Genomic DNA, 57,393 nt, shown 5'->3' on the forward strand with positions numbered 1-57,393 from the left:
CGGACGGATTTGAATATTCAAATCCGTCCGAACCGCACACCCAAAACCAGTCGAAGGAACCATGGCACTCAAATCCGGCGGAAATGCACCCTCGCTCCGAGGCGGCTTCCAAAATCAGTATCCGGCCCCTGACTTGAGGCGAGCCGCTGCGGTGAGAGAGGATGCACTGGCAGGTGTTGGGCATCAAGCATGCCGGTGAGGCAGGTCTGCGATGGTTTTGCCAGAGAGCATATTATGCGATGGTTTTGCGAGGGAGAAGGTTTGGGATGTCTTTGACGGGGTGGCGGCTTAACCGTAGCCCAGCTACCAGGTTCTGTGAGTGCGACGCAAAACGCAAGCTAGGAGAGGTGGGGCAACAAACAGGGGCCTAAATGCCCAGGTGCTTGGCGAGGTCGAAGATGGCCTTGCGGTAGCCCTCGAGGCCCATGCCAGTGATGGTTTCGAAGCAGGCCGCCCTGATGTAGGACACCTGACGGAAGTCCTCGCGCTCCTCGACCTTGGAGATGTGCACCTCGACGCAAGGGAGCGACACGGCCTTCACGGCATCGAGGATGGCAATCGAGGTGTGCGTATATGCCGCCGGGTTGATGACGATACCGTCGTAGACGCCAAGCGCGCCCTGGATCTCGTCGACGATTGAGCCCTCGTGGTTGCTCTGGAAGCAGTGGATGTCGGCAAAGCCGGCCTCCTTGGCCGCCACCTTGCAGGTCCGTACGAGAGCCGAGTAGTCCGCGCGTCCATAGAGGTTGGGCTCGCGTGTCCCGAGGAGGTTGATGTTGGGTCCGTTGATGACGAGGACGGACTTGCCCTCGGTCTCGGGCGCTGGCTTGGAGCCGCCCTTGCTGGGCTCGGGCTCCTCGTCGAGGAAGGCGCGCAAGGCCTCGATGTCCTCCTTGCCGAGCCGCTCCTCGTCGATGGCGGCCTGCTGCTGGGCCCGATACGAGCGGCGGTGGCCTGCGGTGATGATAAATGGGGGCTCGTCGGGTTCCGTGGGCTGCTCGTCCCCGGTCTCGCCGGTGATGCCGGCGAGCGGGTTGGCGCAGGTGCCGCCGGGCTCGTCGAGGACGATGTCGGACTGGATGGCGAACTCGCGCGCCACCCCCTCGATCGAGGCGGGACCAAAGACGACCTCCACGCCCTCGGCACCGTGCGGCACGGCACCGAGCACGCCGCGCAGGCCGCGTAGCTCGTCAAGGTCGGCAAGGGAGCGGTTGCGCAGGGTCAGGCGAAGGCGTGTGAGGCAGGTCATGGCCCGCTCGACGTTGTCGCTCCCGCCAATGGCGGCGAGTACACCGGCTGCGACATCCTTATAGTTCATGACTACCTCTTCCCCCGCGCTCGCAGCCCTGCGGTTGCGGTCATGCCTGTGGTGCGTGCGTCCGCCGAGACGTGCATTCCCGGCCACGCCAAACCCCTCGTTCCGATTGCAAGCCTTTACCTTGGCACACCTGACGGAAGTTTGTCCACCTCTTGGGCAGACGTTCATATTTAGGGGACAAGCGGTTCCACCTTGTATGCCGATGACGGAATCTCCACCGAGCCGCCATCTTGCGTCTCACCGACATAAAAGCGACCGGAAATCGAGGGGTTGGCCAACAGGCGCCCTACAGACCGAGCAGCCTCGCGACCTCGATCGCGTCACCGTGCGCCGAGCCAGTGCAGCGCACGATGTGGTCGGCCCAGGCGTGGTAGAGCGGCATGCGTTCGGCGGCAAGCGCCTCGACGCCGCGCGAGCGGGAGATGGGTCGACCCCTGGAGGAGAGGTGCTCGAGCGGCCGGTCGAGCATGATGACCACGCCGTTCTGCCGCATGAGGCCAAGGTTCTCGGGCCGCGTGACCACGCCGCCACCGCACGACAGCACCTGCGAGCTGCGCTTCGCGTAGTCGGCCAGCACCTCGGTCTCCATGGTGCGGAACGCGTCCTCGCCGTCGTGCTCGATGACGTCGGCGGCGCTCCTGCCGAAGCGCTCGGCAAAGGCTTGGTCGAGGTCGACGACGGTGCGGCCCGTGAGGGAGCCGAGCTCGCGCCCGCAGCTGGTCTTGCCGCTGCCTGGCATGCCGATGAGGACCACGTTGCGCTCGCCGCTCCTGAGCTCCTGCTCGATCGTGGTGATGAGCCCCTCGTCAAGGGCGTGCCCCTGCCAGAGCTCGCTCGAGCGCCAGGCTTGGGCGACGAGCATGGCAAGGCCGCCCTCCGCGGGGATGCCGAGCGACTCGGCGGCAAGCACGATGCCCGTGCGCTCGGGGTTGTAGACGACGTCGAGCACGCCGCCGAGACGGGGGAGCGTCGCGAGCGTCTCGGCTGCAAGCGGCGAGGCCGGGCAGTTGGGATACATGCCCACGGGCGTGGCGTTCACGACGAGGCGCGCGCCGGCGTGCCGCTCGAGCAGCGTCTCGTAGGTGTCCTCACCGTGGCGCGAGATGACGTGAGCCCTTGCTCCCGAGTCCTCGAGCGCGCCGAGCACGGCCCGGCTCGCGCCGCCGGAGCCCAGGACCAGCACCTCCTCGTCTCGCAGCCGGTCGATGCCGCCGAGGTTGGCCTCGCAGAAGCGGCGCAGCAGCCAGGAGAAACCGAAGAGGTCGGTGTTGTCGCCCACGATCCTGTCGCCCCTGCGCACGAGCGTGTTGACCGCGCCGAGGCGCTGGGCCTCCGGGGTCAGATCGTCGACGAAGGCCATGACGTCTCGCTTGTAGGGGATGGTGACGTTGAGCCCCTCCCAGCGGCCCTCGCGCACGTAGGAGCCCAGCTCGTCGGGTTCGAGCTCAACGAGCTGGTAGGGCCACGAGCCCAGCCGCTCGTGAATCTGCGGGCTCCAGCTGTGGCCGAGCGTGTGACCTAGCAGCCCAAAGCGAATGGGCCCCCTGCCCTCGCGCGCCTCCGCGGCGCCGGCGGGGGCGGGCATGGTCGCAGGGTCCAGGGTCTTGTGTGTGGTGTCTATCGAATCCATTGCGCAATCATTCGCTTGTCGTGGGCGGTCGGTCGATGCCCTTGTGGCCGCGGTGGTGGCAGACCGGGCTGTTTTCGGAAGGCCGGGGCCTCCCGATGCCCCGCTCCTACACCAGCTCGGAGTAGCTCCCGAGGTAGCGGAAGTCCTCGCAGACGTCGTCGAGCGTGGCGATGAGCCGCGCGAACTCCGGTGCGGCTATGGGGCACTCGAGGTCGAAGTAGAACTTGAACTCGAAGTTGGAGTCGGGAATGGGGCGGCTCTCGAGCTTGACGAGGTTGATGTCGAGCGCGTAGAAGCGGGCGAGCACCTTGTAGAGGCTGCCCGGCGTGTTGGGCGTCACCACCATGAGGGAGGTGCGGTCGGCGCCGGGGTAGATCTGCAGGTCCTTGGCGATGCAGGCGAAGCGCGTGTAGTTGTTGTTCTTGTCCTGCACGTTCTTAGCGAGCGTCTTGAGGTTGTAGAGCGTGGCGCACGCGCGGCTCGAGAGCGCGGCGATGTCGGTGCGCCCGCTCTCGGCGACCATCTTGGCGGCCGCGGCGGTGTTCTCGCACACGTGGACCGAGACGCCGTCGAGGCCGGCGAGGAAGTCGCGGCATTGGCTGATGGCCTGCTGGTGGCTATAGATGTCGCGGATGCCCGCGAGCGTGGCGCCGGGGAGGGCGAGCAGCTGGTGGTCGACCTTGAGCCTGAGGCTGCGCACGATTGAGAAGCTGTGGCGCTCCATGAGGTCGTAGACCTGGTTGACCGAGCCGGCCGTGGAGTTCTCGACCGGCAGGACGCCAAACTCGCAGAGCCCCTCGTTGACGGCGCGGAAGACTCCCTCGAAGGACTCGAGGTAAGTGATGGTGGCGTGCTTGAAGAGGCGGTCGGCGGCAAGCTGCGAGTAGGCACCCTCGACGCCCTGGCAGGCAACGAAGGCACTCTGCGGGAAGAGCGCTGGCGTCTTGGCGATGGCCTCGCGGATGCGGCCGTCGAGTTCGCTCTGCGCGTTGAGCTCGGCGCTCTGGCTCGCGCGTGACATCTCCATGATGAGGCTGAAGAGCGCCTGCGAGTAGTCGGCGAGCTCAGGCGGCATCTTGGTGGCCACATCGGCGAGCTTTGCACGCTCACGCGTGCGGTCGAGGATGGGCTTGCCGGTGGCCCGCTTGTACTCGGCCACCTCATGCGTGCAGGCCATGCGCTGGGCAAACAGCTCGCAGATTTGGGTGTCGATGCGGTCTATCTGGTCTCTGATGTCGCCGAGGTCCTTCATGTGACGCGGCTCCTTTGGGTGCGAGCTTGGATGGCGCTAGGCCCGGGCGTGATTTGCCCGCTTGTCAAAATGTGACAAATCATACGGAAGGAAGAGTGACAGCTAGGAGGCGGGGTACTTGCCTTCCGAGACGATGGCGTCGAGCAGGGCGAGGGCGCAGGCGGCCTCGGCCACGGGCACGGCGCGCGGCACGATGCAGGGGTCGTGCCGGCCGCGCACCACGACTTCGGAGTCCTGGCCAGCCTCGAGGTCGACCGTGTGCTGGCGGATGCCGATCGAGGCCGTGGGCTTCACGGCCATGCGCCATACGATGGGCGCGCCGGTCGAGATGCCGCCCACGATGCCGCCCGCGTCGTTCTTGGCGGGCTCGACGCGGCCGTCGACCATGTGCCAGGGGTCGTTGTGCTGGCTGCCGTACATGCGCGCGGCCCTGAAGCCCGCGCCGAACTCGACGCCCTTCACGGCCGGGATGCCGTAGGCGACCATTGCGATGCGGTTCTCGAGCCCCTCGAACATCGGGTCGCCCACGCCGGCCGGCATGCCGTAGGCGATGCACTCGACCACGCCGCCCACCGAGTCCATGCGGTCCTTCGCGTCGAGGATGCAGGTGCGCATGGAAAGCGCGGCGTCCGCGCTCACGCAGGGCAGGGGGTTCGAGAGGATGGCCTGGGCCTGTCCCTCGTCGAAGACGTTCGTGTCGAGTGGAAGATCGACGATGGGCGCTGGCCCCAGGCTCTGGATGTGGGCGACGACGCGGATGCCGAATGCCGTCTCGAGCGCCTGCAGCGCGATGCCGCCCGCCACGCAGAGCGGAGCGGTGAGCCTTCCCGAGAAGTGCCCGCCGCCCGCGACGTCGTGGTGGTCGTGATAGCGCACGTAGGCCGGCCAGTCGGCGTGGCCAGGGCGCGGACGGCGCCTGAGCTCGGAATAGTCTTGGGAGCGCGTGTTGGTGTTCTCGATGACGGCCGAGAGGGGGGCGCCGCAGGTGTGGCCGTCGACGAGGCCCGAGAGGAAGCGCGGGCGGTCGGCCTCGCGCCGGGTGGTGGAGGTGTCGGTGCGCCCGGGGGCGCGGCGGTCGAGGAAGGCCTGCAGGCGCTCGAGGTCCACCTCGATGCCGTCGGGCAGCCCGTCGACCACGCAGCCGATGGCCTCTGAGTGAGACTGGCCGAAGACCTGGACACGCACGGCGTCGCCGATGCAAGAGGACACGCTTGCCTCCTAGGCTCTGGTGACGACGCCGCCCAGGGTGCGGTAGTCGTCGAAAAAGGTCGGATAGGACTTGTCGACGCACTCTGCGCCGAGGATGGTGATGGGGCCCGCGCAGCGCGCGGCGGCGATGGCCGCCATCATCGCGATGCGGTGGTCGTTCGCGGCGTCCACGGTGCCGCCCGCCAGCTCGTCTTTGCCCACGATGACGATGTCGTCGCCCTCGGCGCGAATGTCTGCGCCGAGGGCCGCGAGGCCGGCGACCACCGTCTCCACGCGGTCGGACTCCTTGAGGCGCAGGCGCTCGCAGCCCGTGATGCGCGTGGTCCCCGGGGCGAGGGCCGCGACCGCCGCGAGGGGCGGCACGAGGTCCGGGAAGTCTGAGACGTCCATGTCGGTGGCCACGGGCGCGCCGGGCGAGACGGTCGCGAGCCCCATCGTGCGGGCCACACGGGCGCCGAGCTTGGCCAGCGCGGCGAGCACGGCGCGGTCGCCCTGGCGGCTCGCGAGGTCGAGCCCGGAGACGCAGATCTCGTCGGAGAGGGCGCCCGCGGCGAGCCAGAAGGCGGCGTTGGACCAGTCGCCCTCGACCTCGACGGTGCCGGGGGAGCGGTAAGGGGTCGTAGGCGTCACGACGAAGCAGGTGTGCGGCCTGCCGTCGACGCTCTCGTGGGTCTCCACCACGTCGACGCCAAAGGCGGCGAGCGCGGCGACGGTGAGGTTGACGTAGGGCCTGCTCTGGATGGGCTCGGCCACGCGGACCTCGGACGGGCTGCCGAGAAGCGGCGCCGCGAGCAGAAGGCCGCTGATGTACTGCGAGCTCACGTTGCCCGGGAGCTCGAAGCGCCCGGCCCTGAGCCGGCCTCCCACGTGCAGGGGGAACGCTCCCTGCTCGGAGAGGTCCGAGCCGCCGGCGAGCAGTTCCTCGTAGAGCGGCGAGAGCGGGCGCGAGGCGAGCCGGCCGTGGCCGGTGAGGCTCGCGCCGCAACCGAGCGCCGCGACGACGGGGAGCATGAAGCGCAGGGTGGAGCCTGACTCGCCGCAGTCGAGCGTGGCGTCCGGGCGGGCCTGGCGAAGGTTGTCCGTGGCGGGCGAGCCCGCGAGCGGCGTCACGTGGAGTAGCTCGCCCTCGCGCGTTATCTCGGCACCGAGCGCCTCGAGGCAGCCGATGGTGGCCTCGATGTCCTTGGAGGTGGTGGCGCAGCGGATGGTGGTGGGCCCGGGGCAGAGCGCGGCGCAGATGAGCAGGCGGTGCGCCATCGACTTGCTGGCAATGGTTCGCACGCTGCCGTGCAGGCGGTGCGGAGTGATCGTGAGGTCCATGTGGCTATGCTCCCGTGGTGGTCGTGTCTCTGGGCGCGTCGGCGTTGCCGCGTGCCGGGCCGGCCGCCGCGGCGTGCCCGAGCGCTGCCGTGCCACAGCCCAGGTCGACGAGGCGGGCGAACTCGTCCATGCTCACGCGACGCACCTCGACCTTGCCGATGGCACGGGGGAGGATGACGTTCACGCCGTCGCCGTGGCGCTTCTTGTCGTGCGCGGCAAGCTCAACGATTCGATTGTGGTCGAGGAGGGTGTCGGTGGGAAGCCCGTGGGCGTCGGCCACGCGCTCGATGCGGCGCGCGACCTCCTCGTCGCAGGCGCCGATGGCCGCCGCCGCGCGGGCGATGGCACAGAGCCCGATGGCGACCGAGGTGCCGTGGCCGAGCGAGAAGCCGCTCGCGGCCTCAACGGCGTGGCCGATCGTGTGGCCGAGGTTGAGCGTCTGGCGAACGCCGCGCTCCTGCTCGTCGGCGTCCACGACGTCGCGCTTTATCTCGACGTTCCTGGCGATGACGGCGGCGAGGGCGTCCTCGGGATAGCCGCCGGCGTTGATGGGGGAGCGCTCGAGCTCGGCGAAGAGGTTGGGGTCTGCGAGCACGCCGTGTTTGATGACCTCGCCACAGGAGTCGGTGAGTAGGTCGTGGGGGATCGTGGCGAGGCAGCGGGGGTCTGCCACGACGACGCGCGGCTGCCAGAAGGCGCCCGCGAGGTTCTTGCCGGCCTCGAGGTCGACGGCCGTCTTGCCACCCACCGAGGAGTCGACCATCGCGAGCAGGCTCGTGGGTACCTGAGCCACGGGACAGCCGCGCATGTAGGACGCGCCGGCAAACCCGGCGAGGTCTCCCACGACGCCGCCGCCGAGCGCCACGACCACGTCGTCTCGCGTGAGGCCGGCCTGGGCGATGGCCTCGAGACAAGCGGCCCAGGTGCCGGCGCGCTTCGAGGCCTCGCCGGCCGCGAAGGTGAAGCTCGCGGCCTCGTAGCCGGCGCCCTCGAGCGAGGCAAGGACGCGCTCGAGGTAGAGCGGCCCCACGTTGGTGTCGGTCACGACGAAGGCGCGCTCGCCTTCGGTCGAGGCCCGCACGAGCTCGCCCGTCCGGTCGATGGCGCCCGGCGTCACGTGCACGTCATAGGCCCGCGTCTTGGTGGCGACGTGGACGACTCTCTCTTCTGCCATGGCTTCCCCCTGTCCCTTGGCCCTGGGCTAGCGCTCGCCCTTTCGGGCCCGGTCGTTCTCGGCGTCGGCCGCCGCGACGTCGGCGCGCTTGATGCGGTCACCCTCGGAGAGGAGCTCGGTGAGCCGCGCGGCGTCGCGCGCGTCGAGCGCCTCGCGGTACTTCTCGAGCTCGTCCACGAGCCGGCCGATCTCTGCAGAGAGGTTATCGGCATCGTCGAGGAAGAGCTCGCACCACATCCTCGGATTGAGCTGCGCCACGCGCGTGAGGTCTCTGTAGGAGCCCGCCGAGAACCCCTCGCGAAGCCCGAGCGTAGGGCTCTTGACGTAGGCGTTCGAGACCACGTGCGCGAGCTGCGAGGTGTAGGCGATGACCTGGTCGTGGCGCTCGGGCGTGGTCACGGTGAAGCGGTCGAACCCGCAGGGCGCGAGCAGGCCCTCGAGCCGGTCGACGAGCGCGAGGCAGGTGACGCCGCGGACGTCGGGCGGCGGGCAGACCACCATGGGCGCCCCCTCGAACATGTCGGCGCGGGAGTGCGCGTAGCCCGAGAACTGCGTGCCCGCCATGGGGTGGCAGCCCACGAAGGTGATGTGCGCCTCCCGGGCCACGGGAAAGCACGCCTTGCAGACGGCGCGCTTGACGCCCGAGGTGTCGATGACGATGGCATGGGCGTCTACCAGATGCGCATTGGCGCGCAGCCACTTTGCGCAGGCCTCCGGGTAGCAGGCGAGCACGATGAGCTCGAGGGTGGGGATCACGTCTGGCGTGATGGTGCCCACCGTGGTGTCGATGGATGCGAAGCGCTCGATGTCCTCGTTGGGGTCGAGTCCAAAGACCTCGCGCCCGCCGCGGGCGAGGGCACGCGCGAACGAGCCGCCGATGAGCCCCAGGCCCACGACGCCGACGCGCCCGTGGACCATGCGGTCACCCGTCTGCTGGGCCGTGGAGCTGGGCGTCTGGTCGCCCGCCGCCCCATGGGCCTGGCCGTCGCGCTCTGGCGCGGCCACGCTACTCGACCTCTCCGGCGACGGCCTCGCGCACCTTGGCGATGCGGGCCATGGCCTCGCGGAACATCTTGGGCGTGAGCGCCTGCGCACCGTCCGACCAGGCGTGGCTCGGGTCGTCGTGGACCTCGATCTCGAGGCAGTCGGCACCGGCGGCCGTGGCGGCGAGCGCCATCGGCACCACGTAGCGGGTGTAGCCGGTGGCGTGGCTGGGGTCGGCGCAGACGGGTAGGTGCGAGAGCTGGCGGAGCACCGGCACGGCGTTGAGGTCGAAGGTGTTCCTCGTGCGGCGCTCGAAGGTGCGAATGCCGCGCTCGCAGAGGATGACGTTGGGGTTGCCCTCGCTCATGATGTACTCGGCGGCCATGAGCAGCTCGTCGATGGTGCCGGCGACGCCACGCTTGAGCAGGATGGGCGTCTGGGTCTTGCCGACCTCCTTGAGCAGCGGAAAGTTCTGGGCGTTGCGCGCGCCGATCTGCCAGACCTCGATGTTCCTGTCCACGAACTGCTGGACGTCGCGCGGGTCCATGATCTCGGTCACGATCGGCATGTCGAGCTCGTCTCTGGCCTCCGCGAGCAGGTCGAGGCCAGCCTCGCCCATGCCCTGGTAGGAGTAGGGGCTCGTGCGGGGCTTGTAGGCGCCGCCGCGAAGCAGCGTGGCGCCCGCCTCCTTGACGGCGCGCGCGATGCGGAAGAGGTTCTCGCCCTCGACCGAGCACGGACCGGCGATGACGTTGAAGTTGCCGCCGCCGATCTTGACGTCGTGGCCGCAGTCGACGACCGTGTCGAGCGGGTGGAACTTGCGGTTGGCGCGCTTGAAGGGCTCGGAGACGCGCTGCACGCGGTCGATGATGTCCATGCTCTCGACGAGAAACGGGTCGATCTGCGTGGTGTCTCCCACGAGACCGATGATGGTCTCGCCCGTGCCCTTCGAGATGTCGGCGCGCAGGCCCTTGCTCTCGATCCAGTCTACGAAGTGGCCTATCTGGTCCTCGGTTGCGCTTTCCTTGACGACAGCGATCATGCGGTCTCCCCTGTTTGGGCCGCCATGCGGCCTATTGTCCCAACGTCTTCGTTTCGTCAGTTGCCTGATGGTAGCACGCAAACCAGACAAATAATCGGGGTGGTATCCCGCGCGGCCCGCCCGCATGCCGCGCGTCTCGGTCGCTCGCGCCAAAGAGCGCCGCGCCATCCCTGCGCAAATCCGCTATACTTCTCCATAGCTGCTCTCTTAGCTCAGCTGGATAGAGCGTCTGCCTCCGGAGCAGAAGGTCGCGGGTTCGAATCCCACAGAGAGCACCAGTTCGTCCTTGCATGAACCCGCGCGGCGTCTGGCCCCGCGGGTTCTTTTTCAAGGGCGCCTTTCGCTCTGCCCATCTCGCGGGTTCCTCTTTGTCGTTCCACCAGATTCATCCTTTCGTCTTTCCGGGACCCTTTTGCCTCTCTACCCAGGTGTCTTTCGTCCCTTGGCTCCGCCCTTCTCCACGTCGTGTCCCTCTCTTGATGTTCTCCTGTCCGGCTTCATGCGTACAATGGTTCGCAACGTTTTGGGGTTGGACGAGACGTCGGCGTAGGGGAGCGAGCCCTCCCGCGCCGCGTCGGGGAGGGCGGGCGCGGATGGCGAACGAGAGTGAGTGGGCGGGAAGGCGGCGCGAGGCGATGGGAGACGCACCCGACGACGTCCCCATGCTCGCGCCGGAGCTGGGCGGCCTCACGCCCGACGAGGTCTCCGAGCGCGTGTCCGCGGGCAGGGTCAACGCCGACGCCGGGCCCAAGACCAAGCCCGTGGCCCTCATCGTGGCCGAGCACACGCTTACGCTCTTCAACGGGGTCAACCTCGCGCTCGCAGCGCTCGTGGCGCTCACGGGCACCTGGCGAAACCTTGCCTTCCTCGGCGTGGTGGCGCTCAACACCCTCATCGGCATCGTGCAGGAGGTGCGCTCCAAGCGCATCGTAGACCGCCTGCAGATCCTCGCCGAGCGCCCCGTCGTCGTGCGGCGCGGCGGCGCGGACCTCGAGATAGGCCACGGCGACGTCGTCGAGGGTGACCTCGTGATCCTGCGCCGCGGCGACCAGGTGCCGGCCGACGCCGAGGTCGCCTGGGGCGTGGCGGGCGTGAACGAGAGCCTGCTCACGGGCGAGTCCGACCCCGTCACCAAGCGCGAGGGCGACGAGCTCATGAGCGGCAGCTTCCTCGACTCGGGCTCGCTCGTGGCCCGCGTCACGCGGGTGGGCGCCGACTCCTACGCGGCACGCATCAACGCCGAGGCCAAGTACGTGAAGTCGGCCAACTCCGAGATCATGGCCACGCTCTCGATGATCATCCGCTGGGCCACGTGGCTTCTGGGCCCCATCGGGGCGGCGCTCTTCCTTCGCACCCTTACCGACGGGGCGGGGGTGTCCCAGGCCATCCTCACCACGGTGGCGGCCCTCATTGGCATGATCCCGCAGGGCCTCGTGCTGCTCACCTCCACCGTGCTCGTGATCTCCACGGCGCGTCTCGCTCGAAGGAGCGTGCTCATCCAGCAGTTCTACTGCATCGAGATGCTCGCCCGCGTGGACGTGCTCTGCCTCGACAAGACGGGCACCATCACCTCGGGCTCGATGGACGTCTCGTGCGTCATGGACGCGCCCGGCCGCGCGCAGGGCTCCGCCCTCGAGGCGGCCGCGTCCGTGGTCTCGGCGAGCGCCTCGGACGCCAATGAGACCGCCCGGGCGATTCTGCGCCATGCCGCCGAGCGTGGCACGGTCGCCCTCGAGCCCTCGCGCGCGGTGCCCTTCTCGAGCGCGCGCAAGTACTCGGGCTGCGTGTGCGCGGACGGCCGCGCCCTCGTCATGGGGGCGACTCAGTTCGTGTTCGGAAAAGGCGAGCCGCCCGAGCTCGCCACGCTCACGAGCGAGCTCGGCGAGCGAGACCGCGTGCTCGTGGTGGCCGAGTGCGCGGGCTTCGCCGCGGACGACGCCATCGAGGGCACGCCGCGCCTGCTCGGCATCGTCGCCCTCTCCGACCACATCCGCGAGTCGGCGCCCGACACCATCGGCTACTTCGTCTCGCAGGGCGTCACCCTGAACGTCATCTCAGGCGACGACCCGCGCACGGTCTCGAGCATCGCCCGAGCGGCGGGCGTGCCGGGCGCTGACGCCTGGGTCGACGCCTCCACGCTCGAGACACCCGCCGACGTCGAGCGAGCGGCTGCGACCTACCACGTCTTCGGGCGCGTGACGCCCGAGCAGAAGCGCGACCTCCTGCGGGCGCTGCGCGCGGCGGGCCACACGGTCGCCATGACGGGGGACGGCGTGAACGACGTGCTGGCGCTTCGTGAGGCGGACTGCTCGGTGGCCATGGCCTCGGGCTCGGACGCGGCGCGCAACGTCTCGGAGGTCGTGCTCGTCGACAACGACTTCGCCCACATGCCCGACGTGGTGGCCGAGGGGCGCCGCTCCATCAACAACTTGCAGCGCTCGGCGTCGCTCTTCCTCGTCAAGACCGTGTTCTCGGCGCTGCTCGCCCTCGTCTGCTCGATTCTTCCGCCCTACCCGTTCCAGCCGGTGCAGATGTCGCTCGTGTCGCTCGCCATCATCGGTGTTCCGTCGTTCGTCCTTGCGCTCGAGCCCAACCGCGAGCGGGTGCGCGGCAACTTCCTCGCCAACGTGCTGGCCCGGTCGCTGCCGGCGTCGCTCGCCATCATCCTGGCCGTGAGCCTGGCCTCGGGCGGCCTCGAGCGCCTGGGGCTCTCGCGCGCGGAGGTCTCTACCGTCTGCGTGCTGCTCACCTGCCTTGTGGGCTGGTTCCTCGTGCTGCGCATATCCTGGCCGCTCACGGCGCTTCGGGCGCTCCTGCTCGTCGCCGTCGCCGCAATTGTTGCGTTTGGGTTCACGATTGGGGCCCCGTTCTTCGAAATCAGCGTCGTAACGCCTACGATGTGGAGATGCGTCGCCGTGATCGGTGCGGTGGCGCTTGTCGTGTTCAACGTTCTGTTCGGGATGGGCGTCAGGTCCAGCGCGGAGGGGAACGGGCGCCTCGTGCGCATCGTCCGCGCGCTCGAGCTGCGTCGGGAGAGACGGGGGAGTCATGGGTCAGACAGAGTTTGAGGGGGCCGTTGCCCAGGCACGTCAGGGGCGCGAGCTCGCGGCGGGCGGCGTCACGCGCCGCGTCGTCGACGTGTCCGCAATCCCGGGGGCGTCCGAGCTCCCCGCCTGCCTCGTGACGTTGCTCGAGAACGTGGTGCGTCGCGCCGCCACGGATGCCGACGCCATGCGCGAGGCCTCCCGCGTGCTCGAGGCGGGTCAGGCCGGCGCCGCCGGCGAGGAGGTCGAGTTCATGCCGGCGCGCGTGCTCTTCCAGGACTTCACCGGCGTGCCCGTGTTCGTCGACTTCGCCGCGATGCGCGACGCCATGGTCGAGCGCGGGGGAGACCCGCGCCGCGTGAATCCCAAGATACCGTGCACGCTCGTCATCGACCACTCCGTCACGGCCGACGTCACGGGCTGCGCCGGGGCCGCGTCCGAGAACCTTCAGATCGAGGCCAGGCGCAACCGCGAGCGCTTCGCCTTCCTCAAGTGGGCGAGCCACTCCTTCGACAACGTGCAGATCGTCCCGCCCGGAGGCGGCATCTGCCACCAGCTCAACATCGAGCGCTTCTGCCAGGTGGTCTCCACCGACGCCCTCTGGGAGGGCGCGGGCGAGCTCGCCTGCTTCGATACCGTCGTGGGCACCGACTCGCATACGCCCACGGCCAACGGCATCGGCGTCCTCGGCTGGGGCGTGGGCGGCATCGAGGCCGAGGCCGCGGCGCTCGGCCAGCCCATCAGCCTGCGCGTGCCCGAGGTGGTGGGCCTGCGCCTCACGGGCCGGCTCGGCGACGGCGTCTCCGCGATGGACCTCGCCCTCACGGTGGCCGAGCGCCTGCGCGCCGAGGGCGTCGTGGGCTGCCTCGTCGAGGCCTTCGGCGACGGCGTCTCCACGCTCACGGTTACCCAGCGCGCCTGCGTGGCCAACATGACGCCCGAGTACGGCGCCACGAGTACGCTCTTCCCCGTCGATGACAACGTCCTCGACTACCTGCGCCTTACCGGTCGCGCCGACGCCGATGTGGCCTTCGTCGAGGCCTACGCCCGCATGCAGGGCGTCTTTGGCCAGGGCGCGAGCCGCCACTACGCCCGCGTCATCGAGCTCGACCTCTCCCAGGTGGAACTCTCGCTCGCCGGACCGTCGCGCCCGCACAACCGCACGACGCCCGCCGGCCTCAAGGCTCGCTTCGAGGAGGCGACCAAGGGCCACGGCGCCGACCTCTCGCGCACCTGGGAGGTCACCTGCGCTGACGGCTCCACCCACACGGTGGGCCAGGGCGCGCTTGCCATTGCCGCCATCACGAGCTGCACCACGGCGACCGACCCTGCGATGATGGTGGCCGCCGGCCTCACGGCCAAGAAGGCCCGCGAGCGCGGGCTTGCCGCCAGGCCGTGGGTCAAGCGCATCCTCGCCCCGGGCAGCCATGCCACTGCGGGCCTGCTCGAGGCTGCGGGCCTCGTCGCGCCTCTTCGCGAGCTGGGCTTCTTCACCTGCGGCTTTGGCTGCATGACCTGCATCGGCAACTCGGGCGACATCCTGGCCGCCCTGAAGCCCATCGCCGCCGAGGCCGAGCTCACGAGCGTGCTCTCGGGCAACCGCAACTTCGACGGCCGCATCAGCCCCGACGTGGCGCAGAACTACCTCTGCCAGCCGGCCCTCGTGGTTGCCTACGCGCTTGCGGGCACCATGGACGTCGACCTCGCCCACGAGGCGCTGGGCACCGCCCCAGACGGTACGCCCGTCTACCTCGAGGACATCCTGCCCACGAGCGCCGAGGTCGACGTGGTGCTCGCCGAGGTTCTCAAGCCCTCGCTCTTCTCGGAGGGCATGCGCGGGCTCTTCGAGGGCGACGCCACCTGGCGCTCGATCGACGCGGACGAGTCGGCCACCTTCGCCTGGGACCCCAAGTCCACCTACGTGCGCCGTCCGCCCTACTTCGAGATTGCGCGTGCCTGCGACCACGTGGGCGTCACGGGCGCCCGCGCGCTCGCGCTCTTCGGCGACTTCGTGACCACCGACCACATCTCGCCGGCCGGCGCCATCGCCGAAGGCTCGCCTGCGGCTCGCTACCTCGAGGCTCGAGGCGTCGAGCCCAAGGACTTCAACACGTACGGCTCGCGCCGCGGCAACCACGAGTGCATGGCGCGCGGCACCTTCGCCAACGTGCGCCTCGACAACAAGCTGGCGGGGCGTCCCGGTCCGCTCACGCTCGACCAGCTCACGGGCAAGCTCACGAGCGTCTACGACGCGGCCGAGGACTATCGAAAGGCCGGCGTGCCGCTCGTGGTCGTGGCCGGGCGCATGTACGGCTCCGGCTCCAGCCGCGACTGGGCCGCGAAGGGCCCGCTGCTCCTGGGCGTCCACGCCGTCATCGCCGAGAGCCTCGAGCGCATCCACCGCTCCAACCTCGTGCAGATGGGCATCCTGCCGCTCGAGTTCCAGGAGGGCCAGGGCGCGGCGTCGCTGGGCCTCGACGGCACGGAGACGTATGATGTCGAGCCAGTCGACCTTTCGCATGGCCTGCCGGCCAAGCCGCTCACCCTGGTCACGGCGCACCGCGCCGACGGCACCTCGGTCAGCTTCGAGTGCGTCGTGAGGGTCGACACCGCCGGCGAGGGGGCGTTCCTCTCCGCGGGCGGTATCCTGCCTTTCGTCCTCGGAGGTCTTCTGTGATCTGTCCGGTCTGCGGATCGAACGTCCCCGACGGGCTCGACGTCTGTCCCGCCTGCCACGCAAACCTTGCGGCCACCCGCGTGATGCCCAAGCTCACCGGCACGTGGTGCCCCTCCTGTGGGGCCCTCGTGCCGGCGGGCTCGACCGCCTGTCCCAAGTGCGGCATGCCCATCGGCGCCCCGGCGCGTGACAACGCGCGCGTCGAGCTCGAGCGCCGCCGCCTCGAGGAGCGTCGCCTCGAGCGCGAGCGCACGAGCACCCTGCCGCGCATCGAGAGCGCCATCCCCTCCGAGCCCGACCCCTCCACGGAGGGCATCTATGGCCGCGAGCGCATGCCGCACACCAAGACCTTCATGGTGGCCGCACTCGCGAGCCTGCTTGTGGTGGGCGGCGTCACCCTCGCCATCACCCATCCCTGGGACCCTAACCTCACCGACACCCGCGCAACCACGCCGGCCGACACCTCTCAGGCGGGCTTCCCGGGCACGGTGAGCCGCCTTTCCGGCCAGGACTCCGACACGGACGGCACGGCGGTCTCCGTCGCCTCCGCCGACGAGGAGACCTTCAACGCCCTCACGGACGCCTACAACAAGCTGGCTGACATCTCCAAGCGCGCCGACGAGGTCGAGCAGAAGCTCGACGACGTGGGCATCTCCGGAACCTCCTCCGAGCGCTCGCAGGGCGCGGCCGAGGCCGAGCAGCTTGCCTACGATGCGAGCAACCTCGTGACCACCATCAAGGACATCGACGTCACCACCACCGGCACCTACACCGACCAGCGCGACCACGTGGCCACGCTCGCGAGCTGGCTCAGGAACCGCGTCGACCTCCTGCGCAAGGCCTGGGACGCCTCGAAGGCCTCCAAGGACCCCGAGTCCGACAAGGATGAGATCCTGAAGCCCCTCTCGGGCCAGCGTTCGAGCGACGGCGGCCAGTCCTACGCCGCACTCTTCGAGAAGAACCACGAAGCCTGGAAGCCACAGCGGCGCTAGCGTGAGGCGGCGTGGGCGTGCGACTGGCCCTGCCTGCCGGGTCCTCGCCGCGCGGCCTGGGCACCCGCGCGTGGGGTGCGCCCCCGCATGCCGAATGTGTGAACGTGGCCCCATGCTGCTAGAATTATCCAGATTAGACTGACTGACCTTGGAGGCAACATGTTCGGTATGCCTGACCCGCTCTACACGCCCGAGTACGTCTGCAAAGGCGACGAGGTCGCCGTCATCGAGACCCCCAAGGGCACGATTCGCGTGCGCCTCGACGCCGACGGCGCGCCCATCCACGTGGCCAACTTCTGCGAGCTCGCCTCGAGCGGCTTCTACGACGGCCTCAAGTTCCACCGCTACGTGCCCGGCTTCGTGATCCAGGGCGGCTGCCCCAACACGCGCGACATGTCGAGCGACGAGGTGGCCCGCGGCCTGCGCGGCCCCGACGGCCAGCCCGGCACCGGCGGCCCCGGCTACCGCATCAGCCACGAGTACGACACCAACCCGCGCAACAGCCACGTCGACGGTGCCCTCGCCATGGCCCGCTCGCAGGACCCCGACTCCGCCGGCTCGCAGTTCTACCTCTGCCTGGGCCCGCAGCACGCGCTCGACTCGGGCTACACCGTCTTCGGCACCACGGTGGAGGGGCTCGACGTCATCGGCCAGCTCCGTGCCGGCGACGAGATCGTGTCCATCCGCATCGAGCACGACGCGCGCTAGGAGGCGAGGTTCGACGTGAACACCCAGGCCCTCAACATGGCCAAGACCCTCTACCAGCGCGGCGACTGGGCAGGTGCGGCCAATGCGCTCTCCCAGGTCAAGGCTGCCGGCGAGGTGTGCGGCGAGGCCGACCACCTGAGGGGCAACGCCTTCATGAAGCTCGGCATGTTCAATGAGGCGGCCGGCGCCTACGCCGAGGCCCTCGCCGACGTGGGCTACGGCCACGTCGGCGCCCTCAACTGCAACCGCGGCCGAGCCCTCGTGGCCGCCGGCCAGCCCGACGCCGCCGCCCCCTGCTTCGAGGCGGCCGTGGCCGACAAGGGCTACGCCACGCCCTACAAGGCCTACCTCGCGCTCGGCAATCTCTACTCGAGGCGCGGCATGGCCCGCGAGGCCGGCGTCGCCTGGCGCTCGGCAGCCATCGACGAGGCCAACCCGGATCCATCGGGTGCCCTCGTCAAGCTCGGCGGCTGCTTCATGACGCTCGGCCGCCCGGTCGACGCGGTCGAGGCCTACCGCACGGCGCTCGACTTCTCGCCCGAGGGCGGGCAGGGTGCCATCTACGCCGACCTCGGCCTCGCCTACATGGCTGCCAACCGCGTGGCGGAGGCCTCCGACGCCTTCACCCAGGCCATCTCCGACCCCACCTACCACCTCACGCCCGAGCAGCAAACCGCCTTCTCGGCCGCCCAGAAGGCGATGAGCGCCCTCAGCGCCGGCGGCCCCTCCGAGACCGACCAGATGCTCGCGGGCGCGGGCTACGGCGCGGGCGCCGCCCAGCAGCAGGACCCCTTCGCGGCCACTTCGCCGGCCAGCTCGGGCACGCTCGACCCGCTCGACCCGCTCGGCAAGTCCGGCGAGTTCATTCCGAGCCCCGAGGACACGGGCTTCTTCTCCGTTACGGAGGAGGACCTCATGAAGGCCGACAAGGACAAGCGCAAGATGGAGCGCAAGCACAAGAAGCGCGGCCTCAAGGTCTTCCTTGTGCTCCTGCTCATCGTGCTCGTCCTCGCGGCCGGCGCCGTCTTTGCCTACTACCGTGGCTACGGCTGGCCCACGCAGGAGTCCGTCGCGACCGACATGTTCTCCGCCGCCGCGGCCGGCAACGACGTCTCGCCCTACCTCGCCGACGGCATGAGCGACGATACCAAGGCCCAGATCGAGGCCATCTTGCCCAAGGGCGCCACGGCCGAGGTCTCCGGCGTCGACCGCTCCATGACGAGCTCCACAGTCCTCGTGACGGCCACACTCTCTGGAAGCGGCACGCAGTCGTACAAGGTAACGCTCGCGCGCTCGGGCGCCAGCTGGAAGGTCGCGGGCGTCGAGCTCTCCTTCGCCTCCCAGACGGGCACGTCCTCGAGCTCGGGCACGACCACCACGACCGGCACGCTCGCCCCCACCTCTGAGGCCTCGACCGACGCCGTGAGCGCCGCAGCCAACGCGGCGACGAGCCCGTCTGTGAGCTAGGCCGGCCCAAGACACGTTACGTCCGCGCGACGATGCCGCGCATCACGGAAGATAAGGTGCTATGTCGTTCTTTGACTCCATATTCGGCGAGTACGGCGGCGACCTCGCCATCGACCTCGGCACGGCGAACACGCTCGTGTCGGTTCGTGGCGAGGGCATCGTCATCAACGAGCCGTCCGTGGTCGCCATCGACCAGAACGAGGAGCGCGTGCTCGCCGTCGGCGCCGACGCCAAGCGCATGGTCGGCCGCACGCCTGGCTCCATCTCCGCCATCCGCCCGCTCAAGGACGGCGTCATCTCCGACTTCGACGTCACCGAGGTGATGCTTCGCTACTTCATCGAGAAGGCGTCCAAGCGCCGCTACCCGTGGAGCCCGCGTCCGCGCGTCGTCGTCTGCGTGCCCTCCGGCGTCACGAGCGTCGAGAAGCGCGCCGTCTTCGAGGCGACCATCACGGCCGGCGCCCGCCAGGCCTTCCTCATCGAGGAGCCGATGGCGGCCGCCATCGGCTCCAACCTGCCCATCGAGGACCCCACGGGCTCGATGGTGGTCGACATCGGCGGCGGCACCACCGAGGTCGCGGTCATCGCCATGGGCGGCATCGTGGTCTCGCAGTCCATCCGCACGGCGGGCGACGAGTTCGACCAGGTCATCCTCGAGCACGTGCGCGACGCCTACAACCTGTCCATCGGCGAGCGCACGGCCGAGGACATCAAGATCAAGGTGGGCTCCGCAGCGCCCCTCAAGGAGGAGCTCGACGTCGAGGTCAACGGCCGCGACGTCATCAATGGCCTGCCCAAGACCGTCCGCATCGAGAGCGAGGAGATCCGCCGTGCCCTCGACGGCCCGCTCGACCAGGTCACCAAGGCCGTGAAGGACGCCCTTGACGTCACCCCGCCCGACCTTGCGAGCGACCTCATGTACTACGGCATCATGCTCACGGGCGGCGGCGGCCTCTTGCGCGGCCTCGACCAGCGCCTGCGCGAGGAGACGGGCGTGCCCGTCAACGTGAGCCCCACCGCGCTCGAGAACGTGGTCATCGGCTGCGCCAAGGTCCTCGAGGCCAACGCCCTGTCCGGCGGCTTCGTCCAGAGCTCGGGCAAGTAGGGGCAGAGATGGCACAGCGCTTCTCCGCACCCAGCTCTTCATTGGGGCGCGGGTCCTCCTCGGGGGTCCCGCGCTCCCTCATTGTGCTCGTCGTCGTGTCGCTCGTCCTGTGCGTGGTGGGCGTGCGCGAGGGCGAGTCGGGGCCCCTGCACGCGGTCCGCGGCCTCTTCCAGGCCGTTGCCACGCCCGCGCGCGTGGCCGGCTCGTTCGCTGCGTCGCCGGTGAAGGGCATCGGCAACGTCGTGGGCAACCTCACGGCCGACCAGGGCACCCTCTCTGACCTCAAGGCCGAGAACGAGAGCCTGAAGGCCCAGGTGGCCCAGCTCACCGAGGCCCAGAACGACGCGGACACCCTCACGGGGCTCCTCCAGCTCAGGAGCACCTATAACCTCGACTCCACGGCGGCCACCGTCATCTCGCAGTCGACCGACTCGTGGACCTCCACGATCACCATCGACAAGGGCACGACCTCCGGCATCGCCGTGGGCATGCCGGTCACGAGCTCGGGGGGCGTCATCGGCCAGGTGAGCGAGGTGGGGCCCACGAGCGCCACCGTGCGCCTCATCACCGACGAGAGCTCGGGCGTCTCGGCCATGGTGCAGTCGAGCCGCGCCCAGGGCCAGCTCGTGGGTTCGGCCGACGGGTCGGTCCGCCTCACGCTCGTCCGCACCGACCAGCAGGTCTCGGTGGGGGACATGGTCATCACGAGCGGCCTTGGCGGGGCCTATCCCAAGGGCCTGCCTATCGGCACCGTGTCCAACGTCACGAGAAGCAACGGCTCGCTCTACTACGACGTGACGGTCGAGCCCCTCTCGAGCGCGAGCGCTCTCGAGAACGTCCTCGTCATCACGTCCGTCTCGGCAGACCAGCAGGCCACGGCCGACGAGGCCCAGGCCGCCAACGCACAGGACCGCACGAGCGGCACGAGCGCCCAGACGGGCGCCGCCACCGACGCGTCGGCAACCGATGCCGACGCGACGGACGCCGCCCAGACCGACTCGTCCGCAGACTCCGGGAACTAGGAGGGGAGTGCCATGATCGTCAACGACGCGGCCAAGGGCCGTCGCACCTCCGTGGTGCTCGCGGTCGTGCTGGGGCTGCTGCAACTCTCCGTCATCCCCAACGTCGGCATCCTCGGCGGGCGCGCTAACCTCGCACTCGTCTTCGTGGCCTGCGCCTGCCTGGGCGGAGACGCACGGAAGGCCCCGGCCATCGGCTTTGCCGCCGGCCTCTTCTACGACCTCGCGGGCTCGGGCCCCATCGGGCTCATGGCGCTTCTGCTCACCCTCGTGGGCTATGTCTTCGCCGCGTCCGGCAGGAGCCGCGTGGCCGACGACTTCGGCGGCTCGCTCGTGATGTTCGCGCCGCTCGCGGCCGTCGTGGGCGTCGTCTACGCGCTCATGCTGCTCGTGCTCGGCATCTCGCCCTCGTTTGTGGACGCGGTGTTGCTGCGCGCGATCCCGGGGGCAGTGCTCGACTGCGTGGCCCTCTCCATCGTGGCGGCCGTGCTCTCGCGCACCTCGGCGAACTCGGGCGGCCTTGGCGGGGGAGCCCACGGCCGGGGTGGCTACACGCTCAGGAGGGGCCTCTAGCCCATGGGTTCCTCCACGCTCATACTCATCGGAGTCGTCGTGCTCGTCGCGGCGCTCGCGGTCGCGGCCGTGCTCGTGCTCAGCCGCGGAGGCGCGCGCTTTCGCCTCGACATCGGCGGGCAGGCCCCGCGCGCGGCCGGCGGCAACGACACGAGTGCCGAGAACACGTTCAAGGGACGCCTGCGCGGCCTCGGCGTCTTCTCGGGCTCGATCATCGGCATCCTGCTCGCGCGCCTGTTGTCGATGCAGCTCGTCTCGGGCAACGAGTACTCCCAGCAGGCCGACTTCAACCGCACCCGCACGGTGACCTCGGTGGCCCCGCGCGGCCGCATCTTCGACCGCAACGGCGTGGAGCTCGTGGGCAACCGCCCGAGCCTCACCGTGACGGCCCACAACGACGTGGCCTCCGACGACGTGGAGCTGCAGCTGCTCGCCAACCTGCTCGGCATGCCCAAGGTGGCCGCCAAGCGCAAGGTGACCGACTCCTCGCAGGGCGCCCAGAGCGCCCGCACGGTCTCGGTCGACGTCACGCGCGCTACCGTGGCCTTCATTCAGGAGCACGCCGACACCTTCCCCAACGTCCTCATCGAGCAGCGCACCCAGCGCGCCTACCCGCAGGGCGAGGTGGCCTGCCACCTGCTCGGCTACACCGGAACCGTCACGCAGGACCAGATCCGGGCATCGCAGCAGTCGGGGTCGGGCCTTACCTACGAGAGCGGCGACACCACGGGCCAGGCCGGCGTGGAGTACCAGTACGAGGAGGTCCTCCAGGGCGTCCGCGGCGAGCAGACCGTCTACGTGGACGCCAACGGCAACGTCACCGACTACTCCACCTCCGTGCCGCCCGAGGCGGGCTCTGACGTGGAGCTCACGATCGACCTCACCCTCCAGAAGGCCGCCGAGCAGGCTCTGGCAGACGGCATCACCCGCGCCAAGCGTGCCAACCCCACGTGCAACTCGGGCGCGGCCGTGGTCATCGACGTCACGAACGGCGAGGTCCTCGCCATGGCGAGCGCGCCGTCCTTCCGCCCCGAGCTCTTCGTGGGCGGCATCTCGCAGGACGACTGGGATGCCCTCTCGAGCGACGACGCGGGCAACCCCCTCATGAACCGCGTTGTCTCCGGCCAGTTCGTGGCCGCCTCCACCATCAAGCCCCTCACGACCTTCGCCGCTCTCGACCACGGCATCGCCAACGTCGACTCGGGCTTCGTGTGCAGCGGCTGGTGGACGGGCTTTGGCCAGGCTTACGGCAAGTGGTGCTGGAAGCACGACGGCCACGGCGGCATCGACCTCAGGAACGGCATCACCTACTCGTGCGACGTGGTCTTCTACGAGATCGCGAAGGGCTTCTACAACTCCAGCACCCAGGACGGCATGCAGGAGACCTTCCGCAACTGGGGCCTGGGCTCCACCACGGGCGTGGACCTCCCGGGTGAGGCCGCCGGCCGTGTGCCCGACGCCGAGTGGAAGTGGAACTACTTCTCCAACTACTCCGACGCCGACCGCCAATGGCAGGGCGGTGACTACACCAACATCGCCATCGGGCAGGGCGACATCCTCGTGACGCCGCTCCAGATGTGCTCGGTCTACATGGGCATCGCCAACCGCGGCACCGTCTGGACGCCGCACGTGCTCAAGGGCGTACTCGGTCGCGGCGACAACGGCTCGATGCTCGAGTACCAGCCGAGGACCCACGTGACGCCTACCGAGGACCCCTCCTACATGGACCTCGTGCACTCGGGCCTCGAGGGCGTCATCTACGAGGAGAGCGCCTCGATGACGGCCCACTTCACGAACATGACCACGCGAGTGGCCGGCAAGACCGGCACCGGCGAGCACGGCAACACCACGCCCACCGCGTGGTTCTGCGCCTTCGCCCCGGCCGACGACCCCAAGTACGCCATCAGCGCGGTCATCGACAAGGGCGGCTACGGCTCCACCTCCGCCATGTACGTGGTCCGAGACATCCTGGGGGCCATCTTCAACGAGCCGGACACGTCCACCACGAGCGTGAGCGACGGAACGAGGTAGGGAGGAACCATGGCAGAGAACTCGGCCGGCGGCGTCGGCTTCGGAAGCGTCGTCTCGTCGCTGTTCGGCGGGGACGCTGGCAAGCAACCGGGTGCGGCGCACGCCCGCATGCCGGGTCGCGGCGGCATCCTGCACGAGCTCTACTGGCCCGCGCTCATCCCGGCCATCCTGCTCATTGCCTACGGGCTCGTGGTGGTGTGGAGCGCGAGCCTCACCAACTCCGACGCCAACATCGTCAAGCAGTCGGCCGGCGTGGCGCTCGGACTCGTGGGCGCGGCCATCGTGTGGCGCTACGACTACCGCCAGCTCCAGAACATGTCGACGTGGCTGCTTGTGGCCGACGTGGCGCTCATGCTGCTGCCGCGCGTGCCGGGCCTTGCCTACACGGCTAAGGGCATGACGGGCTGGGTGAGGCTCGGGGGCCTGCAGTTCCAGCCCTCCGAGGTGGGCAAGCTCGTGACCATCTTCCTCATGGCCGCGCTCTGCGCCCAGTTCAACGGCCGCATCAAGGACCTGCGCGACTACGTGAAGCTCTGCGGCACGCTGCTCGTGCCGTTCGCGGCCATCATGGCCCAGCCCGACCTCGGCACCGGCCTCATCATCCTCGTGACGGGCGCGGCCATCATCATCTGCGCGGGCGCCAAGCGCGAGTGGGTGATCGTGACGCTCATCGTCTTCGCCCTCGGGTGCGCTCTCATCGTGTTCTGCTCAATGAACTGGGGATTCCCGCTCAAGACCTACCAGCTGAACCGTCTCATGGTCTTTGCCGACCCCAGTCTCGAGAACACCGAGTACGGGTACAACCTGCAGCAGGCTAAGATCGCGGTGGGCTCGGGTGGGCTGCTCGGCAAGGGCCTCACGGCGGCCACGCAGTCGCAGGGCGGTTTTCTGCCCGAGAACCACACCGACTTCATCTTCGCTCGCCTCGCGGAGGAGTTTGGCTTCGTGGGGGCGGTGGGTCTGCTCGGGCTCTACGGGTGGCTCGTCTTCTCGACGCTGCGCCTGGCGCAGAAGCTCGATGCGCCCTACGCCAAGCTCGTGCTCGCGGGCGTCGTGGCCATGTGGAGCTACCAGCTCCTGCAGAACGTGGGCATGTGCATCGGCATCATGCCCATCACGGGCATCCCGCTGCCGTTCGTGAGCTACGGCGCCACGTCGATGGTGGTGCAGGTGACGGCCGTGGGCATCGTACAGTCGGTCTATCTCCACAGGACGAAGTCCGCCTAGGGGGCGAGGCGCGTGGCGCGTTTCTCAGACATACCGTTCTCGCAGGTGCGTGACGCGGCGGAGGGGGCCCGCGCGAGCGAGGCCCGGCGCCGCTCGTGCGTGCGCGTGGCCATCGAGCTCGAGGAGGGCGCCCCGGACGACCTCGCCTTCGCGCTGCGAGACGCCCTCATGCCCGAGACCGCCTCGGGGCTCGTCCACGTGGGACGTGTGCGCAAGGGCGCGGTCCTGCGCGTGAGCCCCGACTGCGACCTCGCCATCGTGGTGGCGGGCACCTCGGGGGCGGCCGCGGGCGTGGCCCGGGCCTTCTCGCGCGTGGGCGTGCCCTGCGCCGTGGTGGTCGAGACGAGCGTCGAGGCGCCCGAGCTCGCGGGCACGCCGGGGGTGGCGCTCGTCTCGGCGGCCTCGCCGGAGGTGCTCCTGCCCAAGCTGGCCTCCTGGATGGCCGACAGCTGTCGCGCCGACGTGGCCCTCGCGGCCAACTTTCCCCTCTGCCGCCGCGCGGTGGCCGAGCGTTGCATTCGCGAGCGGAGCGCCCAGGGGGCGGCGGTCGGGCTCCTGCCGCTCACGGGCGGGGCGGACATGCCCGTGCTCGCCGCCGGCCAGACGCTCATGGCGCTCGACCTCGCCGGCGCCTACGGCCATGGCCCCTCGGCGGACCGTCTCGCCGACGTCGCGGCCGTCATCTTCGCGGGGCTCGCGTCGCGCGCGGTGGCGCGCAGGGTCTCACGGGTGCTTCCGGGCCTCAGCTGGCTCGTGAGGGGCGCCGTGGCCTACGGCGGCACGGCGGCCATCGGCTGGGCGCTCGTCTGCCGCCACGAGGTCCAGGACTTCGTGGAGCGGGGGAGGCTCCAGCCGCCCGCGTGGGTGGCCGCGGCGTTTCATCACGGAAAACACGTCAATGAGGGCCATATTTCCCATTGACGGAGCACGTGTGCAGGCGTAAGATTTCCAGCTGTTGCACTCACCACAGCAATGAAGGGCTCTCACATGTACGCAATCATCTCGACTGGCGGCAAGCAGTACAAGGTTGCCAAGGGCGACGTCATCGACGTCGAGAAGCTCGACGCGCAGCCTGGCGACGAGGTCAAGCTCGACGTCCTTCTGCTCAACGACGGCAAGCAGGTTCTTGTCGACGCCGCGACCCTCGCCAAGAAGAAGGTCACCTGCAAGGTTGTCGATCAGCACAAGGGCGACAAGCAGCTTGTCTTCAAGTTCCAGAAGCGCAAGCGCTACTCCCGCAAGAAGGGTCACCGTCAGAACCTCACCAAGCTCGAGGTCACTGGCATGCCCCGCATCACGTCCGCCGCGGCCAAGACCGCCAGCACGGACGCCGAGTAACACAGGCTCTCAGCTAGATAGATAGGCAGGTAGCAGCATGGCACACAAGAAGGGTCAGGCGAGCTCGCGCAACGGCCGCGACTCCGCCGCTCAGCGCCTCGGCACCAAGATCTTCGGTGGCCAGGCCGTCAAGACCGGTCAGATCATCGTCCGCCAGCGTGGTACGCACATCACGCCGGGCGAGAACGTGGGCCGTGGCAAGGACGACACCCTGTTCGCCCTTGCCGACGGTACCGTCGAGTTCGTGAAGGGCACCAAGCACCGCGTGCACGTCCGCAAGGCTCAGGAGGCCTAAGGCTTCCAGACCCCGCATGGGACTTTCAAGACCCCCGGCCTGCTCTATGATGGCCGGGGGTCTTTTTTCCAGGTATGTATCCCCAGCAAGGAGCGCAGATGTCTCAGTTCACCGATGTCTCGAGGATCAACGTGTGCGGCGGTGACGGCGGAGCCGGCTGCATGTCGTTTCGCCGCGAGGCCTTCGTCCCCAAGGGCGGGCCCGACGGCGGCGACGGCGGCCGTGGCGGCAACGTCATCCTCGAGTGCGACCCGCAGCTCTCGTCGCTCATCGACTACCGCTTCAAGCACCACTTCCGCGCCACTCGTGGCACGCACGGCCAGGGCGCGCGCAAGCATGGCAAGGACGGGGAGGATCTCGTCCTCAAGGTGCCCTCGGGCACGGTGGTGACCGAGCTCGACCACGAGACGCTCGAGCCGCTCTGGCAGATCGCCGACCTCACTCGTCCTGGCGAGCGCGTCGTGGTGGGACCGGGCGGCGTGGGCGGCCGCGGCAACATTCACTTCGTCACGTCGGTGCGCCGCGCCCCGGCCTTCGCCGAGAAGGGCGAGCCGGCCCGCGACCACTGGATCGAGCTCGAGATGAAGCTCATGGCCGACGCCGCCCTCGTGGGCATGCCGAGCGTGGGCAAGAGCTCGCTCATCGCGCGCATGAGCGCCGCGCGTCCCAAGATCGCCGACTATCCCTTCACCACGCTCATCCCCAACCTCGGCGTTGTCAAGGCGGGCGAGGCGGGATCGTTCGTCGTGGCCGACGTGCCCGGCCTTATCGAGGGTGCGAGCGAGGGCAAGGGCCTGGGCCACGAGTTCCTGCGTCACATCGAGCGCACGGCCCTCATCATGCACGTCGTCGACCTCACGGGCGGCTACGAGGACAGGGACGCCGTGGCCGACTACGAGACCATCAACCACGAGCTTGCGGCCTACGCGCCCGAGCTGGCCGAGCGCCCGCAGGTGGTTGTGGCCAACAAGTGCGACATGCCGGGCACGAGCGCCGCGCTCGAGGAGCTTCGCCAGCGCGTGGCCGCGGACGCCCGGCCCTTCTTCGCGGTCTCCGCCGTGACGGGCGCGGGTATCGACGCGCTCGAGGCCTCCTGTGCCGACCTTGTGGCCAAGCTTCGCGCCGACCGCCCGGTTGAGCAGGGCCCGGTGCGCGACGAGCTCTGGGAGAGCCGCCGCGACCGTCGCGACCGTCGCATCCGCATCGACAACCTCGGCGGCGGCGTGTGGCGCGTGAGCGGCACGGCCGTGGAGCGCATGGTCTTCCAGACCGACTGGGACAACGAGGAGGCCGTGGCCTACCTCCAGCACCGCTTCGACCGCATGGGCCTGGACGGCGCGCTGGCCAAGGCCGGCGTGCGCACGGGCGACGAGGTGCGCATCCTGGGCTACGCGCTCGACTATGCGGGCCCCGAGGCCGACACCTACGGTGACCTCACAGACGGCGAGGACGACGAACCGGTGCTTACTGTGGGCGAGATTTCCGAGGCGGCGTCCGACGGCGAGGCGCCTGTCGAGGACGCGGCTTCGGAGGGTGAGGCCGCGGACCCTGGCGACGACGCCGAGGGCAACGGTGCCGCGGAGGCCGGCGAGGCCGATGAGTAGGCTCATCGTCGCGAAGGTGGGGTCGTCCACCCTCATGGGCGAGAACAACGAGCTCGACCTGGCCTTCGTGCGCTCGCTCTGCGCGCAGATCTGCGAGCTCAGGCGCCGTGGCGACCGCGTGGTGCTCGTCTCGAGCGGCGCGGCCGCCGTGGGTCGCTCGATTCTCGGCTTCTCCGAGCGTCCGAGCGACATCCCCACGCTCCAGGCCTGCGCCGCGGCCGGGCAGACCTCGCTCATCGAGCGCTACGCCGAGGTCCTCGCCGACGACGGCGTGGCCTGTGGCCAGGTGCTGCTCACGCGCGGCGACGTGGTGGACCGCACGGGCTACCTCAACGCACGCAACACCTTCGAGTGCCTGCTCGAGCTTGGCGTGGTGCCCATCGTGAACGAGAACGACACGGTGAGCGTGCGCGAGTTCTCCTTTGGCGACAACGATATGCTCGGTGCCATCGTGGCCTCGCTCATCGACGCCGACCTCTACGTGATCCTGTCGGACATCGACGGCCTCTACACGGCAAACCCCGACACGCATCCCGACGCGCGCCTGCTCGAGCGCGTCGAGCGTGTCGACGCCGAGGTCGTTGCCATGGCCGGCGGCGTTGGCAGCACCTTTGGCACGGGCGGCATGGCCACGAAGGTGCGCGCCGGCCGGGCCATGATCGCGGCCGGCATCCCCATGGTCATCTGCCGGGGGAGGGGCGGCGGTGCGCTCGTCAACGCGGTCGACGGCACGGGCCGCTCCACGCGCTTCGAGGGCCCGGCGGGCTCCGGCCACGAGCAGGCGCGCAAGCTCTGGATCGGCCTCGCGGGGGTGTCTCGCGGCTCTGTCACGGTCGACCGGGGTGCGACCAAGGCGCTCGAGCAGGGCGGCGCGTCGCTTCTACCCGTGGGCATCACGAGCGTCGAGGGCGACTTCGACAAGGGTGACGTCGTGAGCGTGCTCGACCCCGACGGGCGGCTCATCGCGCGGGGCGTCACGCGGTACTCTTCGGAGGACCTGTGGAAGGTGCATGGGCTGAGGCTGGACGTGATTGCGCGCTTCTTCCCTGATAGGGCGGACTGCCCGGCCATACACAGGGACGAGCTGCTCGTGTTCTGATGGGTCGCTCCCTGGCGCCCCGCGTCATTTCCCGCTCAGACAGCTTTGCCGCAAAGGGCGCGGCAAAGAACTCGCGGGCAACGACGTGGGGCGCCGGGGCGCTCTGCGGCGGCGTCGCGGCTCGTTCCCGTGTGGCCGGGAGTGCTGGGACCCTTTACCTTCTTGTTCTTCTTGATTGGCTTTCCTTTTTTTGCCTGCCTCTTCTTTGCTGCTCTTTTTTCTTTCTTTCTGGTCTCCCTTTGCTTGCTTTCTGGGTTTCCTTGGTCTTCCTCATGGTCCTTTGCTGCCGCTCGTTTGGGTGCCTCGTTGGGTGGCCTTGCATTGGGTTTGGTGGTGTGGGGTACACTTGAGCCAATGAATGGCGGCAACCTGGGGGATTGAGTATGTCGGAGGCTTTGGAGAAGGCGCGGGTGGCCAAGGCCGCGGCGGTCGTGTTGGCTCAGGCGTCGGCGCAGGAGCGCACGGTGGCCATCGAGTCTGCGGCGGCGGAGGTGGACGCGCGCAGGACCGAGATACTCACGGCCAACGCAGCCGACATGGAGCGTGGTCGCGAGAACGGCATGCCGGCGCCCCTGCTCGACCGTCTCATGCTCGACGACGCCCGCATCGACGGCATCGTCTCGGCCATGCGCGAGGTCGCCTCGCAGGCAGACCCCATCGGCGAGGTCGTGGGCGGCCGCACGCTGGCCTCGGGCATCCGGCTCACGCGCATCCGCGTGCCGCTGGGTGTCGTGGCCATGGTCTACGAGGCGCGCCCCAACGTCACGGCCGACGCCATCTGCCTCACGCTGCGCTCCGGCAATGCCTGCGTGCTGAGGGGCGGCACCGCCGCGCACGACTCCTGCGTGGCCATCGCCGAGGCCTGCCGTGCCGGCATCGCCGCCTCGGGCCTGCCTGCCGACTGCGCCACCCTCATCGAGGACCCCGACCGCTCGGAGACCGTCGAGCTCATGCATGCCAACGGCCTCGTCGACGTGCTCATCCCGCGCGGTGGCCACTCGCTCATCCGCGCCTGCGTCGAGCAGGCCAGCGTGCCGGTCATCCAGACGGGGGAGGGCAACTGCCACGTCTACGTGGAGGCCACGGCCGACCTCGCCATGGCGCTCGACATCATCAAGAACGCCAAGACGCAGCGCCCGGGCGTCTGCAACGCCATCGAGACGGTGCTCGTCGACGCTGCCATGGCCGACGAGTTCCTGCCCGAGCTGGCCCGCGCCTGCGTCGACTGGGGCGTGACACTCCACGCCGACGAGCAGGTGCTCACGGCCTCGCTCGCGGCCGGCCTCAGCGAGGGCGAGCAGGTCGTCGCCGCCACGGAGGCCGACTGGGCCACCGAGTACGGCTCTCTCGACCTCGCCGTGCACGTGGTCTCCGGCACCGACGAGGCCATCGACCACGTCAACCGCTTCACGACACACCACTCCGAGTGCATCGTCACGAGCGACGTTGCGGCCGCCGACGCCTTCCTCGCCCGCGTGGACGCCGCGGCGGTCTACGTCAACGCCTCGACGCGCTTCACGGACGGCGGCATGTTTGGCCTCGGCGCCGAGATCGGCATCTCCACGCAGAAGCTTCACGTGCGCGGTCCCATGGGCGCAAGCGCCCTCACGACCACGAAGTGCCTGCTCAGGGGCAACGGGCAGGTGCGCGCGTGACGTTGGCCAGAACCCCCGATGACCAGCTCGTGCTCACGGCCGAACAGCGGGCCCGGCTCGTGTGCGACCTGCCGCAGCTGGGCCAGGACCCCGGGCGCACCTACAGGCTGGGCGTCATGGGCGGCACCTTCGACCCCATCCACAACGGGCACCTCGTCACGGCCGAGCAGGCCGCCGGAGACCTCGACCTCGACGTCGTGGTCTTCGTGCCTGCGGGAAGCCCCGCCTTCAAGCAGGACCGCCGCGTCTCCTCGCCTGAGGACAGAAACGCCATGACGCTTCTGGCCACGGCCGACAACCCGCACTTCCTCGTGAGCCGCATCGAGGTGGACCGCGAGGGCATCACCTACACGGTCGACACGCTTGAGCTTCTGCGCCAGCACTACCCGGACAACGTCGAGCTCTACTTCATCACGGGCGCCGACGCCATCATCGACATCCTCACCTGGCGAGACGCCGACAGGATCGCGCGGCTCGCACACCTCGTGGGTGCCACGCGCCCGGGCTACGACCTCACGGCCGCCCGCACGCGCATCCTTGACTCCGGGATCGACTTCCAGGTTCACTACCTCGAGGTACCCGCGCTTGCCATCTCGTCGAGCGACCTCAGGGGGCGCGTGGCGCGGGGCCAGTCGCTTCGCTACCTCACGCCCGACTCCGTCTGCGGCCTCATCGAGAAGCGCGGCCTCTACGGTCCGTCGTCCACGCCCTACCTGGCACCCGACTCGCTGGGGCTCATGGGCGGCATGGGAAGGGATGGCAGGAATGGCTAAGACGGAGGGCCTTGCGGGTGCCACGAACGGGGGAGCGACGCTCGCCATCCCCACGGTGTCCGAGCTCTGGCAGGGTGGCGTCCCCGCCTGGATGCCGACCGAGTCCCACGAGCCATTCTCGCCCGACCAGCTCGCGGCCATCGCCCGCTACGAGGCCGACCTCGCCGTCCAGCTCGCGGCCAAGCCGAGGCGCTTTCGCCACTCGCTCTCGGTGGGGCTCACGGCCGAGCGGCTGGCCACGCGCTATGGCGTCGACCCCTACCTGGCGCGCGTGGCCGGCATCCTGCACGACTGGTCGAAGGCCCTGCCGCACGAGGAGCTCGTGCGCCGCTCCCGCGAGCTTGGCATCGACCTTGGCGTCGACTACGCGCTCGTGGAGCCGCTCCTGCATGGCATGGTCGCCGCGCGCGAGCTGCCCAAGCGTTACCCGGGGCTCCCCCACGCCGTCTGGCAGGCGATTGACCGCCACACGCTCGGCAACGCCCACATGAGCCCGCTTGACATGGTGGTCTTCGTGGCCGACGGCATCGAGCCCCTGCGCGGCACCATCCCCGCGCTCGAGCGCCAGCGCGCGCTCGTGGCCACCACGTCGCTCGCCGACCTCTTTTGGGCGAGCTTTGCCGACGGGGTGGGCTACGTCATCTCCACCAGGCGCTACCTCTATCCGGGAACCCTCGACATCTACAACGACATCGTGCTCGCCAGGAGGGCGGGCGCAGAGAAGGAGCATGCATGACGGAAGGCCAGAGCCTGAGCGAGTCCAGCCAAGAGTCCCAGGGCGGCGCGCTGACCGCGGCCACCCTCGAGCCGCCCACGGCGGAAGCCCATGCGGCCGCCGTCGAGTTCGCCCGCGTCGCGGCGCGCGCGGCCGATGCCAAGAAGGCCACCGACGTCGTGGTGCTCGACCTCTCGGGCGTCTCCGACGTGTGCGAGGCCATCGTCGCGGCCACGGTGGCCAACTCGCGCCTTGCCGACTCTGTGGTCGACGAGGTCGAGGCGCGCGTGCGCCTGTCCTTCGGCGTGAGCCCACTTTCCATCGAGGGCCGCTCCGACGGCCGCTGGATCCTCATCGACTACGGCTCCGTCATCGTGCACCTCTTCACGCCCGAGGCGCGCGACTTCTATCGCATCGAGCGGCTCTGGGGTGACGCCCCGCGCATCGAGCTGGGGCTCTAGGCCGCGCGCCCTACACGTCCTCCTTGTGTTGCGGCTGCGTGTTGGTGGTGCTCGAGCGCAGCTTGAGGTCGCGTCCAAAGGCGAGCGCGTCGTCGCCAAAGCGGTCGCGCACCTCGTCGGTGGCCGCGTGGAGCCTGTGCATCGTCTCGCGCCGGCGCTCCACAGCCCGGGCCTCGAAGAGGTCGAGCTGTCGGGGCGGTGCCGGCGCGAAATCCGAGATGCCCACGCCCAGGAGGCGCACGGGCATGCCCTCGTGCCAGAGTTGCCGCAGAAGGCGCCTCGCCACGGGGCCGAAGGTGGCCTCGTCGTCGGTCGGGTCGTCGAGGCGCGCCTGGGCTGTCCGCGAGCTCGTCGCGTCGGTCTTGAGCCGCACGGTCACGGTGCGGCCTGCTCTGCCCTTCCTGCGCAGCCTGCGGCCGACCATTGCCCCCACGGCGTCGAGCGCCGCCATGACGTCGGCCGCGCTCGTGAGGTCCTCGGCAAAGGTGCGCTCGTTGGAGACCGACTTGGCCTCGCGAGGGCGCGCCCGAAAGCCCACGGGCGAGCGCTCGGTCCCGGCTGCGCGCGCCTTGAGCGCGGGGCCCGCCACGCCGAGCGCGCGCATGAGCTCCGCGTCGGAGGCTCTTGCGAGCTGCCCCAGCGTGCGGATGCCCATCCGGGCGAGTCGGCCCTCGGTGGCCTCACCGATCCCGCTCATGGCCCGCACCGGCAGAGGCGCCAGGAACTCGCCCTCGCTTCCCGGCAGCACCACGGTGAGGCCGCGCGGCTTCTCTGCCTCGGAGGCCACCTTGGCCACGCTCTTGCACACCCCGATGCCGATCGAGCAGGTGACGCCCAGCTCGGCCACGCGCCCCTGCACGCGCCGGCAGATCGCGATGGGGCTCTCGCGCGAGTAGCGGCCCGGCGTCACGTCGAAGAACGCCTCGTCGATTGAGACCTGCTCCACGAGCGGCGTCTCGTCGAGGAGTATCGCCATCACCTGGCCGCTCACCTCGCGGTAGCGGTCGAAGTGCCCGTGGGTCCAGATGGCCCCGGGGCACAGGCGCCTCGCCTGTGCGGCCGGCATGGCCGAGTGCACGCCATAGCGCCTGGCCTCGTACGACGCCGTCGAGACGACACCGCGCCGGTCCGCGTCGCCGCCCACGATGACGGGCTTGCCGCGCCACTCGGGATGGTCGAGCTGCTCCACGCTCGCAAAGAACGCGTCAAGGTCGAGAAGCCCCACCGCGCGGCCCTCCCAGGCCACGTCGAGCGGGGCTTCCGTCTCGTCTGGCGGTCGTCCGCCGGCCTGTGTGTCGCGTCGTGCGCCCACTCTGGTCATGCCCCGGCCTTGAGCGGAAGCCTCACGCAGAAGCGGGTGCCGTCGGCCTCGCTGCTCGTGACCGAGATCTTGCCGCCGTGGCTCTCCGCGATGCCCTTGGCGATGGCGAGGCCCAGGCCAAAGCCGCCGGTCGAGCGGGCGCGTGCCTTGTCGGAGCGGTAGAAGCGGTCGAAGACGTGGGGCAGGTCCTTGGCATCGATGGGCGTGCCCTGGTTGGTCACGCTGTACTCGGCGACGGAGCCCTGCCTGGCAAGACGCACCTTCACCTGCGTGCCCGCCGCCGCGTACTTGCAGGCGTTGTCGAGCAACGTCTTCACGAGGCGTTCGAGCTGGTCGGGGTCGCCCATGACGTGCAGGCCCTCGGCCACGTCAGACTCGATGGTGCAGCCGCTCTCGAAGGCCACGGCGTCGAACTGCAGCGCCTCGCCCTCGACGGTGCCCGAGAGGTCCACGTCCACGTCACGCCGGGCAGACCCCGCGCCCTCCTCGGTGCGCGCGAGCTCGAGCAGCCCCTCCACGAGACCCTTCATGCGCTCGGCCTCCTCGGCCGTGCTGTCAATCCAGCGCCTGCTCTCGGCCGGGATGTCGGACTGCTCGCCGCGAAGGATCTGCGTGTTGGCCAGGATGACGGCAAGCGGGGTCTTGAGCTCGTGCGACGCGTCGGCCACGAACTGGTGCTGCTGCTTCCAGGCCTTCTCGACCGGCGCGAGCGCCCAGTGCGAGAGCGCGAAGGTGATGGCGAGCAGAACCAGCATGCCCACCACGGCGAGTTTGATGTCGTTCATGAGCTGGGCCATGCGCGCCGCGTCGACGCTCGAGGTGTCGGCGATGGCAATCCTCCAACCCGAGCTCGTCTGGGTCATCTTCCAGGTGAGGTGGTATGAGCTGAGACGGCCTTCCATCTTGGAGGAGGTCACCGCGTCGGCCATGGCGGCCGCGAGCTCGTCGACATCGATCGAGAACTGCGACTCGTTGGAGCGCAGCACCACGTTGTCGTCCGAGAGGTCGACCCAGAGCACCGGCAGGTGCTCCATGCCCGTGTCCATGCCGTCGTTTCCGGTGGCGGGCCACTCCTTGAGCACGCGGTCGAGCGAGCGGCTCACGAGCTGGTCGAACGAAGACTGCGCGTTGGCCATGCTGATGGCGACCATGCTCAGCATGAGCAGGCCCACGAGCGCCATCACGACGATCACGAAGCGCCGACGGAGCCGCTTGATCATGCCACCCTCGCCGCCGTGCGGGCGGGGCGTTCGTTTGAGGACGAGGGGCTTGAGGGCGAGGGGCAGCCTGAGCCTGCGCATGGGTTAGTCCATCTGCTCCAGGCGGTATCCCAGCATGCGCAGGGTCGTGATCTCGACCTTGGACTTGACGTGGTTGATCTTCTTGCGCAGGAAGCTCGCGTAGGCCTCGGCGGAGTTCTCGTTGACCTCGCCGTCGGTGCCCCACACGCGCGTGAGCAGGTCCTGCTTGGAGACGATGCGGCCGGGGCTGCTCATGAGCATGCGCATGACCTCGAACTCCTTCTGCGAGAGGTGCACGTGGCGCTCGCCGCAGGAGAGGTCGTGGGTGTTGAGGTCGAGCTTGAGGTCGCCGAAGGTCACCTCGTCGAGCATGACCTCGCCCTTTCTGCGGGTGAGGGCACGCACGCGAGCCTTGAGCTCCTCGGACTCGAAGGGCTTGGTCATGTAGTCGTCGGCGCCGCAGTCGAGGCCGGTGACCTTGTCGGCGGTGGACGTCTTTGCCGTGAGCATCATGACCGGCAGGTCGTGGCTGTCCTTGCGAAGCTTGCGTACGATCTCGAAGCCGTCCATGCCCGGCAGCATGACGTCGAGGATGACGGCGTCGTACAGGCCGCTCTCGGCGAAGGCGAGGCCGGTGGTGCCGTCGTAGGCGGCCTCGGTCTTGTAGCCGTCCTCCTCGAGGATGTGGCAGATGGCGTCAGCGAGGTTGCGCTCGTCCTCAACGACCAGAATGTTCATGGTGACCCCTTTCCTAGGCTTTCCACGAATCATACGAATCGCTCTGAATCGGCTCTGAAGGTTCCTGAAAGCGCAGCTACATTCATGCAATCTGCATCTTCCGGCAACGGTGAGAGCCGTGCTCCCAATTAGTTGTACCAACAATTATTATGTGCTCCTACCGTGGCGTTCGGTGCCTTCGCGTCATGGCGTACCCCGTTCTCTCTCTGGAGGTCTTGTGGAGAAAGGGGGCAGATCCCCGCGACCCGCGCAAAGTGGCGCGGAGTTCTGCTTCCAACGCCTGGTCGTTTGTCGTAATATGAACAGCTGCTTGTTTGGCTTTGCGGCGCCACGCCAACCCATGCTCGCGCCGCTCGAATGGAGGAGTTTTCATTGGCAGTCAAGATCCGCCTGGCCCGTCACGGTGCCAAGAAGCGTCCGTACTACCGCGTCGTCGTCGCCGACGGCCGCATGCCGCGTGACGGTCGCCACATCGAGGAGGTCGGTCGCTACAACCCGCTGACCACGCCGAAGACCATCACCCTCGACCTCGAGAAGATCGACGAGTGGATCGCCAAGGGTGCCCAGCCCTCCAGCGCCGTGTCGCACCTCATCGACATCGTCCGCGCTGGCGACGAGCCCGCGCCCGAGAAGAAGGTCAAGATCTCCAAGAAGGCCGCTGCCAAGGCCAAGGCCGCTGCCGAGGCTGCTGCCGCCGAGGCCGAGAGCGCCGAGTAGCGCATGGCCGCCGATCAGCAGGCCACGGACTCCGCGACGGAGGAGGAGCTGCCCAGCGACCGCATCGCGGACCTGGTGGAGCTTATCGTCTGCGGCCTCGTCGACGACGAGGACTCCGTGTCCCTTGACGTGACCGACCGCGAGGGCGGCACGCTCATCGAGATCGAGTGCGCCGAGGCCGACGCCGGCAAGGTAATCGGCCGTCACGGTCGCCAGATCAAGGCCATTCGCACCATCGCGCGCGCCCTCGGGCAACGCGTCGGCACGTCTGTCGACGTCGAGGTGCTTGGCTAGACCGTGGCAACCGGATACAGGGTCATAGCCCGCGTCGCCAAGGCGCACGGGTCGAAGGGGGAGGTCGTGGCGGTTCCCGCCGGCGGCCTTCCCCCTCTTTTGTCCGAGGGCCTGCAGGTGGCCGTGGTGCCGCCCGAGCTCAAGGGAAGCCGCTGGCACACGGTCGAGGCCGTCGAGACCTCGGGCGCGGGCCAGCTCGTGGCGCTCTCGGGTGTCGAGGACATCGGTTCCGCTCGCGCCATCGCCGGAAAGTCGCTGCTTGCGGCCGAGTGCGACCTCCCGGCCGACCTCGCGGCCCACGACCCCGAGCGCCTCGTGGGCCGCGCGGTCACCGACGCGAGGCTCGGGTCCCTCGGCACCATCACCGACGTCATGCTTGGGCCCGCCAACGACGTTTGGGTCGTGACCGGCGAGCGGGGCGAGACCCTCGTTCCCGCCGTGTTCCAGATCGTGGGCGAGGTCACCTATGGTGAGGTTCCCATCGAGGTGAGGCTCCCCGTGGGCCTCGCGCCCGGAGACGAAGGCTTGGGGGAGGTCCCGGCACCCGCACTGGACCCAATGCCCGAACCAACCGCGACGCCTGAGGAGGAGAGCTAGCGTGCCCATGCTCGTCGAGGCCCTCTCAGTCTTTCCCGGCGTGTTCGACGCCTACCTCTCCGCCTCCATCATGGGGCGCGCCCAGGCGGCCGGCGTCTTCGAGTTCCGCGCCCACGACCTGCGCGACTGGACACACGACCGGCACCGCACGGTGGATGACGCACCCTTTGGCGGTGGCGCCGGCATGCTCATGAAGCCCGCGCCCATCTTCGAGGCCGTTCGGGCCATCAAGGGGCTGGACCCGCGCCCCGCGCGCGTGGTCTTCTTCACGCCGGTGGGTGCTCCCTTCACGCAGCGCGTGGCCGAGCGCCTCTCGGGAGAGGAGCGGCTCCTGTTCGTCTGCGGACGTTACGAGGGCATGGACGAGCGCGTCTACGAGCTCGCTGACGAGTGCCTCTCGCTGGGCGACTACGTACTCACGGGCGGCGAGCTCGCCGCCATGGTCGTCACCGACGCCGTGGCACGGCTGCTTCCCGGGGCGCTCGGGGACGAGATGAGCCCCAAGGACGAGTCCTTCTCGACGGGGCTTCTCGAGTACGCGCAGTACACGCGCCCGGCGGACTATGATGGGAGACCGGTTCCGGAGGTCCTGCTCTCGGGGGACCATGGTGCGGTCGATGCCTGGCGGCGTAGGAACGCCATCGAACGCACGGCCCGCTGGCGCCCCGACCTGCTCGCGAGCGCCCCGCTCACCATAGAGGAGCGCGCCTGGGCGGAGGGGCTCGTGGCGTGCGCCGCTGCCGAGGCGCCTGGCCCTTCCGGAGAGCTGGCGGCCTGGACGGATGCAACGGAGAGGGGAGAGGCGCATGGCTAGGGGTGGCGGCTTTCGCGGCCTTCTCGAGATCGTCGTGCTCGTCGTCGTGGCGCTTGCCGCGGCGTTTCTGCTGCGCACCTTCGTGGCCGAGCCCTTCATCATCCCGTCGGGCTCGATGGAGGACACGCTCAAGGTGGGCGACCGCCTCGTGGGCGAGAAGATCACGTACCGCACCTCCTCGCCCAAGGTGGGCGACATCGTGACCTTCGAGGACCCGGAGAGCCCTGGAACCATTCTCATCAAGCGCGTCATCGCCACCGAGGGCCAGGTCGTGAGTCTCCAGGGCGGCAAGGTCGTGGTGGACGGCGTGGCGCTCGACGAGCCCTACACCGAGGGCAAGCCGAGCGAGGCCCTCGACCGACACTCCGCCGTGCTTGCCGAGAACGTCTCATATCCCTATACGGTGCCCGCGGGATCGGTCTGGGTGATGGGCGACAACCGTACCAACTCGCTCGACTCGCGCTACTTCGGGGCCATCCCCGTCTCGAGCATCACCTCGCGCGCCGTCTTCGTTTTCTGGCCGCTCGAGGACCTTGGGGCCATCTAGCGCCCGGGCATACGTCACCTTCCGCTCGCCCACCCGGGCGGGCGTTTCGTTGCACTTCTGATTCGCACTCCGTAAACCCACGCGGGACTGCCGCGCGACACGAGGAAGGCAGGATGGCATGGTCAAAGACGCCCTCACGTTCCAGGACATGATTTTGGCCCTCGAGCACTACTGGGCTGGGCATGGTTGCACCGTCATGCAGCCGTATGACTCCGAGGTGGGGGCCGGCACGTTCCACACGGCCACCCTCCTGCGCTCGCTGGGCAAGGCTCCCTGGCGCACCTGCTACCCGCAGCCCTGCCGCCGCCCGGCCGACGGCCGCTATGGCGAGAACCCCAACCGCCTGCAGCACTACTACCAGTTCCAGGTGCTCATCAAGCCCAGCCCCGCTGACTCGCAGGACCTCTACCTGGGCTCGCTTGCCGCCATCGGCCTCGACCCGGCCAAGCACGACGTGCGCTTCGTCGAGGACGACTGGGAGAGCCCCACGCTCGGTGCCTGGGGCCTTGGCTGGGAGGTCTGGCTCGATGGCATGGAGGTCACTCAGTTCACGTACTTTCAGCAGGTGGGCGGCATCGAGTGCGACCCGGTGCCCGTCGAGATCACCTACGGCCTCGAGCGCATCGCCATGTACGCGCAGGGCGTGACAAGCGTCTACGACCTCGTGTGGAGCCACCTGCCCGACGGCACGCCCATGACCTACGGCGACGTCTTCCTCGAGAACGAGCGCGAGTTCAGCGCCTACAACTTCGAGGTGGCCAACGTCGAGATGATGCGCCAGAGGTTCGACGACTACGAGCGCGAGTGCCACGCCTGCCTTGAGGCAAACCTGCCGCTGCCGGGCTATGACTGCGTGCTCAAGTGCAGCCACGCCTTCAACCTGCTCGACTCGCGCGGCGCCCTCTCGGCCACCGAGCGCGCCCACTACATCCTGCGCGTCCGCACCGTGGCCAAGGCCGCCTGCGAGTGCTACCTCGCCAACGTCGCTGCCAAGGAGGGCGAGGGTGCCCGGGGTGCCCAGCCCCAGAAGGGGGAGGTGGCCTAGATGGCCGAAACCCGTGACTTCCTGCTCGAGATCGGCACGGAGGAGATGCCCTCCGCACCGCTCAACAACGCTGTGAAGCAGCTCGGCAAGCTCGTCACCTCAGGCCTCAAGGAGGCCGGCCTGTCCCACGGCGAGGTCCGCGTCGTGTCGAGCCCGCGCCGCCTGGCCGTGCTCGTCGACGCCGTGGCCACCGCTACCGACGAGGTGCACGAGGTGCTGCGCGGCCCCGCCGCCAAGATCGCCTTCGATGCCGACGGCAATCCCACCAAGGCCGCCGAGGGCTTCGCCCGCAAGAGTGGCGTGAGTGCCTCCGAACTCGTACGCCGCTCGGACACCGACGGCCGCGAGTACGTCTTCGCCGAGCGCAACGTCGCCTCGAAGCCAGCCGAGCCCATCCTCTCGACGCTTTCCGGGCGCGTCATCTCCTCGCTCGAGTGGCCCAACTACCGAAGCCAGCGCTGGGGCTCCATGCACGAGACCTTCGTGCGCCCGGTGCGCTGGATCTGCTGCCTGCTCGGAGCGGACGTTGTGCCCGTGAGCTTTGCCGACGTCACGAGCGGCAACATCACGCGCGGCCACCGTGTGCTGGGTCCGGGCGAGCACGTCGTCGCTGAGCCCGCCGCCTACGTGGCCACGCTCGAGGCCGCACACGTGCTTGCGGCCGAGCGCCGAGAGCAGGTCATCCGCGAGGGCATCGCCAAGGTCGAGGCCGAGCTGGGCGTCCGCGTCGACACGCCCAGGAAGGTCTTCGACGAGGTCGTGAACCTTTGCGAGTGGCCGACGGTACTCGTGGGCCACTTCGACGAGGAGTTCCTCGCCGTGCCCAACGAGATCATCTGCGACTCGATGCTCTCCAACCAGCGCTACTTCCCCACCTACGACAAGGACGGCAGGCTCACGCGCGCCTTCGTGGTGGTCTCCAACGCCGACCCGGCCGTCTCCGACACCGTGGTCGACGGCAACGAGCGCGTGGTGCGCGCCCGTCTCGACGACGCCAAGTTCTTCTATGAGGAGGACCTGAAGCAGCCGCTCGAGGCCTACCTGCCCAAGCTCGAGAAGGTCACCTTCCAGGAGAAGCTCGGCACGGTGCGCCAGAAGGCCGAGCGCATGGAGCGCCTCGCGCCGGTCGTTGCGCGCGAGTGCGGCCTCGACGAGGCGCGCCAGGCCATGGCGGCGCGCGCGGCGCTGCTCGCCAAGGCCGACCTTGTGACGCAGGCCGTGGTCGAGTTCACGAGCCAGCAGGGCGTCATGGGCGGCTACTACGCCGCGGCCGCCGGCGAGCCCGCCGAGGTCTCCGAGGCCATCCGCGACCAGTACCGTCCCCGCTTCGCCGGAGACGAGCTTCCGTCCGGCCCCGTGGGCATCGCCGTGGCCGTGGCCGACAAGCTCGACACCATCTGCGGCATGTTTGCCATCGAGCAGCCACCCACCGGTTCGTCCGACCCGTTTGCCGTGCGCAGGAGCGCCATCGGCGTGATTGCGATGCTGCGCCAGGCCGGCCAGGGCAGCCTCGCCGCCCTTATCGACGCCTCGCTCGACGCCTACGCCGCGCAGGGCCTCGAGTTCGACCGCGCCAAGACGGCCGAGGGCGTCCGCCGCTTCTTCGAGGGTCGCCTCGCTGCCATCGCGCGCGACGAGGGCGTCTCGCCGGACACCATCGAGGCCGTCTCGGCCGCCGGCGTGATCGACCCGGCCGAGTTCATGCTACGCGCCCATGCCCTCGAGGACGCCCGCACGAACGACCCCGAGCTCTTCGACGACCTGGCCACCGCCTACGCCCGTGCCGCCCACCTCGGCGACGCCAAGCTCGGCACCGAGGTCGACGGGGCGCTTCTCGGCGAGGCCGAGCAGTCGCTGCTCTCCGCCGTGGACGCCGCCTCCGCGAGCGTGTCCGATAAGCTCGCCGCCGGCGCCTACGCCGAGGCCCTCGCCGCGCTCGCAGCGCTTCGCGAGCCGATCGACCGCTTCTTTACCGACGTCCTCGTCATGGACGACGACCCCAAGGTGCGCGACAACCGCCTGAGGTTGCTCAACCGCTTCGCCTCAGTCTTCGGTGACGTCGCCGACATCGGCGCTCTTGCCCGCAAGAAGTAATTATTTTTTGGCATGAGGACCTGCGGCGAACGACCGCGGGCCCTCATGCCATCTATGGCTTCTTTGATACCGTCTGAGGAATATCCCCCATTTTTCAAATCAATTGGATATAAATCATGTACCTTCTAATGGGGGGGGCTTCTTGATTGGAGCAGCCATGAAGGTCAAAAAAGCTTTGCTTATCGCTATCCTGCTTTCTGTTGTCTTAGTCTTTTGTTTCACTTCTAATTTTAAGTTTATTAAAGGTCGTTTCTTCAAAGTGAATAGTAATGGTCATACGTACGGTTCGGTCTCTGACCTGCATCCCCCGTCTGGCATTACTAGGGCTGCACTCTCTGAGTACTACCCAGATTTAATTCAAGTCGAGTTAGCTGATGGTTCAATTGGCTTCATTACAAAAGAAGATTATCTTAACCTTGAGGTATCGAGTCCCGAGATCGCTATCAATTATATGAATAATGGGGGTGATAGCAGTGATATAGAGGTCATTGATTTGAACGAGAATGTTATTGGTGTTCTCGGAAGCTGACAATGGAATGGAATAAACAATGAAAAGAAGGTGCGTTCTTTTAAGTTCCATTATCGTAATACTATCTTTTGCGCTCCCTGTTTTTGCTTTTGCTGCAAGCGGTAATTTAGTCAAAACAACTTTTAGGGGAGTTAATTATAAGGCAAGTGCTAATATTTCACGCTCATCTTCTATGGCAACAGCTCATGTGTCCGTGGTTGCCGATAAGAGTCTTCCGGCAGGGCATATTGGTGCCACATCTTATTTATATAAAGGTACATCTGTTGTCGCTATAAATACAACCTATTCCTCAAGAGCCACCTCTGCGGTCACGAGCTCTTGTAGTGATGCGTATCAGGCAGCTACTTGTTATGCAAGAGGTTGGATGCGCATTTGGGATACCTCTTCTTCTTCTTACATTATCGTTGATGTTCCGAGAACCCCAACTCTTGCGAGGTCCTCAATAAAAATAACGCATGGCTCTAATCTCAACGGAAAAACTTTCGGTTCAATACTAAATTGTTCAACTATCAGTGATTATCCAGATTTAATTGAGGTCATAACTAATGAAAATGAAATGGGCTATATAAATAAAAGTGACCTTTTAATTGAGGAGCCTGATTCCCCAGAGGAAGCTCAAATCACTGGTGAGGGCAAGCAATCAATTAAGATCATAAATGCTTACGATTATAATGAACATTTAATCGGTACATTTACACTCAGTTTTGGAAATAGTGTTGATTAACACCTCTTTAATTGGATTTTATAGGTAATGACGTCAACACAACTGGCCGCCGATGACCATCGACGGCCTTTTACTTGTTGATTGATAGAGAAGCGGTGCCGGTTGGCCCCTTTCCAGAATCAAGTTTCGAGGGGTAATATGGGGGCATCAAGGTCGCTTGCCTGCCCGCCGCCCGTCGGCCGGGCCTTTGAAGGGGGTTTCCGGTGAAGGTTACGTTCGACCAGCTTGGCGGCGAGGGCGCTACCCGCGAGGACGCCGCCGTCGTCTTCGTCATCTCCGACGCGCTCGGCGACGCCGCCCAGAGCGTCGTCATCTCTGCCGCCTCGCAGTTCTCCGACGGCGCGGTCCGCGTCGTGCGCCTCTCGCAGATCAAGTCCGCCGACGAGGTTCGCGACTACTTCGACGCCCACGACGAGGACTTCGTCTCCACGGCCGTCTTCCACTCCATCGTCGATCCGGTGCTTCGCCGCTTGGTGAAGGCAGTGCTCAACGAGCGGGGCATCACCTCGGTCGACATCCTGGGTCCGGTGGTCCAGATCCTCGCCGGCCTCACGGGCGAGACCCCCAAGAACATCGCGAGCGCTCATCACCGCGTCGACTCGCGCTACCTGCGTCGCGTTGCCGCCATGGAGTACTTCGTCGACCACGACAACGGCAAGAACCCGCAGGACCTGGGCGAGGCGGACGTGGTGCTCGTAGGCCTCACCGGCTCCGCCAAGTCGCCTCTGGCCATGCACCTCTCCTTCCTCGGCTACAAGGTCGCGAGCGTCTCGCTCGATCCGGGCCGTACGGTTCCCGAGGAGCTCGCGAAGGTTGACCCCAACCGCGTCTTTGGCCTCGAGGCCACGACCGACGTGCTCGCGACCGCGCGCGTGCGTGACGCCAAGGGGCAGCAGCGCCACGAGGTCCTCGCCGAGATCGAGGCCGCCCAGGAGGGCGCGCGCAGGGAAATGGAGCGCCTCGGATGCGAGCGCCTGAGCGCCGACAACAAGACCATCGAGGAGCTCGCGAGCGACATCATCTTCAAGGTCGAGGGCGAGTAGCCGGTGGCCGTGGGCCTCGACATAATCACGAGACAAGACGCCGAGCGGCGGGAGCACGAGATGCTCTCGCCGCTCGCGGCGTTCTCGGACGCATCGGTGGGCAGGCTCAAGCCCGAGGACCCCGACCCGCTTCGCACCTGCTACCAGCGCGACCGCGACCGCGTCATCCACTGCAAGGCCTTCCGGCGCCTCTCGCACAAGACGCAGGTCTTCCTTGCCCCCGAGGGCGACCACTACCGCACCCGCCTCACGCATACCCTCGAGGTCTCTCAGATCGCCCGCAGCATCGCCTCGGCGCTCCACCTCAACTGCGACCTCACCGAGGCCATCGCGCTTGGCCACGACCTCGGCCACACGCCCTTCGGCCACACGGGGGAGGGCGCACTCTCGCATGTCATGGCCCGCTGGCGCGGCATCGATCCGGACTTCGTCGAGGGCCGGCACCTCTTTCGCCACAACGAGCAGAGCGTGCGCGTCGTGGACCTGCTCGAGCGTGACGGGCGGGGCCTCAACCTCTCGCGCGAGGTGGTGGACGGCATCGTGTGCCACACCGGCTCGCAGCGCGCGGCCACGCTCGAGGGACGCGTCGTGGCGGTGTCGGACCGCATCGCCTACGTGAGCCACGACATCGAGGACTCCATCCGCGCGGGTCTGCTCTGCGAAGAGGACCTGCCGGACGCCCCGCGCGCCGTGCTGGGCACCACGTCGACCGAGCGCATCTCCACCATGGTGCGCGACCTCGTGCAGACGAGCGCCCGGGTGGGCGACATCCGCATGAGCGACGAGGTGTGGGAGGCCATGATGGAGCTCCGCTCGTGGCTCTTCGAGCACGTGTACTCGATGAGCGACGCCAAGGTGGAGGAGCCCAAGGCCAACCACCTCGTGCAGGAGCTCTTCATGTACTTCATCGGCCACCTCGACGAGGTGCCGCCGGAGTACCGCCTCCACGACTCCGACGCGCCCGAGGTGCAGGTGGCCGACTTCATCAGCGGCATGACCGACCGCTATGCCATCCGCGTGTTCGAGTCGCTGCGCGTGCCGAGGGCCTGGCGGCGCGTGCGCTGAGGGTGACGTGGTAGGTTGGGGCAGCGCTCCCGCTTCCACCGATGCCGTCGCCGCGAACGCGCAGGCGTCCCTACAGAATCTGCTTGCATGACCGGGGATGCTCGGCTAGACTAACTCCTTGTGTGTAAACCCCACGTACCCCCGCAGGGCGGTGGTACCTCTGGGCAGAGAGACAAGGAAAGCAGCATGGACTACATCCGCGCAATCGAGCGTCAGCAGATTCGTGAGGACATCCCCACGGTCATCCCGGGCGACCACGTCAAGGTCCACTACCGCATCAAGGAGGGCGACCGCGAGCGCATCCAGGTGTTCGAGGGTGACGTCATCCGCATGAGCGGTGGCTCCTCCCGCGAGACCTTCACGGTCCGCAAGGTGTCCTTCGGCGTCGGCGTCGAGCGCACCTTCCCGCTCCACTCGCCCAAGATCGGCAAGCTCGAGGTCGTGCGTCATGGCGACGTCCGTCGTGCCAAGCTCTTCTACCTGCGCGACCGCGTGGGCAAGGCCGCTCGCATCCGCGAGAAGCGCGACTAGAACCCAAGCGTCAAGCTCATGCTGGAGCCGCTCCGAGCCGTCGGGGCGGCTCCTCCCGTATCTGGAGGAACCATGCCCAGCGCACGACCGCATCCCGCAACTGCGGCAGAGATCTCGGCGACGCTCGCCGAGGCGGGCGCAGAGGAGCTGCCCGTCCTGCTCGAGCGCTACGCCGACGACCCGCGAGCCCAGGTGAGGCGCGCCTGCGGCGTGGCGCAGCGCCGCGTGGCGCGCGAGTCGGCCGAGCGCGAGCGGGTCGAGGGCATGTACACGCTCATGCGCGAGCTGGGCGGCGACGGCCTCGTGCTTGGCCTCGACGAGGTGGGGCGCGGCTCCGTGGCCGGTCCCGTGACCGTGTGCGCAATTGCACTGCCCGACGAGCCCAAGGTCTGGGGAGTCAACGACTCCAAGCAGCTCACCCCCGCTCGGCGCCGCCAGCTGGCGGCCACAATCTCGCAGGTGGCGCTTGCGAAAGGCATCTGCCACGTCCCACCCGAGCGCATCGACGAGGTGGGGATGGCGCGGGCGCTTCGCGAGGCCATGCTCGGCGCCATCGCCGACACGGGGGGGGAGCCCGACGCCGTGCTCATTGACGGAAACCCGCTCCACATCCACCCGCGCGAGCGGGCCCTCGTGAAGGGCGACGCCCGCGTGGCCTGCATCGCCGCCGCGAGTATCGTGGCCAAGGTCACGCGAGACGAGCTCATGGAGGAGCTGGGGGAGCGCTACCCGGGCTATCACCTCGCGGAGTCCAAGGGCTATGCCTCTCCCGAGCACATCGCAGCGATTCGCGCGCATGGCCTCACGCCCTGTCACCGCGCGAGCTTCTGCCAGAACTTCCTCGAGACGGAGCGGCTGTTCTAGGTGATGGTCCCCTAACTGCGCTTTTACGCCTGTGGGCGTCCTTGGTCGGTTGTTTTTCGGCGCTCGCCTCCTGCTTCCGAATGCAAGTTACGAAACTATACAGCCCCTCTACCTCGCGTGTTGGGTTTGTGTCGGCGGGCTGTCGGGTCTGTGTCGGGTCCGCCTGTCAGAATGTCTCCCACGAATGGTCGTGGGAAGGAGCGTCATGTCTGACAGGTGGAGGAGGGCGAGCGAGCTCACGCCCAAGGAGCTCGGCCAGGTGGGGGAGCACGTCTGCGCGCGCTGGCTTGAGCGGCGCGGCTGCGAGGTGATCGAGCGCAACTGGCGCTGCGCCCGCGGCGAGGTCGACATCATCGCAGACGACGACGGGGCGAGGCTCTTCGTCGAGGTCAAGACGAGGCTTGCCCTCGACGGCCGGCGCGTGGTGCCCGAGCTCGCCGTCGACGAGCGCAAGATTGCCCGTTACCGTGACATGGCCCTCATCTACCTGGCGGAGAACCCTGAGGTGGAGAACGTCCGCTTCGACGTGGCGGGCATCAGCGTGGTGGCGGAGCGCTGCGCGCACGTCCACTACATCGAGGGCCTCTGGCTGGGGACGCTCTGATGGGCGCCTTCGCGGTCCACGCCGCGGTGCTTCGCGGCACCGAGGCCATCCCGGTCACGGTCGAGGTTGACCTGGGCGGTGGCATCCCGGGCATGACGGTGGTGGGCATGCCGGACTCCGCGGTGCTCGAGGCGCGCACGAGGATACGCTGCGCCCTACGATCGTGCGGCTTCGAGAACCCGCGCCTGCACGCCACCGTGAACCTTGCGCCAAGCGACGTGCGCAAGAGCGGCACGGGCCTTGACCTGCCCATCGCGGTGGGGATGCTCGTGGCGACGGGCCAGGCGAGCCCGCGCGGGCTCGACGGCTGTCTCTTCGTGGGGGAGCTCGGGCTCTCGGGAGACTGCTGCGGCGTGCGCGGGGCCATGGCCTACGCGCTGCTCGCCCGCGACCTCGGGCTCTCGCTCGTCTCGGCGCCCGAGCTCGCTCGCGAGGCCGCCTCCGCCCGGGTGGAGGGGTGTGCCTGCGTGGGGTTGCCGTCGCTCTCGGCCCTTCGCAAAGGCGTGGACGCGCTCGACGAGGCGGTGGCAGCCCCGGAGGATGTAGCCGTGGTGGCCGCCTCGCTCGACTACGCGGACGTCGTGGACCAGGAGGCCGCCAAGCGCGCGCTTGTGGTCGTGGCCACGGGGTCGCATGGGATGCTCATGATGGGCCCTCCCGGCGCCGGAAAGACGATGCTCGCGCGGCGGCTGCCCACGATACTTCCCCGGCTCGACGAGGACGAGCGCCTCGAGGCCATGCTCGTCCACTCGGTCTCGGGCGCCTCCGTCGAGGAGGTGGCGGCCGGCATCCGGCCGTTCAGGGCCCCGCACCACTCGGTCTCGCGCGCCGGCCTCGTGGGCGGCGGCCGGCCGGTCTCGCCGGGCGAGGCCTCGCTCGCGCACCGGGGCGTGCTCTTCCTGGACGAGCTTCCAGAGTTCGCGCCGAGCGTGCTCCAGGCCCTGCGCCAGCCCATCGAGGACGGCGAGGTCTCCGTCGTGCGCGTCGAGGGCACCTACCGCTTTCCCTGCGCCTTCCAGCTCGTCACGGCGGCCAACCCCTGCCCCTGCGGCCATGCCGGAGACCGGGGGCACCCCTGCCGCTGCACGCCGCAGGAGATTGCGCGCTACCAGGGGCGCATCGGTGGCGCCCTGCTCGACCGCATCGACGTCTTCGTCGACGTGACGCGGCCGCAGGCGGGCCGCGTCATCGAGGGCGCGGGCGGCACCTCGTCGAACGAGATGCGCGAGCAGGTGCTAGCAGGCAGGGAGTTCGCCTCGTGGCGGTCGGCCCGGACGGAGGCTGCGGGCGCGGCCCGTGGCGTGGCCTCCGGCACTCTCACGCCCGACGCGGCCCTCATGCTCGAGCGCATGGCCGAGCGCCTATCGCTGGGCGGCAGGGCCATCGCGCGCACCGCCCGCGTGGCCAGGACGATCGCAGATCTCAAGGAGTCCGAGCTCGTGGGGCCTGCCGAGGTGGCCGAGGCCTGCTCGTACCGAAGCAGGCTCGGCGGCGGGGAGGGGAGCGCGGATGCCTAGCGCACGACACGCTCGGCTCTTCTCGAGCCTGCCCCGCTGGGAGCTCTCGCTTGGCAACGATTCCTTCCCGGCACCGCTTCGCGACCTCGAGGGGCGCGTCGACACGATCCGCGGCATCGGCAGCACCCAGGCCCTCGAGGGGCCCTGCATCTCCATCGTGGGCTCACGGAAGGCGACGCCCTACGGCCTGGCGTGCGCGCGCATGGCGGGGCGCGTCGCCGCAGAGTGCGGCATCACGGTGGTCTCGGGAGGCGCGGTGGGCTGCGACTACGAGGCGAGCCGCGCAGCGCTCGACGCGGGTGGCAAAACCGTCATCATCCCCGGCTGCGGGGCTGACCGTCTCTACCCCTCATCAAGCGATGACATCTTCTGCGACGCCGTGGAGCGCGGCGGCGCCGTCGTCTCCATCGAGCGCTGGGGCGCGCCTCCCACGCGCTGGACCTTCGTGCGGAGAAACGACGCGATCGCGGCACTCTCGCAGTCGCTGCTCGTCTGCGAGGCGGGCAGGCCCTCGGGCACCTTCGGCACGGCAACCACGGCGGCCAATCTGGGGCGGCGCGTCTATGCCGTGCCCGGCTCGATCTTCTCGCCCCTGTCCCGGGGCACCAACTGGCTCATCGAGTCCGGCGCCTCCGTCGTGGCCGACGCCGAGGCCCTGGAGTCGCTCGTCTCGCTCGACTACGGAAGGCTTAGGCTGGTCTCGCCCGCGCCGCCCCAGCAGCGCGGAACCCTCCTCGATGCCCTCGTGGCCTCGCCGCTGCCCCCCGACGACATCGCGGCGCACCTTGGCCTTGACATGCCGACCACGCTCGTCACCCTGGCCGAGCACGAGGCGGCCGGGCTCGTGGAGCGCCTGCGAGACGGCAGATTCGCGCCTACCAAGGCGGCCCTGCTGGGGCAGAATGGGTAGCTACGCATGCTTTTCGAGGGCCGGATGGCCAAAGGAGGAGAGATGGGCAAGGACAGCTTCGTGACGGTCGTCGGCGCGGGTCTTGCGGGCAGCGAGTGCGCCCTGCAGCTTGCGAGGAGGGGCGTGCGGGTGCGCCTCTGCGAGCAGCGCCCGCTCGCCACGACCGAGGCGCACCACACCGACGGCCTGGCCGAGCTCGTCTGCTCCAACTCCCTCAAGGCCACGCGTCGCGACTCCGCGGCGGGCCTGCTCAAGACCGAGCTCGAGCTTATGGACTCGGAGCTGCTCGCGTGCGCGCGCGAGGCGGCCGTCCCCGCCGGTGGGGCGCTCGCCGTCGACCGCGAGCGCTTCAGCGTTCTCGTGGGCGAGCGCGTGGCGGCCGAGCCCAACATCGAGCTCGTGCGCAGCGAGGTCACCGAGGTGCCCGAGGGCCAGGTCGTCATTGCGGCGGGCCCGCTCTGCTCGGACGCGCTGGCGGCCAGGATATCCGAGCTCGTGGGTGCGGGCTCGCTCTCCTTCTTCGACGCCGCGGCGCCCATTGTCGACGCGGACACTATCGACCGCGCGGTCGCGTTCACGCAGTCTCGCTACGAGGAGGCGGGCGAGGGCGACTACCTCAACTGCCCCATGGACAAGGCCGAGTACGAGGCCTTCATTACTGAGCTCGTGGGTGCCAGGCGCGTCGTGGCCAAGGACTTCGAGCAGCGCGACCTCTTCTGTGCCTGCCAGCCGATCGAGGAGGTGGCCCGCACGGGCCTGGACGCCGTGCGCTTCGGCGCAATGAAGCCGGTTGGGCTCGTCGACCCCAGGAGCGGACGCCGCCCGTGGGCGGTCGTGCAGCTTCGTCCGGAGAACGCCGCCCACACGGCCTACAACCTCGTTGGGTTCCAGACCAACCTCACCTGGCCCGAGCAGCGCCGCGTCTTTCGCATGATCCCAGGCCTCGAGGGGGCGGAGTTCTTCCGCTACGGCGTCATGCATAGGAACTCCTTCGTCGACGCGCCGCGCGTGCTCGACGGCACGTTTGCCGTGCCGGGCACCCAGGTGCGCCTCGCGGGGCAGATCTGCGGCACCGAGGGTTACACCGAGGCCATTGCTTCGGGCCTCCTAGCGGCGCTCAACACCTTCGCCGATGTCTCGGGGCTTGAACACGCGCACCTGCCCGAGACGGGTGCCCTGGGCTCGCTCGTGGCCTACGCCACCAACCCCGAGACCTCGCCCTACCAGCCCATGCACGTGAACTTCGGCATCGTGCCGCCACTTGGCGGCCCCAGGCTCAAGAAGCGCGAGCGCTACGCCGTCTACGCCGACAGGGCCCTCGCGGACCTTGCGGCCTACGTCACCGAGAGGGGAGACCTCTTTGGCGGGCGCTAGGGAGTGCGTCGGCGACTCGGTCACCGAGGCCGCCGAGGCCCGGGGACGGGCGCAGGGGGAGTTCGCCCGTCACGTGGAGGACTACCTCGCCTGGTCCAGGGACGTGCGCAACCTCTCGCCCAACACGCTGCGCGCCTACGCCACCGACCTCGAGGCGTTCCTCGCGTGGTGCGTGCGCGAGGGCGTGGACCCCATGCACGTCGAGCACCGCGAGCTCAGGTCCTGGCTCGCCGAGCTCTCCGTCGCGGGCTACTCGGACGCCACGATAAACCGGCACCTCTCGGCCGTCCGCACGCTCTACCGCTGGATGATTACGCGCGGCGACACGGCCGAGGACGCCGCCGCGGCCGTCCAGAGCCCCAAGATGGGCAGGCGCCTGCCCAAGACGATGTCGGACTCTGACGTCTCGCGGCTCGTCGCCGCGTGCGAGGGCGACGCCGCCGGCATCCGCGACCGCGCCATGGTGGAGCTGCTCTGTGCCACCGGCGCGCGCATCTCCGAGCTCTCCGGCCTCGACGTGGATGACGTCGACCTCGCCGAGCGCCAGGTCACGCTCTTCGGCAAGGGGTCCAAGGAGCGGATCGTTCCGGTCTATCCCAAGGCGGTCGAGGCCGTGCGCGCCTACCTGGGGCCCGCCAGGCGCGAGCTTGCGGACATGGCCAAGGCCCCCGCACCCAGCGAGGATGAGCGGCGAGACCGCCAGCGGGCCCTCTTCCTCTCCGCCCGCGGACGTCGCATGAGCGCGGCGGCCCTACGTAGGCGCTTCGAGCGCCTCATTGCCGAGGCCGGGCTCGACCCGGCGCTCACGCCGCACGCCATGCGCCACACCTTCGCCACGGAGCTCCTCGAGGGCGGGGCCGACCTCAGGAGCGTGCAGGAGCTCCTCGGCCACGCGAGCCTCTCGACGACGCAGATTTACACGCACCTCACCACGGAGCGCCTCAAGGCCGCCGCCCTCCAGGCGCACCCGCGCGCCTCGTGAGGCTCCGCCATATGGTGCCCGTGTCCACACCCCACGCACGCCTCGCGACGGCCGCATCCCGTCTCGCACTGCGGCGCACCCGCCCTGCATCAAACCCGCACTTGCGAAGCCCCGCCAGTGATGGTATCCTGTCCAATCGCTGTGCAAACGCCCAGCTCCACTACACACGCGCTGCGACCCAACGGCCACGGTGCCCGCGAGAGCGGGTGGCCCCAGGGGATGACCGGCGCGGAGGCCAAACCGATGGAAAGGTAGCACCATGGCAGTGAAGATCAATCTCAACACCCTGCTCGAGGCCGGTTGCCACTACGGCCACCAGACCCGCCGCTGGAACCCCAAGATGAAGCCGTACATCTTCGGCGAGCGCAACGGCATCTACATCCTCGACCTCAAGCAGACCATCCTCGACGCCGACCGCGCCTACACCTTCCTTAAGGACACCGCGGCCAAGGGAGGCAAGATCCTTTTCGTCGGCACCAAGAAGCAGGCCCAGGAGCCCGTCGCCACGCAGGCCACCCGCGCCGGCATGCCCTACATCAACCAGCGCTGGCTCGGCGGCGTGCTCACCAACTTCGTGACGATGCGCTCCCGCATCGACCGTATGGAGGAGCTCGAGCGCATGGTCGAGGACGGCTCCATGGCCCTTCGCGGCAAGAAGGAGCAGTCCGTGCTCACCAAGGAGCTCGAGAAGCTCCAGCGCAACCTCGGTGGTGTCCGTGACATGAAGCAGCTCCCGCAGGCGCTCTTCGTCATTGACTCCAAGCGCGAGGAGCTCGCCGTGCGCGAGGCCAACCGCCTGCACATCCCGGTCGTCGCCCTGCTCGACACCAACTCCGACCCCGACGTCATCGACTACGGCATCCCCGCCAACGACGACGCCATCCGCTCCGTCGCCCTCATGACCGAGCTCGTCGCCGACGCCATCCTCGCCGGCACCGGCAAGGAGCAGATCACGGCCGAGGAGATGGCCTCCGGTGCCACCACCCCCGCCGTCGACGCTGAGGCCGCGCCTGCCGCCGAGGCTCCCGCTGCCAACTAGCTCGTAAGGCTTCGGTAAGCGTTACCGTAGAAAGTGGGGGCGTCGTCCGCTTCGGGCGGCGCCCCGATGTAGATTTGTCGTACCTACAAGCGAGAGAGAGGCACACATGGCTCAGATTACCGCCGCGCTCGTCAAGCAGCTTCGCGAGATGACCGACTCCCCGATGATGGAGTGCAAGAAGGCCCTCGTCGAGGCCGATGGCGACATCGAGAAGGCCGTCGACGTCCTTCGCAAGATGGGCATGGCCAAGGCCGTCAAGAAGGCCGGCCGCGAGACCAACGAGGGCGCCATCGCCGCCTACGTCTCCGAGGACGGCAAGACCGCCGCGCTCGCCGAGGTCACCTGCGAGACCGACTTCGTGGGCACCAACCCTAAGTTCACCGGCTTCGCCAAGAACGTCGCCGCCGTGGTCGCCAAGGCCAACCCCGCCGACGTCGAGGCCCTCAAGGCCTCCGAGTTCTCCGAGGGCGAGACCGTCGAGGCCGCACTCACCGAGATGATTCACGTCATGGGCGAGAACATGAAGATCAGCCGCTTCGAGCGCCTCGCGGCCGACAACGGTGCCTTCGGCACCTACGTCCACGCCAACGGCAAGGTGGGCACGGTCGTGGAGTTCTCCTTCTCCAAGCCCGAGACCGCCGAGGCCGAGGCCTTCAAGACCTTCGCCCACGACTGCGCCATGCAGGCTGCCGCCATCCCCGGCACCATTTCGGCCCGTCGTGAGGACGTCCCGGCCGACGTCGTCGAGCACGAGATGAGCATCTACAAGGCCCAGGCCGCCGAGTCCGGCAAGCCCGAGGCCATCCAGACCAAGATTGCCGAGGGTCGACTCAACAAGTTCTTCGCCGAGTCCGTCCTCTCCGAGCAGGCCTTCATTAAGGACGGCGATATCACCATCCGTCAGTACGCCGAGAAGGTCTCCAAGGAGCTCGGCGACAAGATCGAGGTCGTCGCCTTCAAGCGCCTCACCTTCGGCGAGTAGTTCAGGGCCTATCGTCCCTAGCACTTACTTCAGGGCGTCCGTCCACGTGGCGGGCGCCCTTTTTGCTGGGCTTTCGCGGCGGTGGGACCTCCCGCACCGCCATCGCCGCGCCTGGCCTGGGCCTCTCGTGAGGTTTGAGCGGACAGGCGTTCCCTCTGCTAGAATCTTGAGGAATGCAGGTTCAATGGAAGGGGAGTCCCTTGTCGGACTACATGTACAGGCGTGTGTTGCTCAAGCTCTCCGGTGAGGCCCTCATGGGCGACGGCGGCTATGGGGTGGACCCCAAGGTCGTCGACCATCTGGCCGCGGAGATCAAGGTCATCCACGATGACGGCATCGAGATCGGCGTCGTCGTGGGCGGCGGCAACATCTTCCGCGGGGTCGCCGGTGCCGCGGGCGGCATGGACCGCGCCCAGGCCGACTACATGGGCATGCTTGCCACGGTCATGAACGCGCTCGCGCTTCAGGACAGCTTCGAGCGCCACGGCATGACCACGCGCGTCATGAGCGCCATCAAGATGGACGAGGTCTGCGAGCCCTACATCCGCCGGCGTGCCATCAAGCACCTCGAGAAGGGCTACATCGCCATCTTCGCCGCCGGCTCGGGCAACCCCTACTTCACCACCGACACGGCCGCCGCGCTGCGCGCCTGCGAGATCGACGCCGACTGCCTCATGAAGGCCACCAAGGTCGATGGCATCTACGACGCCGACCCCGTCACGCACCCCGACGCCAAGCGCTTCGACACCATCACCTACCATGAGGTCCTCATGCGCGACCTTAGGGTCATGGACACCACGGCCACGGCGCTGTGCTCGGACAACAACATGTCCATGATCGTGTTCAACATCGACCAGCCGCACGTCTTCGCCGACGCCCTCAAGGGGCTGCCGGTTGGCACCACCGTCGTTGGGGAGGAGACCCACTGATGAGCGAGATCCTTGACTTTGCCCGTGGCCGCATGGAGAAGAGCCTGGAGGCCCTGCGCTCCAACTTCGCCAACATCCGCACCGGTCGTCCCAACCCGCACATCCTCGACCAGATCGACGTCGAGGCCTATGGCTCCTCGATGAAGATCTCGCAGCTTGCGGGCGTGCGCGTGGCCGAGGGCACGATGCTCGTCGTCGAGCCGTACGACAAGAGCATCCTGAACGCCATCGAGAAGGCCATCTCGCAGTCCGACCTCGGCATCACGCCCTCCAACGACGGCATCGTCATCCGCCTGCCGTTCCCCAAGCCCACGGGCGAGCGCAGAAAGCAGCTGGCCAAGGAGTGCCGCGCCTGCGGCGAGGAGGCCAAGGTCGCCATCAGGAACGTCCGCCGCGAGGCCAACACCAAGCTCGAACGCGACGAGGAGCTCTCCGAGGACGACGTGCGTCGCGAGCAGGCCAAGGTCCAGAAGCTTACGGACGAGTTCGTGAAGAAGGTGGACGAGGTGACCAAGGCCAAGGAGGCCGAGGTCATGGAGATCTAGCGTCTCCCGCTCGTCCCTATTGCGCGGGACCGGCTTGCACATGCGGCCGGGCCCGCGCGGCAGACTTACACGTAAGGCAGCCACGACCACATGGAGACACCCGTGAAGCGCGACGAGGAGAAGCTCGGCCCATACTTTGCCAACCCGCCCGAGGACGTTGCGCTTGCCGACGTCGACCTCGACCGGCTCCCGAGCCACATCTCCGTCATCATGGACGGTAACGGCCGTTGGGCCACGCGCCAAGGGCTCGAGCGCGGCGAGGGCCACGTCGCCGGCATCAAGAGCCTGCGCGAGACGATCACGGCCTGCGTGCGGCTCGGCATCGAAGCGCTCTCCTGCTACGCGTTCTCCACGGAGAACTGGAAGCGCCCGCAGCACGAGGTCGACCTCCTCATGCACCTGTTCGCCACCACGCTCGTGCGCGAACTGCCGCTCTTCCACCAGGAGAACGTGCGCCTGCGCTTCCTGGGCGACCTCTCCCGCCTGCCCGAACAGACCCGTGAGGTCTTCGAGCAGGGTCTCTCCGAGACGGCCGACCACACGGGCATGACGCTCGCACTTGCGGTCAACTACGGCGCCCGCGCCGAGATCGCCCGCGCTGCCCGCCTGCTCGCCGAGCGCGTCTCGGCCGGCGAGCTCGACGTCGACGCCATCGACGAGGTCAGCGTCGCGGGTGAGCTTTACACCGCAGGCCTGCCCGACCCCGAGCTCCTCATCCGCACCTCGGGCGAGCTTAGGCTCTCCAACTTCCTGCTATGGCAGCTCGCCTACAGCGAGTTCTACGTCACCGACGTGCTCTGGCCCGACTTCGACCGCTGGGAGCTGCTGCGTGCCATCCGCTCCTTCCAGGGGCGCGACCGCCGCTTTGGCGGGGTGAGCGTCAAGTGAGCACGCCTGGCGAGGACACGCCCACCACGTCTGGCTCTGAGCGTCAGCCGAGGAGCCTCGACACCGCCTCCGAGAACCTCGAGCGCAGGCGCGAGGCCCGCGAGGGCGAGCGCGTCGTGGGCGGGCTTCGCGGCCAGAAGGCTCGCTCCTGGACGGAGCGGTTCCTCACGCGCGCGATGTCGGGCCTCATCTACGCCGCGCTCATCCTGGCGTGCCTCTTTCTGGGGCGCTTCGCCACGATGCTGCTCGTCTCGGCCATGGCGTGGCTCTGCTGCTCGGAGTTCTACCGGCTCGAGCGCCTCGCCGGCCGCATGCCCAACGAGGTCATCGGCCTCTCGGCGGCCCTGCTCTACCCCCTGGCCGCGCTCGTGAGAAGCGATGCCCTCACGGCCATCACGCTTCTGCTCATGCTTGTCTGCGGCGCCTGGTACGTGCTCACGCCGCGCGCGAGCGTCTCCGACGCGTCGATCACCATCTTCGGGGCCCTCTACGCAGGTCTCATGTTCTCCGCGGTGGTGACCATTCGCGTGAGCGACCCGGGCTTCGAGGGGGCGCTGCTCACCCTCGGCACGATGGGCTCGGTCTGGGTCAACGACGCGGCCGCCTACCTCGTGGGATCGCGCCTCGGTCGCCACAAGCTCGCCCCGCGCATCTCGCCCAACAAGAGCTGGGAGGGCCTCCTGGGCGGGCTTCTCGGCTCGTGCGGCATCTGGCTCATCGTGGCCGCCCTCGGCGTGCAGGGCGTGG

General features: G+C 68.5%; 54 protein-coding genes and 1 tRNA gene (1 of these 55 only partly in view). 44 read left to right on the forward strand and 11 right to left on the reverse strand.

All coding sequences use genetic code 11. The features are described from left to right. Positions 1-367: 367 nt before the first annotated feature. The 8 genes from aroQ to aroF all read right to left on the reverse strand — a co-directional run bounded on the left by aroQ (position 368) and on the right by aroF (position 9,929). On the reverse strand, positions 368-1,318 hold the full coding sequence (aroQ, locus tag EFAMC1_RS05160) for a type II 3-dehydroquinate dehydratase (protein ID WP_261981779.1): 951 nt from the start codon (positions 1,316-1,318) through the stop codon (positions 368-370). A 286-nt stretch (positions 1,319-1,604) separates the two neighbouring features. Continuing rightward, on the reverse strand, positions 1,605-2,948 hold the full coding sequence (locus EFAMC1_RS05165; protein WP_261981780.1) for a shikimate kinase: 1,344 nt from the start codon (positions 2,946-2,948) through the stop codon (positions 1,605-1,607). A gap of 106 nt (positions 2,949-3,054) precedes the next feature. Then, positions 3,055-4,200, reverse strand: coding sequence for a bifunctional chorismate mutase/prephenate dehydratase (locus EFAMC1_RS05170; RefSeq protein ID WP_154053249.1), 1,146 nt, complete (start codon positions 4,198-4,200; stop codon positions 3,055-3,057). A 102-nt stretch (positions 4,201-4,302) separates the two neighbouring features. Further along, on the reverse strand, positions 4,303-5,409 hold the full coding sequence (gene aroC / locus EFAMC1_RS05175; protein WP_154053250.1) for a chorismate synthase: 1,107 nt from the start codon (positions 5,407-5,409) through the stop codon (positions 4,303-4,305). Between the two features lie 9 nt (positions 5,410-5,418). Next, complete coding sequence (aroA, locus tag EFAMC1_RS05180; protein WP_154053251.1) at positions 5,419-6,729, reverse strand: 3-phosphoshikimate 1-carboxyvinyltransferase; 1,311 nt, start codon at positions 6,727-6,729, stop codon at positions 5,419-5,421. 4 nt (positions 6,730-6,733) lie between these two features. Then, positions 6,734-7,903 carry a 3-dehydroquinate synthase gene (gene aroB, locus EFAMC1_RS05185; RefSeq protein ID WP_154053252.1) on the reverse strand — a complete coding sequence of 390 codons (1,170 nt, stop codon included), beginning with the start codon at positions 7,901-7,903 and terminating at the stop codon, positions 6,734-6,736. A 27-nt stretch (positions 7,904-7,930) separates the two neighbouring features. Then, positions 7,931-8,908 carry a prephenate dehydrogenase gene (locus EFAMC1_RS05190; protein ID WP_261981781.1) on the reverse strand — a complete coding sequence of 326 codons (978 nt, stop codon included), beginning with the start codon at positions 8,906-8,908 and terminating at the stop codon, positions 7,931-7,933. A 1-nt stretch (position 8,909) separates the two neighbouring features. Then, positions 8,910-9,929: a 3-deoxy-7-phosphoheptulonate synthase gene (gene aroF, locus EFAMC1_RS05195; RefSeq protein ID WP_154053253.1), complete on the reverse strand. Its 1,020-nt coding sequence runs from the start codon at positions 9,927-9,929 to the stop codon at positions 8,910-8,912. 201 nt (positions 9,930-10,130) lie between these two features. Here aroF and EFAMC1_RS05200 point away from each other — a divergent pair. The 20 genes from EFAMC1_RS05200 to rsfS all read left to right on the forward strand — a co-directional run bounded on the left by EFAMC1_RS05200 (position 10,131) and on the right by rsfS (position 32,712). Next, a tRNA-Arg gene (locus EFAMC1_RS05200) sits at positions 10,131-10,207 on the forward strand. A 315-nt stretch (positions 10,208-10,522) separates the two neighbouring features. Beyond that, positions 10,523-12,997, forward strand: coding sequence for an HAD-IC family P-type ATPase (locus tag EFAMC1_RS05205; protein ID WP_261981782.1), 2,475 nt, complete (start codon positions 10,523-10,525; stop codon positions 12,995-12,997). Next, positions 12,978-15,650: an aconitate hydratase AcnA gene (gene acnA / locus EFAMC1_RS05210; RefSeq protein ID WP_154053254.1), complete on the forward strand. Its 2,673-nt coding sequence runs from the start codon at positions 12,978-12,980 to the stop codon at positions 15,648-15,650. Before EFAMC1_RS05205 ends, acnA begins: the two co-directional genes overlap by 20 nt. Next, complete coding sequence (locus tag EFAMC1_RS05215; protein ID WP_187324573.1) at positions 15,647-16,642, forward strand: zinc ribbon domain-containing protein; 996 nt, start codon at positions 15,647-15,649, stop codon at positions 16,640-16,642. The genes acnA and EFAMC1_RS05215 overlap by 4 nt, the downstream gene beginning before the upstream one ends. A gap of 159 nt (positions 16,643-16,801) precedes the next feature. Further along, complete coding sequence (locus EFAMC1_RS05220; protein ID WP_154053256.1) at positions 16,802-17,350, forward strand: peptidylprolyl isomerase; 549 nt, start codon at positions 16,802-16,804, stop codon at positions 17,348-17,350. A gap of 15 nt (positions 17,351-17,365) precedes the next feature. Further along, positions 17,366-18,817 carry a tetratricopeptide repeat protein gene (locus EFAMC1_RS05225; protein ID WP_154053257.1) on the forward strand — a complete coding sequence of 484 codons (1,452 nt, stop codon included), beginning with the start codon at positions 17,366-17,368 and terminating at the stop codon, positions 18,815-18,817. Positions 18,818-18,878: 61 nt separating this feature from the next. Beyond that, a complete protein-coding gene (locus EFAMC1_RS05230; RefSeq protein ID WP_154053258.1) occupies positions 18,879-19,922 on the forward strand; it encodes a rod shape-determining protein in 1,044 nt (347 codons plus the stop codon). Between the two features lie 8 nt (positions 19,923-19,930). Next, a complete protein-coding gene (gene mreC, locus EFAMC1_RS05235; protein ID WP_154053259.1) occupies positions 19,931-20,944 on the forward strand; it encodes a rod shape-determining protein MreC in 1,014 nt (337 codons plus the stop codon). Between the two features lie 12 nt (positions 20,945-20,956). Next, positions 20,957-21,514 (forward strand): rod shape-determining protein MreD, encoded by a 558-nt coding sequence (gene mreD, locus EFAMC1_RS05240; RefSeq protein WP_154053260.1) that lies wholly within the window; start codon positions 20,957-20,959, stop codon positions 21,512-21,514. A 3-nt stretch (positions 21,515-21,517) separates the two neighbouring features. Continuing rightward, positions 21,518-23,545 carry a penicillin-binding protein 2 gene (gene mrdA / locus EFAMC1_RS05245; protein ID WP_154053261.1) on the forward strand — a complete coding sequence of 676 codons (2,028 nt, stop codon included), beginning with the start codon at positions 21,518-21,520 and terminating at the stop codon, positions 23,543-23,545. A gap of 9 nt (positions 23,546-23,554) precedes the next feature. Next, entirely contained in the window at positions 23,555-24,772 is a 1,218-nt protein-coding gene (locus EFAMC1_RS05250) for an FtsW/RodA/SpoVE family cell cycle protein (RefSeq protein ID WP_154053262.1), read from the forward strand. Positions 24,773-24,784: 12 nt separating this feature from the next. Next, positions 24,785-25,693, forward strand: coding sequence for a hypothetical protein (locus EFAMC1_RS05255; RefSeq protein ID WP_154053263.1), 909 nt, complete (start codon positions 24,785-24,787; stop codon positions 25,691-25,693). Positions 25,694-25,759: 66 nt separating this feature from the next. Next, positions 25,760-26,110, forward strand: coding sequence for a 50S ribosomal protein L21 (gene rplU, locus EFAMC1_RS05260; RefSeq protein WP_154053264.1), 351 nt, complete (start codon positions 25,760-25,762; stop codon positions 26,108-26,110). Positions 26,111-26,147: 37 nt separating this feature from the next. Beyond that, the gene (gene rpmA / locus EFAMC1_RS05265) at positions 26,148-26,405 is read left to right on the forward strand and encodes a 50S ribosomal protein L27 (RefSeq protein ID WP_154053265.1); all 258 of its coding nucleotides are present in this window, start codon (positions 26,148-26,150) and stop codon (positions 26,403-26,405) included. Positions 26,406-26,503: 98 nt separating this feature from the next. After that, positions 26,504-28,009, forward strand: a complete 1,506-nt coding sequence (gene obgE, locus EFAMC1_RS05270) for a GTPase ObgE (RefSeq protein WP_154053266.1) — start codon at positions 26,504-26,506, stop codon at positions 28,007-28,009. Beyond that, positions 28,002-29,108: a glutamate 5-kinase gene (gene proB / locus EFAMC1_RS05275; RefSeq protein ID WP_154053267.1), complete on the forward strand. Its 1,107-nt coding sequence runs from the start codon at positions 28,002-28,004 to the stop codon at positions 29,106-29,108. Before obgE ends, proB begins: the two co-directional genes overlap by 8 nt. A gap of 383 nt (positions 29,109-29,491) precedes the next feature. Continuing rightward, positions 29,492-30,763 (forward strand): glutamate-5-semialdehyde dehydrogenase, encoded by a 1,272-nt coding sequence (locus EFAMC1_RS05280; protein ID WP_154053268.1) that lies wholly within the window; start codon positions 29,492-29,494, stop codon positions 30,761-30,763. A 59-nt stretch (positions 30,764-30,822) separates the two neighbouring features. Then, positions 30,823-31,536, forward strand: a complete 714-nt coding sequence (nadD, locus tag EFAMC1_RS05285; protein ID WP_261981789.1) for a nicotinate-nucleotide adenylyltransferase — start codon at positions 30,823-30,825, stop codon at positions 31,534-31,536. Then, the gene (yqeK, locus tag EFAMC1_RS05290; RefSeq protein ID WP_261981783.1) at positions 31,529-32,272 is read left to right on the forward strand and encodes a bis(5'-nucleosyl)-tetraphosphatase (symmetrical) YqeK; all 744 of its coding nucleotides are present in this window, start codon (positions 31,529-31,531) and stop codon (positions 32,270-32,272) included. The genes nadD and yqeK overlap by 8 nt, the downstream gene beginning before the upstream one ends. Further along, a complete protein-coding gene (gene rsfS / locus EFAMC1_RS05295) occupies positions 32,269-32,712 on the forward strand; it encodes a ribosome silencing factor (RefSeq protein WP_154053269.1) in 444 nt (147 codons plus the stop codon). Before yqeK ends, rsfS begins: the two co-directional genes overlap by 4 nt. A gap of 10 nt (positions 32,713-32,722) precedes the next feature. On the opposite strand, the gene dinB is transcribed toward rsfS, so the two are convergent. Genes dinB through EFAMC1_RS05310 form a run of 3 tightly spaced genes read right to left on the reverse strand, consistent with a single transcriptional unit; the run spans position 32,723 to position 36,012 of the window. Continuing rightward, entirely contained in the window at positions 32,723-34,033 is a 1,311-nt protein-coding gene (gene dinB / locus EFAMC1_RS05300) for a DNA polymerase IV (protein WP_154053270.1), read from the reverse strand. Continuing rightward, positions 34,030-35,334 carry a sensor histidine kinase gene (locus EFAMC1_RS05305; protein WP_154053271.1) on the reverse strand — a complete coding sequence of 435 codons (1,305 nt, stop codon included), beginning with the start codon at positions 35,332-35,334 and terminating at the stop codon, positions 34,030-34,032. The genes dinB and EFAMC1_RS05305 overlap by 4 nt, the downstream gene beginning before the upstream one ends. Before the next feature lie 3 nt (positions 35,335-35,337). Beyond that, positions 35,338-36,012 carry a response regulator transcription factor gene (locus EFAMC1_RS05310; protein ID WP_154053272.1) on the reverse strand — a complete coding sequence of 225 codons (675 nt, stop codon included), beginning with the start codon at positions 36,010-36,012 and terminating at the stop codon, positions 35,338-35,340. A gap of 372 nt (positions 36,013-36,384) precedes the next feature. Between EFAMC1_RS05310 and rpsP the strand changes: the two genes are divergently transcribed. The 24 genes from rpsP to EFAMC1_RS05430 all read left to right on the forward strand — a co-directional run. Beyond that, positions 36,385-36,729, forward strand: a complete 345-nt coding sequence (rpsP, locus tag EFAMC1_RS05315; protein ID WP_154053273.1) for a 30S ribosomal protein S16 — start codon at positions 36,385-36,387, stop codon at positions 36,727-36,729. Between the two features lie 3 nt (positions 36,730-36,732). Then, the gene (locus tag EFAMC1_RS05320) at positions 36,733-37,023 is read left to right on the forward strand and encodes a KH domain-containing protein (protein ID WP_154053274.1); all 291 of its coding nucleotides are present in this window, start codon (positions 36,733-36,735) and stop codon (positions 37,021-37,023) included. A 3-nt stretch (positions 37,024-37,026) separates the two neighbouring features. Further along, positions 37,027-37,620, forward strand: coding sequence for a ribosome maturation factor RimM (locus EFAMC1_RS05325; protein WP_154053275.1), 594 nt, complete (start codon positions 37,027-37,029; stop codon positions 37,618-37,620). Positions 37,621-37,627: 7 nt separating this feature from the next. Next, positions 37,628-38,434 (forward strand): tRNA (guanosine(37)-N1)-methyltransferase TrmD, encoded by an 807-nt coding sequence (trmD, locus tag EFAMC1_RS05330; RefSeq protein ID WP_154053306.1) that lies wholly within the window; start codon positions 37,628-37,630, stop codon positions 38,432-38,434. Next, complete coding sequence (lepB, locus tag EFAMC1_RS05335; RefSeq protein WP_222838653.1) at positions 38,427-38,981, forward strand: signal peptidase I; 555 nt, start codon at positions 38,427-38,429, stop codon at positions 38,979-38,981. The genes trmD and lepB overlap by 8 nt, the downstream gene beginning before the upstream one ends. A 118-nt stretch (positions 38,982-39,099) precedes the next feature. Continuing rightward, positions 39,100-40,026 (forward strand): glycine--tRNA ligase subunit alpha, encoded by a 927-nt coding sequence (locus EFAMC1_RS05340; RefSeq protein WP_154053277.1) that lies wholly within the window; start codon positions 39,100-39,102, stop codon positions 40,024-40,026. Beyond that, the gene (gene glyS, locus EFAMC1_RS05345) at positions 40,027-42,120 is read left to right on the forward strand and encodes a glycine--tRNA ligase subunit beta (protein ID WP_154053278.1); all 2,094 of its coding nucleotides are present in this window, start codon (positions 40,027-40,029) and stop codon (positions 42,118-42,120) included. A 142-nt stretch (positions 42,121-42,262) separates the two neighbouring features. After that, a complete protein-coding gene (locus EFAMC1_RS05350; protein WP_154053279.1) occupies positions 42,263-42,649 on the forward strand; it encodes a hypothetical protein in 387 nt (128 codons plus the stop codon). 19 nt (positions 42,650-42,668) lie between these two features. Next, positions 42,669-43,373 carry a hypothetical protein gene (locus tag EFAMC1_RS05355; protein WP_154053280.1) on the forward strand — a complete coding sequence of 235 codons (705 nt, stop codon included), beginning with the start codon at positions 42,669-42,671 and terminating at the stop codon, positions 43,371-43,373. Between the two features lie 203 nt (positions 43,374-43,576). Then, a complete protein-coding gene (locus tag EFAMC1_RS05360; protein WP_154053281.1) occupies positions 43,577-44,416 on the forward strand; it encodes a kinase/pyrophosphorylase in 840 nt (279 codons plus the stop codon). Between the two features lie 60 nt (positions 44,417-44,476). Then, positions 44,477-45,481, forward strand: coding sequence for a deoxyguanosinetriphosphate triphosphohydrolase (locus tag EFAMC1_RS05365; protein WP_374110257.1), 1,005 nt, complete (start codon positions 44,477-44,479; stop codon positions 45,479-45,481). A gap of 186 nt (positions 45,482-45,667) precedes the next feature. After that, entirely contained in the window at positions 45,668-46,012 is a 345-nt protein-coding gene (gene rplS / locus EFAMC1_RS05370) for a 50S ribosomal protein L19 (RefSeq protein WP_154053283.1), read from the forward strand. A 72-nt stretch (positions 46,013-46,084) separates the two neighbouring features. Next, positions 46,085-46,876, forward strand: a complete 792-nt coding sequence (locus tag EFAMC1_RS05375; protein ID WP_154053284.1) for a ribonuclease HII — start codon at positions 46,085-46,087, stop codon at positions 46,874-46,876. A 205-nt stretch (positions 46,877-47,081) separates the two neighbouring features. Then, positions 47,082-47,480, forward strand: a complete 399-nt coding sequence (locus tag EFAMC1_RS05380) for a YraN family protein (RefSeq protein ID WP_187324574.1) — start codon at positions 47,082-47,084, stop codon at positions 47,478-47,480. After that, a complete protein-coding gene (locus EFAMC1_RS05385) occupies positions 47,480-48,997 on the forward strand; it encodes a YifB family Mg chelatase-like AAA ATPase (protein ID WP_154053286.1) in 1,518 nt (505 codons plus the stop codon). The genes EFAMC1_RS05380 and EFAMC1_RS05385 overlap by 1 nt, the downstream gene beginning before the upstream one ends. After that, the gene (locus EFAMC1_RS05390) at positions 48,990-49,907 is read left to right on the forward strand and encodes a DNA-processing protein DprA (RefSeq protein ID WP_154053287.1); all 918 of its coding nucleotides are present in this window, start codon (positions 48,990-48,992) and stop codon (positions 49,905-49,907) included. Before EFAMC1_RS05385 ends, EFAMC1_RS05390 begins: the two co-directional genes overlap by 8 nt. 42 nt (positions 49,908-49,949) lie before the next feature. Next, entirely contained in the window at positions 49,950-51,281 is a 1,332-nt protein-coding gene (gene trmFO / locus EFAMC1_RS05395; protein WP_154053288.1) for a methylenetetrahydrofolate--tRNA-(uracil(54)-C(5))-methyltransferase (FADH(2)-oxidizing) TrmFO, read from the forward strand. Beyond that, positions 51,268-52,263 carry a tyrosine recombinase XerC gene (locus tag EFAMC1_RS05400; protein WP_154053289.1) on the forward strand — a complete coding sequence of 332 codons (996 nt, stop codon included), beginning with the start codon at positions 51,268-51,270 and terminating at the stop codon, positions 52,261-52,263. Before trmFO ends, EFAMC1_RS05400 begins: the two co-directional genes overlap by 14 nt. Before the next feature lie 259 nt (positions 52,264-52,522). Beyond that, positions 52,523-53,302 carry a 30S ribosomal protein S2 gene (rpsB, locus tag EFAMC1_RS05405; protein ID WP_154053290.1) on the forward strand — a complete coding sequence of 260 codons (780 nt, stop codon included), beginning with the start codon at positions 52,523-52,525 and terminating at the stop codon, positions 53,300-53,302. 106 nt (positions 53,303-53,408) lie between these two features. Then, positions 53,409-54,284, forward strand: a complete 876-nt coding sequence (gene tsf, locus EFAMC1_RS05410) for a translation elongation factor Ts (protein WP_154053291.1) — start codon at positions 53,409-53,411, stop codon at positions 54,282-54,284. A gap of 200 nt (positions 54,285-54,484) precedes the next feature. Continuing rightward, positions 54,485-55,213 carry a UMP kinase gene (gene pyrH / locus EFAMC1_RS05415; RefSeq protein ID WP_154053292.1) on the forward strand — a complete coding sequence of 243 codons (729 nt, stop codon included), beginning with the start codon at positions 54,485-54,487 and terminating at the stop codon, positions 55,211-55,213. Continuing rightward, entirely contained in the window at positions 55,213-55,758 is a 546-nt protein-coding gene (frr, locus tag EFAMC1_RS05420) for a ribosome recycling factor (protein WP_154053293.1), read from the forward strand. Before pyrH ends, frr begins: the two co-directional genes overlap by 1 nt. Positions 55,759-55,860: 102 nt before the next feature. Beyond that, positions 55,861-56,646, forward strand: coding sequence for an isoprenyl transferase (locus EFAMC1_RS05425; protein WP_187324575.1), 786 nt, complete (start codon positions 55,861-55,863; stop codon positions 56,644-56,646). Further along, positions 56,643-57,393: the 5' portion of a phosphatidate cytidylyltransferase gene (locus EFAMC1_RS05430; protein ID WP_154053295.1), read on the forward strand. It continues 209 nt past the right edge of the window; the window shows 751 of its 960 coding nt (coding positions 1-751); the start codon lies at positions 56,643-56,645; the stop codon falls past the right edge of the window. Before EFAMC1_RS05425 ends, EFAMC1_RS05430 begins: the two co-directional genes overlap by 4 nt.

It is taken from the genome of Olsenella uli, from assembly GCF_901212675.1.
Taxonomy (GTDB): domain Bacteria; phylum Actinomycetota; class Coriobacteriia; order Coriobacteriales; family Atopobiaceae; genus Parolsenella; species Parolsenella uli_B.

Coding starts and splice junctions, on each gene's coding strand:
- aroQ (WP_261981779.1), bottom strand. CDS start 1,318: ATGAACTATAAGGATGTCGCAGCCGGTGTACTCGCCGCCATTGGCGGG.
- EFAMC1_RS05165 (WP_261981780.1), bottom strand. CDS start 2,948: ATGGATTCGATAGACACCACACACAAGACCCTGGACCCTGCGACCATG.
- EFAMC1_RS05170 (WP_154053249.1), bottom strand. CDS start 4,200: ATGAAGGACCTCGGCGACATCAGAGACCAGATAGACCGCATCGACACC.
- aroA (WP_154053251.1), bottom strand. CDS start 6,729: ATGGACCTCACGATCACTCCGCACCGCCTGCACGGCAGCGTGCGAACC.
- aroB (WP_154053252.1), bottom strand. CDS start 7,903: ATGGCAGAAGAGAGAGTCGTCCACGTCGCCACCAAGACGCGGGCCTAT.
- aroF (WP_154053253.1), bottom strand. CDS start 9,929: ATGATCGCTGTCGTCAAGGAAAGCGCAACCGAGGACCAGATAGGCCAC.
- EFAMC1_RS05205 (WP_261981782.1), top strand. CDS start 10,523: ATGGCGAACGAGAGTGAGTGGGCGGGAAGGCGGCGCGAGGCGATGGGA.
- acnA (WP_154053254.1), top strand. CDS start 12,978: ATGGGTCAGACAGAGTTTGAGGGGGCCGTTGCCCAGGCACGTCAGGGG.
- EFAMC1_RS05220 (WP_154053256.1), top strand. CDS start 16,802: ATGTTCGGTATGCCTGACCCGCTCTACACGCCCGAGTACGTCTGCAAA.
- EFAMC1_RS05230 (WP_154053258.1), top strand. CDS start 18,879: ATGTCGTTCTTTGACTCCATATTCGGCGAGTACGGCGGCGACCTCGCC.
- mreC (WP_154053259.1), top strand. CDS start 19,931: ATGGCACAGCGCTTCTCCGCACCCAGCTCTTCATTGGGGCGCGGGTCC.
- mreD (WP_154053260.1), top strand. CDS start 20,957: ATGATCGTCAACGACGCGGCCAAGGGCCGTCGCACCTCCGTGGTGCTC.
- mrdA (WP_154053261.1), top strand. CDS start 21,518: ATGGGTTCCTCCACGCTCATACTCATCGGAGTCGTCGTGCTCGTCGCG.
- EFAMC1_RS05250 (WP_154053262.1), top strand. CDS start 23,555: ATGGCAGAGAACTCGGCCGGCGGCGTCGGCTTCGGAAGCGTCGTCTCG.
- rplU (WP_154053264.1), top strand. CDS start 25,760: ATGTACGCAATCATCTCGACTGGCGGCAAGCAGTACAAGGTTGCCAAG.
- rpmA (WP_154053265.1), top strand. CDS start 26,148: ATGGCACACAAGAAGGGTCAGGCGAGCTCGCGCAACGGCCGCGACTCC.
- obgE (WP_154053266.1), top strand. CDS start 26,504: ATGTCTCAGTTCACCGATGTCTCGAGGATCAACGTGTGCGGCGGTGAC.
- proB (WP_154053267.1), top strand. CDS start 28,002: ATGAGTAGGCTCATCGTCGCGAAGGTGGGGTCGTCCACCCTCATGGGC.
- EFAMC1_RS05280 (WP_154053268.1), top strand. CDS start 29,492: ATGTCGGAGGCTTTGGAGAAGGCGCGGGTGGCCAAGGCCGCGGCGGTC.
- yqeK (WP_261981783.1), top strand. CDS start 31,529: ATGGCTAAGACGGAGGGCCTTGCGGGTGCCACGAACGGGGGAGCGACG.
- rsfS (WP_154053269.1), top strand. CDS start 32,269: ATGACGGAAGGCCAGAGCCTGAGCGAGTCCAGCCAAGAGTCCCAGGGC.
- dinB (WP_154053270.1), bottom strand. CDS start 34,033: ATGACCAGAGTGGGCGCACGACGCGACACACAGGCCGGCGGACGACCG.
- EFAMC1_RS05305 (WP_154053271.1), bottom strand. CDS start 35,334: ATGCGCAGGCTCAGGCTGCCCCTCGCCCTCAAGCCCCTCGTCCTCAAA.
- EFAMC1_RS05310 (WP_154053272.1), bottom strand. CDS start 36,012: ATGAACATTCTGGTCGTTGAGGACGAGCGCAACCTCGCTGACGCCATC.
- EFAMC1_RS05320 (WP_154053274.1), top strand. CDS start 36,733: ATGGCCGCCGATCAGCAGGCCACGGACTCCGCGACGGAGGAGGAGCTG.
- trmD (WP_154053306.1), top strand. CDS start 37,628: ATGCTCGTCGAGGCCCTCTCAGTCTTTCCCGGCGTGTTCGACGCCTAC.
- lepB (WP_222838653.1), top strand. CDS start 38,427: ATGGCTAGGGGTGGCGGCTTTCGCGGCCTTCTCGAGATCGTCGTGCTC.
- EFAMC1_RS05340 (WP_154053277.1), top strand. CDS start 39,100: ATGGTCAAAGACGCCCTCACGTTCCAGGACATGATTTTGGCCCTCGAG.
- glyS (WP_154053278.1), top strand. CDS start 40,027: ATGGCCGAAACCCGTGACTTCCTGCTCGAGATCGGCACGGAGGAGATG.
- EFAMC1_RS05355 (WP_154053280.1), top strand. CDS start 42,669: ATGAAAAGAAGGTGCGTTCTTTTAAGTTCCATTATCGTAATACTATCT.
- EFAMC1_RS05365 (WP_374110257.1), top strand. CDS start 44,477: ATGCTCTCGCCGCTCGCGGCGTTCTCGGACGCATCGGTGGGCAGGCTC.
- rplS (WP_154053283.1), top strand. CDS start 45,668: ATGGACTACATCCGCGCAATCGAGCGTCAGCAGATTCGTGAGGACATC.
- EFAMC1_RS05375 (WP_154053284.1), top strand. CDS start 46,085: ATGCCCAGCGCACGACCGCATCCCGCAACTGCGGCAGAGATCTCGGCG.
- EFAMC1_RS05380 (WP_187324574.1), top strand. CDS start 47,082: ATGTCTGACAGGTGGAGGAGGGCGAGCGAGCTCACGCCCAAGGAGCTC.
- EFAMC1_RS05385 (WP_154053286.1), top strand. CDS start 47,480: ATGGGCGCCTTCGCGGTCCACGCCGCGGTGCTTCGCGGCACCGAGGCC.
- EFAMC1_RS05390 (WP_154053287.1), top strand. CDS start 48,990: ATGCCTAGCGCACGACACGCTCGGCTCTTCTCGAGCCTGCCCCGCTGG.
- trmFO (WP_154053288.1), top strand. CDS start 49,950: ATGGGCAAGGACAGCTTCGTGACGGTCGTCGGCGCGGGTCTTGCGGGC.
- rpsB (WP_154053290.1), top strand. CDS start 52,523: ATGGCAGTGAAGATCAATCTCAACACCCTGCTCGAGGCCGGTTGCCAC.
- tsf (WP_154053291.1), top strand. CDS start 53,409: ATGGCTCAGATTACCGCCGCGCTCGTCAAGCAGCTTCGCGAGATGACC.
- frr (WP_154053293.1), top strand. CDS start 55,213: ATGAGCGAGATCCTTGACTTTGCCCGTGGCCGCATGGAGAAGAGCCTG.